The sequence below is a fragment of the Streptococcus suis genome (assembly GCF_029616525.1).
Classification (GTDB): Bacteria; Bacillota; Bacilli; order Lactobacillales; family Streptococcaceae; genus Streptococcus; species Streptococcus suis_AF.
Genome location: NZ_JANFME010000004.1, coordinates 57,672 through 114,893, shown reverse-complemented (window position 1 = coordinate 114,893; position 57,222 = coordinate 57,672). Strand labels below are relative to the sequence as shown.

The following is a 57,222-nucleotide window of genomic DNA, read 5'->3' as shown; positions in this document are numbered from 1 at the left end:
ACATAAGTTAAACAATGTGCTGGGGCAAATTTTATTGGCAAAAAGAATGGGGAAAACTCGAGTGATTGCAGAAACTGGTGCTGGTCAACATGGGGTTGCGACTGCTGCTGTTGCGGCACGATTTGGTTTGGGCTGTGATGTTTATATGGGGGCAGAAGATGTCAAACGTCAACGGCTAAATGTTTTCCGAATGGAGATGATGGGGGCGCGTGTTCATGCTGTAACGGATGGCACTCAGACCCTGAAAGAGGCCGTTGATGCGGCATTCGGTGCATGGATGGCTGATTTAGATGCCTTCTATGTTTTGGGATCAGCAGTCGGTCCTCATCCTTATCCGACGATTGTCCATGAGTTTCAAAAGATTATTAGTCTAGAATCTCGCCGTCAGATTTTAGAAAAAGAAGGTCGTTTGCCAGACTACGTTATTGCCTGTGTGGGTGGTGGTTCCAATGCCATCGGTGCATTTTCTCAATATTTACCAGATGAGTCAGTCAAGCTTATCGGTGTAGAAGCTGCTGGTAAAGGTGTTGATACAGAGCTACATGCAGCGACTATGACTAAGGGAACAGTTGGTGTGGTTGATGGGATGAAGACAATCTCCCTCTTTGATGAAAATGGTGGAGTAGCACCTGTCTATTCTATCTCAGCTGGTTTGGACTATCCAGGTGTCGGTCCAGAGCATGCTCACTATAAGGAAACTGGTCGTGTTAATTATGTCGCAGCAACAGATGATGAGGCTGTTAATGCCCTTTTGACCTTAAGTCGTACAGAAGGAATTCTTCCAGCCATTGAATCTTCTCATGCGATTGCAGAAGCTATTCGATTAGCACCACAACTAGATAAAGATAAAATCATTATTATCAATGTTTCCGGTCGAGGAGACAAGGATGTGGCGGCTATTGCGGATTATTTGGGGAGTAGATAAAAGAAATCCCCTGACGGTTGCTTATCGTCAGGGGTTAATTTTTATACTCAATGAAAATCAAAATCAGACTTGCTCCAAAGGTTTGGGGAACCTTTGGAGGTTGGAGATAGAGCGAACCTGTTCGCTACAAAAAGGTTTGGGGAACCTTTGGAGGTTGGAGATAGAGCGAACCTAGTTCGTATCGATATGATGTAGATAAAATACTGTTCTTTTTATATTTCAAGGGAACAGGCTGAAAACCTCCACAGGAGCTTTTAGGTCATCAAATCAAGTCAACAACATCTGATTTTGATTTTCGAAGAGTATTATTTCCAAAAGTCATCAAAAATAGTAATTGGCAGGTGGCGTTTGTGAGCAGTTTTGTTCCACCATCCTTCGATAATGGTTTGGGCTTGAGGGTCGATGGTTTTGCCTTCGAGATAGTCGTCGATTTGGTCATAGGTAACACCAAGTGCGACTTCGTCAGCAAGGCCAGGTTTGTCTTCTTCCAAGTCTGCAGTAGGAACTTTGAGGTAGAGCTTTTCATCTGCCCCCAGTTCAGCTAGAAGCTGTTTTCCTTGGCGTTTGTTGAGGCGGAAGAGGGGGAGAATATCTGCACCGCCGTCGCCGTGCTTGGTAAAGAAACCAGTGATATTTTCAGCTGCATGGTCGGTTCCGATAACCGCCCCCTTGCGTTCTCCAGCGATAGCGTATTGGGCAATCATGCGCATGCGGGCTTTAGCATTTCCCTTATTAAAATCAGACATAGAAAGTCCATTTGCATTGACAGCCGCCACCATAGCATCGGTAGCTTCCTTGATGTTGATGGTTAAGCTGACATCTGGTTGAATAAAGGCTAGGGCTGCTTGGGCGTCGGACTCGTCAGCTTGCACACCGTAAGGGAGGCGGATAGCGATAAATTGATAAGAATCGTCACCTGTTTCCGTCCGCATTTCTTCCATAGTCAGCTGGGTCAAACGACCAGCCAAGGTCGAGTCTTGTCCACCCGAAATTCCCAAAACGTAGGTTTTCAAAAATGGGTGTTTTTTCAGGTAGTCTTTGAGAAAGTCGATGGAGCGACGGATTTCTTCTTTGGGGTCAATGCTTGGCTTGACACCTAATTCTTTGATGATTGTTTCCTGTAGGGTCATAACATACCTTTCTTAGATGGATTTGGTCTGAGTTTGTTTGCGAATACGATTGATGATGTTCATCTTATTATCCCAAACATCTTGTGCCAAGTCGACTGGATAGAGCTGTGGGTTGAGCACACGTTTGTATTCATCCCAGAGCTTGTCAAATTCTTGATTGGCATAGGTTTGAATTTCCGCTAGGCTTGGAAGTTCATAGACCTGTTTTCCTTTTTCGAAAATAGGAACTAGGAGAGGACGTGCATCAAAGTTCTCGATGGTTTTATTGATGTAGGTGTAAGTTGGATGGAACATATAGATATTATCCATCTGTGTGACGTCAGTGTCCGCAAAGGTGATGTAGTCCCCTTCTGATTTTCCTTTTTCTTTGGAGGTGATGCGCCAAACCTGTTTCTTACCAGGAGTGGAGACTTTTTCCGCATTAGAAGACAGCTTGATGGTGTCACGCATATTTCCATCTTCATCTTCGATGGATACAATCTTGTAGACAGCGCCCAAGGCAGGCTGGTCGTAGGCGGTGATGAGTTTGGTACCAACTCCCCAGACATCAATTTTTGCCTTTTGCATTTTAAGGTTGAGGATGGTATTTTCATCCAGGTCATTAGATGCGTAAATCTTCGCATCTGTAAAACCTGCATCATCTAATTGCTGACGAACTTTCTTGGAAATATAGGCCATATCGCCTGAATCAATCCGAACCCCTTTGAAGTTAATCTTATCTCCCATTTCTTTGGCAACCTTGATGGCTGCTGGAACACCAATACGAAGCGTATCATAGGTATCAACGAGGAAGACACAGTCATGATGGGTTTCAGCGTAGGCTTTGAAAGCCTTGTAATCATCTCCGTATGTTTGAACCAAGGCGTGGGCATGGGTACCAGCGACAGGGATGCCGAAGATTTTGCCAGCTCGAACATTGGAAGTCGCAGATGCTCCACCAATAAAGGCTGCTCGAGTCCCCCAGATAGCAGCATCCATTTCTTGGGCACGGCGAGTGCCAAATTCCATCAAGGGCTCATCTTCAATGACAGCCTTGATACGGCGAGCTTTTGTGGCAATCAGGGTTTGGTAGTTGACGATGTTTAAGAGGGCAGTTTCGATTAGTTGGCATTGTGCCAATGGTCCTTCGATTTGAAGAATAGGTTCGTTAGCGTAGACTAGGTCGCCCTCCTTAGCCGAACGGACAGTGAGAGTCATTTCCAATTGGGACAAGTAATCAAGGAAATCCTGCGGATAACCCAGTTCTGTCAGATAGTCAATATCTGTCTGGCTAAAGCTGAGATTGTTGAGGTAGTTTACAACGCGTTCCAAACCGGCAAATACAGCGTAGCCATTTTTAAAAGGTTGTGAACGGAAATAGACTTCGAATACAGCGTGTTTATTGTGGATGTTTTGGTCAAAATAGACCTGCATCATATTGATTTGATAAAGGTCGGTATGCAGGGTTAAACTGTCATCCTTAAATAGTGTCATAACGTTTCTCCTTTTGCCTTCCAATCAAGAAGGCACTCCAATTATTTTGATGGAGTTGAACTCTAATATGCCTTCTATTATAACAAAAAAATCGAGAAAAACTCGATTTAGATGCACAGAATGATAGGAATACTTGAAAGAAAAAGGAGTGGTACGTAGGGAATAGACTTGGGTTTGAAAATGGCGAAGACAAGAAGCCCTAGGAGGGAACTAATCTGGATAATCCAGAGGAGTTCTGTAAATCCACATATTAAGGCCAAACTTGCCAGATAGAGAAAATCACCAGAACCAATATTAATCTGCCATTTTTCGGTTAGATAGGCCAAGAGTAAAAAGCCACAGAAGAGCCAGTTGAGCTGGGAGAGTACCAGAGCTATAAAAGTAAAAACAAGCCAGACAGCAAAAGGATATTCCTGATGTTTGATGTCGTAAATGGTCAAAACTAGTCCTGCCAAGATGAGAATGGTTTCGGTTAGGTTTAGGATTTGAAAATGGCAGAGCAGGACAACTAGACCAGCTAAGAATTCTAGTCCCAGATACCAATAAGGTATCTTCGCCTTGCAGTAACGGCATTTGGATTTTGTTGAAAGCTGGGATAGGACTGGAATTAAGTCCCAGGCCTTGAGCCGTCGCTTGCAGGCATTGCAGTGACTAGAGGGGGCGATAATGGGCTGTTCAGGGAAACGGTCGATGACCAATCCCAGGAAGGAGCCGATAGAAGCTCCAAGGAAAAATAAGATAATTGTCTTCATACCTATTTATTCGTATTTGGGCAGGGAAAATGTGCGGTTTTTTAAAATTTTTTACAAAATTTCGATGGTGCTTTGGATAATACCGAAGGTGATAAGAGAATTCCGTATTTTTGCTTTGGTCTTGTCTGCTACAGCAGGATTTGTCAGTTTGACCGTCACAGTCGCACAATGTTCATATCCATCCATGGTCCAGACATTCAGTTGAGTGATTTCGTGAACATTTTCAAGAGCCAGGAGGACTCCTTTAACTTCTTCAAGATTTACTCCTTGCGGACTGGTTTCAAGTAAAATCTTAACATTGTTCCAAGCTTTTGGCAGGGCTTTGGAGAGGATGAAGATAGCAATACCGAGTGAGAGTAATGGGTCTAGAAAGTACCAATCAGTGAATTGAAGAATGATGGAAACAAGGATGACCGCCAGCCATCCCAAAATATCCTCTAAAAAGTGTAAGCTGAGAATGGATTCATTATGGCTATGGCCATTTTTTACAATACGAGAAGCAAAGAAATTGATGATGACAGCGATAATCCCAAGTATCAGCATCCCATCCTGATTGACAGGCTGGGGATGGAAAAGATTGGGAATGTTTTCTACAAGGATCAAGCTGGAGCCGATAATCAGAATGCTGGAAGTCAAGAGAGCAGCCAAAATATTCCATCTCTTGTAGCCAAAAGGATAGAACTTGTCAGCAGGTTTATTGGCATAGGTTTGCATGATGGCAGAGCTTCCGATGGCGAGGGCGTCACCCAAATCATGAACAGCATCTGCTAAGATGGCGCTGGAACCAAAGAGCCAGCCAAAGATAAACTCGATGATAGAAAAGCTGAGATTGAGGAGAAAAGCGATAAATGTATTTTTAGAAGATGACATGAGATTCCCTTTCTGTGTTATACTGTTTATAGGTTTATTATGTACTGTAATGAGCCAAAAAACTAGAAACAAGAGAAACGGTTTGTCTTTTTCTGAACAAATTGTTTGAAATGTACGAAAAATGGATAGACGAATTGCAAAAACAAAAAGAGCTATTTTTCAGGCTTTTTTGACCTTATTAAATGATAAAGGTTATGATGACATGCGCGTGCAGGATGTTATTGACCTGGCAGATGTGGGGCGTTCCACTTTCTATGCCCACTATGCCAGTAAAGAGGCTCTTTTGGAAGAACTTTGTCATGACCTCTTTCACCACTTATTTACAGGTCGTGAAGATGCGGATGTGAAGACTTTGTTGGCCCATATTTTCAAACACTTTCGGACCAATCAAGACCGAGTTGCCAGCCTTTTATTGTCCCGCAATGCCTATTTTCTAAGAGAACTGGAAGCGGAGCTGAAACACGACATTTTTCCAAAAGTGGTTGAAGACTACATGCAGGACAAGGGGAATCTTCCAGAGGATTTGCTGGTGCATTTTGTTGTGACCACTTTTGTGGAGACGGTCAGCTGGTGGTTGCAGCAACGCAAAAAGGTGGACGAAGCCACCTTGACCGAATATTATGTAAGATTATTAGCTTAAGGAGTGAAAATGCTTAGACCTTTACACATGGCCCATGCCTTTTTAGATGAGATTTTAACAGACCAGGACCTAGCGGTCGATGCGACGATGGGAAATGGTCATGACACGCTATTTTTAGCCCAACGAGCAGGAAAAGTTGTGGCCTTTGATATTCAGGAACAAGCCCTGGCCACAACGGCTGAAAAACTAGAAAAAGCTGGCTTGACCAATGCCCAATTGGTTTTGACAGGGCACGAAAACCTAGACAAGTATGTGGAGGAATGCAAGGCAGCAATTTTCAATCTGGGCTATCTTCCTTCGGCGGATAAGTCAGTTATTACCCTGCCTGCAACCACCCTTCAAGCTATTGAAAAAGTTCTTGACAGACTGGTGGTTGGAGGTCGCTTGGCTATCATGATTTATTATGGTCATGAGGGTGGAGCTCTTGAGAAAGATGCAGTCTTAGACTTTATCAGCCAGTTAGACCAGACTGTCTTTACCACCATGCTCTACAAACCGCTCAACCAAGTCAATACCCCACCGTTTTTGGTCATGGTGGAACGATTAAAATCCAGCTCAAACTAGGGCTGGATTTGTTTGTTATAATATGGGCTTAATGAACAATCTTCCCTCACCCAAGTCAATCAATTCCACCTGATTGCCATAAAAATCGCTGAGGAGTTCAGGTGTCAGGATGTCTTCTTTGGGTCCCTGTGCCAAGACCATGCCATCTTTGAGCAGGAGGACATGGGTGAAATTATCAGTGATTTCTTCGGCGTGATGGGTGACGTAGATAATGGCAGGAGCCGTTGGGAGTTGGCAGATATAGTCGATGTGGTGGAGCAGGCGTTCGCGAGCCAAAAGGTCTAAGCCCACAGTAGCCTCGTCCAAAATCAAAATAGCTGGCTCTTCCATCAAACTGCGGGCAATGAGCAGGAGTTGGCGTTCGCCCTGTGACAAACTAGCATAGGTCCGACCAATCAAGTGTTCAGCCTTAATGGTTTTGAGCATGTCTATGGCTTCATCCAATTCAGTTTGACCGTATTCACGGTAGAGGATGGAGGATTTGTACTTTCCAGTCAGGACAATCTGCTCAGCTGTCAAATCAATGGGAAAGCGTTCGGCAAGGAAAGAACCAACACTCCCAATCTTAGTGCGTAGGCTAGGGATATCTCCCTTACCAAACTCCACTCCAAGAACAGTCAGGTCACCAGATGTCTTCCAAAATTCAGCCATTAAAATGCGAAGTAGAGTTGACTTTCCAGCCCCGTTGAGTCCTAAAATAGCCCAACGCTCGCCTTTTCTAAATTCCCAGTTGATGTCTTCTAAAATAGTTTTACCTTGTCGTTTATAGTGAACATTCTTCATCGAAATAATCATAGTTACTCTCCTATTCCTTTTGATTATTGTAACATAAACAGACATGAGGGACTATTTATAACAAGAAATATGTTAAATTTTAGAATTTGTGGTATAATGGGAATGTTATAAATTTTATTATAGGAGAACATCATGGAAGACCCTGGTAGTCAGACCATCTATTTACAACTGTTAATTTTATTCTTATTGACTCTGTTCAATGCCTTCTTTTCAGCCTCAGAAATGGCCCTTGTATCCCTCAATCGTTCTCGAGTGGAACAAAAGGCCGCAGACGGTGAGAAGAAATATATTCGCTTGCTTCAAGTTTTAGAGAATCCTAACAATTTTCTATCAACCATTCAGGTCGGTATTACCTTCATCTCCATCCTTTCAGGTGCCAGCTTGGCTAATGATTTGGGAGCTGTATTTGCCAAATGGATGGGGAATTCAACAACAGCGCAAACCGCAGGATACTGGCTTGCACTGGCTATGTTGACCTTCGTTTCAATCGTTCTTGGCGAATTGTATCCTAAGCGGATTGCCATGAATATGAAGGAAAATCTGGCGGTAGTCACTGCACCAGTGATTATTTTCCTTGGAAAAATTGTTAGTCCGTTCGTGTGGTTATTATCAGCTGCAACGAATCTTATCAGCCGTATTACTCCTATGAATTTTGATGATGCGGATGAGCAAATGACACGGGATGAAATTGAATATATTTTGACAAAGAGTGAGAAAACCTTAGATGCCGAAGAAATCGAAATGCTTCAAGGTGTGTTCTCTTTAGATGAGCTGATGGCACGTGAAGTAATGGTTCCCCGTACGGATGCTTTCATGGTGGATATTGAGGATGATACAGCAACCATCATGGCAGCTATCCTCAAGCAGAATTTTTCACGTATCCCTGTTTATGATGGCGATAAGGACAATATCATTGGTCTGATTCATACCAAGAAAATCTTGTCAGAAGCTTTCAGTAATGGCTTTGACAATCTCAACATCCGCCGAATTATGCAGGAGCCTCTCTTCGTTCCTGAAACGATTTTCGTGGATGATTTGTTGACATCATTGCGAAATACCCAAAATCAAATGGCCATCTTGTTAGATGAGTATGGTGGAGTTGCAGGTCTCGTTACCTTGGAAGATTTGCTGGAAGAAATTGTCGGAGAAATCGATGATGAGACCGATAAGACAGAAATTTTTGTTCGAGAAATTGCTGACAACACCTATATCGTCCAAGGGAATATGACCTTAAATGACTTCAATGAGCATTTTGAGATGGAGTTGGAAAGTGATAACGTTGATACGATTGCTGGTTATTATCTGACAGGAGTCGGTACCATTCCGAGTCAAGACGAGAAAGTTTCCTTTGAAGTGGATAGTAAAGATCACCACCTGGTTCTTATTAACGATAAGGTAAAAAATGGTCGCGTAACAAAATTAAAACTCTTGATTACACCACTGGAGAAAGAAGAAACCGATAAGGACTAGGGCAACCTAGTCTTTTAGCTTTTTTCTTACGGAAGATGATAGTTATGAAAGAAAGTAAATGATAGAAGCGTTTTCATTTTTGTGATATACTAGTCTTAGAAAATGATGAGGATGAGATGATGACAGAAATTGATTATCGTAAAGTGACAGGTTTGGTTCATTCAACAGAGAGTTTTGGTTCGGTTGATGGCCCAGGGGTACGTTTTGTAGTCTTTATGCAGGGCTGTCACATGCGTTGCCAGTATTGCCATAACCCAGATACTTGGGATCTTGTCAATCCAGCAGCGACTGAGAGAACGGCAGAAGATGTCTTGAATGAAGCCCTGCGTTTTCGTATGTTTTGGGGCAAGGAAGGTGGCATAACCGTTTCTGGTGGCGAGGCGACCATTCAGATAGACTTTTTGATTGCTCTCTTTACCTTGGCCAAAGAAAAAGGTATCCATACAACCTTGGATACCTGTGCTCTAACTTTCCGTTCGACCGAGCGTTATTTGGAAAAATATAATCGCTTGATGGAAGTAACAGATTTGGTGCTTTTGGATATTAAAGAGATTAATTCTGATCAGCATCGAATTGTTACAGGTCACAGTAATAAGACTATTTTAGAGTGCGCCCGTTACCTATCAGATATCGACAAGCCTGTATGGATTCGCCATGTCTTGGTGCCTGGCTTGACGGACAGAGATGAAGACTTGATTGAATTGGGAAAATTTGTCAAAACGTTGAATAATGTGGAGCGTTTTGAGGTGCTACCTTATCACAATCTTGGTGAATTTAAGTGGCGCGAATTAGGAAGACCTTATCCACTAGAGGGGACCAAGCCCCCAACGAAGGCTCGAGTGGAAAATGCAAAGGCCTTGATGGAGACAGAGACCTATCAGGAGTACTTGAATAGAATCAAGGGATAATAGTGAGAGGTCGGAGATTGATGCGAAAAATATTTAATGTGTTAGGGACAAGTATCACTTGTCTCTTGTTTATTGGGCTTATGCTAGGCTTGTTTTTTTTAGGAATTCGAATACAAAAGGAGCAAACCAAAGTTGTTTCGACATCGTCTAGCCAAGAAATATCTGCTAGGGACAAAGTGATTACAAATTATCTACATCAGATGACCTTAGAAGAAAAGGTCGGACAGATGATCTTTGCTCGAATGCCATCTGCAGGACAAACTGAGACATTGGAAACCTATCATTTTGGGGGCTATATCTTATTTGCAAGTGATTTTGAAGGTAAGACACTGGAGCAGGTTAAAGAAGAGATTGCTTCTTATCAATCCCTTTCAAAAGTACCGCTATTAATGGCTTCAGATGAGGAAGGTGGGACGGTAACTCGGATTAGTCAACTTCTGGAAACACCTTTTGCATCACCCTTGGAATTGTACCAATCTGGCGGCATTGAGGCGATTTTGTCGGATGCCAAGCAGAAAACCAGTCTTTTAAAAGGTGAGGGGATTTATGCTGGCTTCTTCCCAGTTGCTGATTTATCCACCGATCCATCATCTTTTATCTACGACAGGACCATTGGACAGGATGCGAAAACCACCTCAGACTATATTGGTCAATTGGTTTCATTGTTGAAAGAGGAACAATTTGCTTCGACCTTGAAGCACTTCCCGGGCTATGGGGACAATGCAGATTCGCATACGGATTTGGTCTATGACAATCGCAGTTTAGAAGAATTACGGGCTAATGATTTTCTTCCGTTTAAGGCTGGTATTGAAGCAGGAGCTGACTCCATTATGGTCAGTCACAATATCGTACCTGCCATTGATGATGTCCCATCATCCATTTCACCTGAAATAAATAAAATCCTTCGGAATGAGCTTGGTTTTGAGGGTGTCATAATGACGGATGATTTTGATATGCTAGGTCTATCGCAATTCGTTGATCAAAATTCGGGTGCCTTGCAGACCATTCAGGCTGGGACAGATATGATTTTATCTTCTAGTTATGCAAGTCAAGTTCCTTATATTGTAGAACAAGTTAAGAATGGAACCATCACAGAGGAACGGATCAACCAATCCGTCAAACGGATTTTGGGAATGAAATATGATCTTGGTTTGATTCAATAAAATACGGAACAATAGATTTTTACAAAAAAATACAGACAGATTTATGCTGATTTTTAGCTCAGCTTGAAACTGTCTGTATTTTTTATTACTGAAGTTCGGTTATGCTACAGTAGGTCAGATTTGGAACTGAAATGTAGTTTTTCTAGTACAAAAATGGAACTAAGGGACTTTAATTCTAACTTTTGTTCTTATTGTCCGTAATCATATTGATTATAACTTTTTGAAAATGAATTTAAAACATCTTCGGGCGTATCATTATATGGTGTCGTTGATTCGAGCACACCTTTTACGATGATACGTTCAGTTGCATTAATATCTGTACATGTTACTAAGGTAACTTCTGTTCTGCCCTCTACGTCATCAATTACATAGACACTTTCGGGCGAAACAATTTCTACACTGTCAATGACATAGGTATAGACATTATTTTTATCCGTTACATAGATTTTCATTCCATTTTGCGCTCGATCCAATGGTGAGAATAGGACATCTGCTGCACCGGTAACACCGAAGATATGATGGCTAGCTAAGGAATAATTTCCTTTCCCCATTTCTTGGTTCTCTTTCATAGTCCCAGCACCATACATTAGGGAAACATTTGATACTCCCTTAAAGATTGGTAGATTAATGCCGAGTTCTGGAATTGAGACACCACCGATTACTGGTAATTGTTGGTCATCCCACTGTGCTGACAAAACATCTTCAGTTGAAATAGACTGTACTTGTTCAAAATCAAATGTTGTTTCTGCTTGTTTATTTTTCTCAATATCATCAGCTGAAACTTTAGTAATTTGGTATTTATTTGTGTTCCAGCCGATAATGTAATTCCTGATGGATGTGTTGAAAATTAAGGCTAGCGATACCATAACCAGTAGCACGGTTAGTAAGTTCCATAATAGTGCACTTTTTCTTTTCTTTTTATTTCCATGTGACATGTAGATGCTTCTTCTTTCTATGTAAGTTATTCTAATTTGAAATGTGTTTTTATACCATCCACATCGACAAAGGCTGCAGAACTATTCATTCTTTCTACCTTTAAGTTTGCAGCTGTGGCACGTTCTAGGGTTGCTTCAAAATCTGCTGGGCTAGAGTAGATGACTGTGTAGTAGGCAAGTCCTGGCATACCTTCTATTCGTGTTTGGAGATGTTTTCCACCCCATTCGTTGACAGCTAGGTGGTGATGGTAGTCGCCTGAGGCTAGCCAGGCTGCAGATGGGACGGAGAATTTATCCTCGACAGCTAGGACTTCTTGGTAAAATCGGCTAGAAGCAGCGCTTTCTCGGACAGATAGATGGACATGACCCATGCGACTGCCAGCTGGCATCTGATAGGCTGCGTTAGCTTTTTTCCCTAAAGAATAGATCGTTTCTGCATCCATAGGTTCAGTAATGCCGACGATGCGGCTGTCCGGGCGGACATCCCAAGTGTCTTGAGGCAGGTCGCGGTAAATCTCGATGCCATTGCCCTCGGTGTCGGCTAGGTAAATGGCTTCGCTGTAACCGTGGTCGCTGGCGCCTTGGAGGGGAACTTTGTTGTCGATAAAGTGGCGGAAAATGGTGCCTAAGTCCTCTCGGCTAGGTAGGACAATAGCCAAGTGGTAGAGTCCGTAGCTGTGGCTGACTTCGCCTTTCTGCTCTGTTTGAATCAGGCGGACAAGGGTGGTTTTTCCAACGCCAAGATCAATCTGAGTTGAACTCTGGGAGAGAATCTGAAGTCCTAATACCTGCTGGTAAAACAGGCTTTGGAGTTCCAGATTGCGAACATTGAGGGCAACTAGGCCAAGTTCAAATTGGGAATTGTACATAGGAATACCTGGCTTTCTGATACAATTTATAGGAATTTTCGAGTTGCTTAGTATCTTTTGGTGAAGTAATGTGTGACGAATAGACTTTTGAAAATTGATTTTTATCTCATAGCTTTCTCAACAAGTGCGCTATCTACGATTTGGATAAAGTGTGTAATTCTATTTTCAGCATTAAAATCGTAAATATGGACAAAGTCTGCTTGAAAGGATTTCTCAGTAAGGTTGTAGGTCCCCTTGTAGTAGCCATAAACCATGACACGGTTTCCTGAAAAGGCGTAATCAACAGGTGTGGCACTATAATTGGTCCATTCAGAACCTAGTCTTGCATGGACGTTTTCAATCACTGCATCTGGACCGATATAGGTACCAGCATAGGGAAAGCCTGCAGCTTCTGTCCAAGAGACATCAGCAGCCAAATGGCTCTTGAAATCTTCTATTCGACCTTGAGCAGTAGCTAGATAAGTTTCTTCTAAAATATTTTTATATAATTGATTGTTTGACATACATTACCCCCATGGCATTTCACCGGTTAAGACTTTAGCACTCAATTCTAAGACTGCCTCGTTACGAAGATTAGGGAATTTTTCTTTCATTTTAGCGATAAAAGTAGCTGAGTCTTTGACTTCTTTTTTTAATTTGATTGCTACTTCAATATAGGCGATAGAAAAATCAAGTGCTTGAGAATCAAATGAACTTTCACTATCTGCATGACCTGGAATAATGAGAGAGGCATCCAGTGCCTTCATATCTTTTAATCGATCTTGCCAGGCTTTCAATTGCTCGGTAGTTTGTGAATCTGCTAAGAAGAGGTGAATTTGATTAAAGGTATTGATACCGCCAATAATGGTTTTGGTTTCTGCATTCCAAAGATTGATTTGACTTGGTTCACTACCGAAAAATTCCCATTTATCACCTTCAAATTCTAATGTAGACTCTTGAATGAGTGCTGGTAAAATAATATTTTTAGGAGCTTGGTCACCTAAAGAGTCTCCCCATACCTGTAATTTTTTTGATACTGTTTTTAAAATATGGTCGATAACATAAGACGTTGCATAGACAATGGCTTCTGGGAATGATTTTTTGATAGGCTCAAGAGCAAAATAATAGTCTGGATCCCCTTGAATGATAAAGATTTTTTCTAATGTCAGTTGCGCGTCTTGTAGATAGCGAACAATTCGCTCTCCTTCTGATTGTTTAAACCCTGAACCTACAAGGAGAGCCTTGCCATTTTTAATGATTAAGGTCGCCGTAACCATAAAACTTGATTCGTCATTTGTAAAGATGTGTAATTCTGTTCCATTTTGTAGCTTATAATGTTTTTCCATAAATAGTTGTCCTTTCTATTGCGTAATAGCTGCTTGGAAATTTTTTTCCAAATCGTCTACTGTGCGAACTTTATTGATAAGATTAAAGAAGTTCCCGTCTTTTTCAAGTAACAAGGTTGGGAAAGAGGTTACCCCCATTTCATAAGCCTTGATAAAGTCTGGGTGTAGATTTTCTGGTTGATTCAAGATGCTTGATAGTTCTTCCATAGCCTTTGTAGGTAACTGATAGCTACCAATTAGGCTGGTGTAACTGTCTGCTTGACTGAGGTCTAACCCATCTTCAAAAAATAAGGCTTGAATGTCTAATGTTAGCTGAGCATGGTTAGGTGTCTCAACATAGTTTTTCAAGACTGAGTAGGCTCTAGCAGGACCAAGGGAGTCCATGGTAAAGTCCTTATCCTTAAACAATTGATTGTAGTTATCGCCAAAAGACATTTGGTAATAGCTTTCGATTTGTTTGTTGATGGTCTGTGCCTGCTGGAAATCAACCATTTTCTTTTTGTTATCTCCGACAAACAAGCCTCCGTTAATGACCTCTATTTCTATGTCGGGATGGTCTTGCATGAATTTTGTGAAAATGTGGTTAAAGCCGTAGGTCCAACCACAATAAGCATCGATGATGTAATATAGTTTCATTTTATTTTTCTTTCATCTTATTTTCTTGGTTTTTGATTAGAATTTACCATTGCTATTGGCAGCTTTGGAATCTTCCTCGATTGGTACAACAACATCCCAGAGTTCTGCAATTTTATCATCTTCAACTCGATAAAAATCATAGAAGGATGTATATTGACCTGTAGAATCTAAGCTTCTAACAAAGCCTGAGCTTGCGCTTGCAGACCAGCGATGGCTTCCTCTGACAATACCAACTGTCCAGTTCCCCATGCTTCTGGATTGACAGTTGTACCTGTAAACTCACCAACGACTTGCATGCGAACAAATGGTAGGAGTGCATGGTAGCTAGCGAACATTGGCTCGTGTCCAGCATTGGCAACAGATGATACAGTAACGATTTTGTCTTGTAGTGCAGATGGGCCACGTGTTTCTGACAAGTCTAGGGCACGGCTGAGCCAGTCAATCAAGTTCTTCATAGTACCTGGAATAGCAAAGTTGTAAACTGGTGAGAAAATCCAGATAGCATCTGCAGCCATAATCGCATCGCGTGCAGCTTGGACAGCAGGCAAGACTGGTGTTTCAAGGTCTTGATTCATAAGCGGGATTTCTTTATAGTTAAGATAAGATACAGTTGCTTGACCTTCTAAGATGCTTTCAGCCTGTTTAGCCATTTGGTGGTTGAATGAACCTTCACGTAGTGAACCGACGATAAATAGAATGTTTTTCATGTTTTTTTCTTCCTTTTTTGTAAATATATTTTTGAAAACTGAGATTAGTGACATAGGTACTCCTTTGTATTATATAGTGCAATGGATAATCATTGTATCGCTCCTTTTGAGAAAATACTTTCCTGCTCTCGCAGTTTATGGTATTATTGTAACAGGTACTAAAAATAAAACAAGTACGATTTTTTTAAATAGTCACTATCTTTTTGTGAAGTAATGAATAATATCAAAGGAAAATAAAGGAGAAATAATGCCAACATTTACATCTCATACCGTGCCAGAGTGTCCTTATGTGACCACTCAGAGTGTCTTATCTGGGAAATGGAGTATCTTATTACTACATCATATCGAAGAAGGTCCCATTCGGTTTAATGAAATGCACCGTCGATTGACAGGGATTTCCCAAGCAACTCTGACCAAGCAGTTGCGTCAGCTGGAAGATGATGGTTTAATCACTCGGAAGGTTTATGCACAGGTTCCGCCAAGAGTAGAATATGAACTGAGCGAGATTGGTCAGGAATTTAAGTTGGTTTTGGAGCAAATTGAAGTTTTTGGGGATAAGTACATCGAATTTGTCAAAGCAAAAAAATCTGAATGAGTTCATATCTCATTCAGATTTTTGTCTTTTATAGTTCGTCATCCTTAACAGCGTCTAGCCAGCTAGCAGCAGCTTTGGCGGTGCTTTCGAGGGCACCTTCTTTGAATGGTGATTGGAGGTTTGCGGCTTCAACCACTTGCAAGAAAGACTTGGTGCCACCCAAATCACAGATGCGGATGTAGTCTTCCCAAGCATTTTCATCGTGATCCACCTGCGTGCGTTTCCAGAATTGGAGGGCGCAGACTTGAGCTAAGGTATAGTCGATGTAATAGAATGGGCTGGCAAAGATATGCCCCTGACGGTACCAGAAGATACCACGGTTGAGGGCTTCTGACTCAGAATAATCGCGGTCTGGCAAGTAGAGCTCTTGGAGTTTTTTCCAAGTCGCCTTACGTTCTGCTGGTGTCATCTCTGGGCGTTCATAGACTTCGTGCTGGAAGTGGTCCACCAAGACACCGTAAGGTAAGAAGAGAAGGGCACTTGCCAAGTGGGTAAACTTGTACTTATCCACCTGTTCCTTGAAGAAACGGTCCATCCATGGCCACGTCATAAATTCCATAGACATGGAGTGGATTTCACAGGTTTCATAGGTTGGCCAAACAACTTCTGGACTTTGAATCCAACGCGAACGATAGACTTGGAAGGCGTGACCTGCTTCGTGAGTCAAGACATCAATATCACCGCTGGTTCCGTTGAAGTTGGAGAAGATGAATGGGCTCTTGAAGTCAGGGATATAGGTACAGTAGCCACCGCTGTTTTTGCCTGGTTTTGCAACCAAGTCCAAGAGTTCATGCTCAATCATGAAATCGAAGAACTCGCCTGTTTCTGCGGACAATTCGCGGTACATGTCTTGGGCTTGGCTGACGATAAAATCAGGGTCACCTTGTGGGACCGCATTGCCGTCTAAGAACTCAAGATTGAGGTCGTAGTGTTTCAGGCTTGGAACTTGCAAGCGTTTGGCTTGGCGTTCACGAAGATTCTGCACAATCGGTACGATATGCTTGAGGATTTCCTCACGGTAAACCTTGACCATGTCACGATTATAGTCGAAACGGTTCATCTTGAGGTAGCCGTATTCCACATAGTCCTTGAAGCCGAGTTTGTGGGCGATTTCTGTGCGGACTTTTACTAATTCATCGTAAACACGGTCAAAATCAGCTTCCTTGCTTTCAAAGAAGGCAGTTGTAGCAGCAGAAGCAGCCTTGCGGACCTCGCGGTCAGTTGATTGACCGAATGGCCCCATTTGTGCCAGATTGTAGGTCTGACCTTGGAAATCAATCTCTGCTCCAGCAATCAGTTTGCTGTACTCATCCGTCAATTCATTTTCCTTTTGGAACAAAGGAATCACAGCTGATGAGAAGGTTTTGAGCTTGTTTTCGGCCTGCATGAAGAAGGTTTTAGGCAAGATATCTGACAACTCTTCCTTATAAGGCGTCTGGACAATGACACGGTAGTAGTTGGTGGTCAATTCTTCAAAAAGTGGCGAATATTCATTCCAAAACTTGGTTTCTTCATTGTAGAACTCATCGTTCATGTCGATAGTATGACGGATCATCCAGAGGTTGTACTGGGTATCGACCAAGTTGAGTAATTTTGTAACAGCTGCCACAAGTGTACGAGTTGTTTCCAAGTCACTTGCCTGAGCCAACTGGTCGGTCAGGTCAGTAAATTGAGCCTTGATAGCTTCATAATCGGGACGGACATAGGTATAGTCTGAAAATTTCATATGTTTCTCCTTTTGTATTGCTACCTTCTATCTTACTCTTTTTGAAAACGTTTGGCAAATCCCGACCCGTCCATGTTCACAAGTCTTTCTATTTATGGTAAAATGTAGGAGATTATTAGAAAAATGAGGTTGTAGACATGTCTAAATTTTTAGTTTTTGGTCACCAAAATCCTGATACAGATGCCATTGCATCATCGTACGGCTGGGCTCACTTGGAGCGTGAAGTGTTTGGTCGTGATGCGGAAGCAGTTGCACTTGGAACGCCAAATGAAGAAACAGCGTTTGCGCTTGACTATTTTGGTGTTACTGCACCGCGCGTGGTCGAGTCTGCTAAGGCAGAAGGCGTTAGCCAAGTCATCTTGACTGACCACAATGAATTCCAACAATCAATTGCAGACATCAAGGAAGTGGAAGTGGCAGCTGTTATCGACCACCACCGTGTCGCAAACTTTGAAACTGCAAACCCATTGTACATGCGTTTGGAGCCAGTAGGTTCAGCATCTTCAATCGTTTATCGTGCCTTCAAAGAAAATGGTGTGACGCCTCCAAAAGAAGTAGCAGGCCTCCTCTTGTCAGGCTTGATTTCAGATACGCTCTTGCTCAAATCACCAACCACTCACGCAACAGATCCACAAGTAGCAGCTGATTTGGCTGAAATTGCTGGTGTGAACTTGGAAGAATACGGCTTGGTACTCTTGAAAGCAGGAACCAACCTTGCCAGCAAGTCGGCAGAAGAATTGATTGACATCGATGCAAAAACATTCGGATTGAATGGAAATGACGTGCGTGTAGCCCAAGTCAACACAGTGGACATTGCAGAAGTCTTGGAACGCCAAGCAGAAATCGAAGCCGCTATGACAGCAGCATCAGTAGCAAATGGCTATTCTGACTTTGTCCTCATGATTACAGACATCGTTAACTCAAACTCTGAAATCCTTGCGCTCGGTAGCAACATGGACAAGGTGGAAGCGGCCTTCAACTTCAAGTTGGAAAACAACCACGCTTTCCTTGCAGGTGCCGTTTCACGTAAGAAACAAGTGGTGCCACAATTGACAGATGCTTTCAACGCCTAATGAATTTTTCTACCCACCTCGAACCTGAAGTAGGTAGGAAGGCCTTATCTAGCACCTTCGGGTGCTTTCTTTATTGAAAGGAAAATCATGTCTTATACAGTAAATTTCAAAGAAGTCGAAACGACAGGTTTAGAAACTAGTCCAGTCGCAGAAGTCTTGGCAGGTCTGCGTGCCAATGAAGCCCGCTATTTCTGGAACAAATACAAGCAGGAGTTCGTGGTCTATACACCAGAAGAGAAGCCTGAAATCCTGCCCTTCATCGAGAAGGTCTTGGCAGAGCGGGACATGAACTTTCCATATACCCCGCTTAACGTAGCCCAGCTTGAAGTAGGTGGCATTCTCTGGTCCTTTGTCTTTTATGACAATGGTCTGGCTGTCAATGTCCTCTATACGCTGGAAGAAGGAGGTAAACGAGCTGTCGGATTCAAATTGTCAGACGGCATTGACATTCCCAAAGAATTTGAAGGCAAATTCAAGTTTGCCCGCCAACGCTCCAAACTGGCAGGCGAAATCCGCGGCACCTTCTTTGTTGTCAAGGGCGAGTATTTATAGGATGGCAAATCTGGGGAAACCCAGATTTTTTAAATAATGACTTGACCTGGAGTGGACTTCAAGGTGTATAATAAGCGAAAACAAAGAAAGGAGCCTGGAATGAATATCAAAGAAGTTAGTGATGTAACAGGTCTATCAGCAGATACCATTCGCTACTATGAGCGGATAGGGCTTATTCCCAAAATTGCAAGAAAATCTTCTGGAGTAAGGAACTTTTCGGAAAGTGATGTAGCCATTTTGGAATTTATCCGCTGTTTTAGGAGTGCTGGTATGTCTATTGAGCGCTTGATTGAGTATATGGGCTTGGTGCAGGCAGGAGATAGTACAGTGGAAGCTCGGATTGATTTACTAAAAGAGGAACAGGAAGAACTGCGGTCACGCTTGTCGGAAATTCAGCAAGCTCTAGATCGTTTAGATTATAAAATAGAAAATTACCAGACTATATTAAGAGGTGCAGAGAATCAATTGTTCACAGACGGCGGTAGTTCATTCAAAAAAGGCAGAGGATAACTTCTCTGCCTTTATACTTCATTATTCATTTTTTCTTATAACTTGTTTGGGTTTAAATTTCTTCTTTAGCCCAATTTGAACCAAACGTAGTCCAAGAAAACCCGTCGCACTTGCCAATATGATGGCAACAAAAACAGGAATGCCTACGGATAGATAGACATAACTAGCGATGACTGTTATCAAACTAAAAAATGCGATATTAACAAAAAACAACAATTCCTTTAGACGTTCTTTATTGGTATTTTTTGCCTGATAGGTTTGAAAATTAGCCTTTTTCTCTTTCGGGATATACTCTTCGTACTGGTACTCATGGGACTGATAGTGTCTCAATGCCATATCGTCTCCTTTTCTGCTCCTTAAAGAATACCATAACATTGCTGAAATTTTATGTCATTTATATTACAATAATGTTACAAGAGAAAGATTAGAAAAGTCTGAACATTAAAATACAGGTAGTCACTTATCAGATATTTCTCTTTTTGATATAATTATCTTTATGGAAAAAATTATCATTACAGCAACAGCTGAAAGTATTGAGCAGGTCAAAGAACTGCTTGCAGCGGGAGTTGACCGTATTTATGTTGGGGAAGAGGACCATGCCCTTCGCATCCCAACAAATTTTACCTATGATGAACTCAGGGAAATAGCAGAGCTAGTTCATAGCGCTGGGAAGGAATTGACGGTCGCTGCCAATGCCCTCATGCATCAAGATATGATGGACAATATCAAACCGTTTATGGAGCTAATGAGGGAAATCAAGGTTGATTATCTGGTTGTCGGAGATACTGGAATTTTCTACATCAATAAACGTGATGGCTACAATTTCAAGCTAATCTATGATACATCTGTCTTTGTGACTTCCAGCCGTCAGATTAACTTTTGGAAAGATCATGGAGCAGTAGAGGCTGTTTTGGCAAGAGAGATTCCATCAGAAGAACTCTTTGATATTGCTAAGAACTTGGAAATGCCAGCGGAAATCTTGGTCTACGGCGCCTCTGTTATTCACCATTCTAAACGAACCTTGTTACAGAATTACTACAATTTTACAAAGGCTGATGAGACAGATTTGTCACGTGGACGCGGACTTTTCTTAGCTGAGCCGAGCGACCCAGATAGCCACTATTCTATCTTTGAGGACAAGCACGGTACCCATATCTTTATCAACAATGATATTGATATGATGACCAAGCTGTCAGAATTAGATGAACATGGTTATCATAATTGGAAACTTGATGGTATCTATTGCCCTGGTCAGAACTTTGTTGAAATTGTTAAGCTTTTTGTTCAAGCAAGAGATTTGATTGAAAAAGGCGACTTCACTTATGATCAGGCTTTCCTTTTGGATGAACAGGTACGAAAGCTCCATCCAGCTGAACGTGGCTTGGATACAGGCTTCTACGAATTTGACCGCAATAAGGTTAAATAACAACATTTTTAGCACAATTTATTTACTTTAACCTGGCAGAGTTAGCTCTGTCACTTACTATGTAAGGTCAGAGCACGAAAATGCCTTTGGGCGATTTTCTAAACTCTGCACTAGGTTTCCGAGTGAAACAACATCGTTTACAGTATTCTATCCTGCAAATAGAAAGAAGTATATTATGTCAAAAACATTAAAGCGTCCCGAGGTCTTGTCACCTGCTGGGACTTTGGAGAAATTGAAGGTTGCCATTGATTATGGTGCTGATGCGGTCTTTGTTGGCGGCCAGGCCTACGGTCTGCGTAGCCGAGCTGGTAACTTTACCATGGACGAGATGCGGGAAGGGATTGAATATGCCCACGCCCGTGGTGCCAAGGTCTATGTCGCTGCCAACATGGTAACCCACGAAGGCAATGAAGAAGGAGCAGGAGCCTGGTTCCGTGAATTGCGTGACATGGGCTTGGATGCCGTTATCGTATCTGACCCAGCCCTCATCGTTATCTGTGCAACCGAAGCACCAGGCCTTGAAATCCACCTGTCTACCCAGGCTTCATCAACCAACTATGAGACCTTCGAGTTCTGGAAGGAATTGGGCTTGACTCGTGTCGTCCTGGCCCGCGAAGTGACTATGGAAGAGGTGGCTGAAATCCGCAAACGGACAGACGTTGAAATCGAAGCCTTTGTTCACGGAGCCATGTGTATCTCCTACTCAGGTCGTTGCGTTCTCTCCAACCACATGAGCAAACGCGATGCCAACCGTGGCGGCTGCTCCCAGTCTTGCCGTTGGAAGTACAACCTCTACGACCTCCCATTTGGTGAAGAATGCCGTTCGATTAAGGGGGAAATCCCAGAGGAGTTCTCCATGTCTGCAGTGGACATGTGTATGATCGACCATATTCCAGATATGATTGAAAACGGGGTCGATAGCCTGAAAATCGAAGGCCGTATGAAATCTGTCCACTACGTATCAACAGTGACCAACTGCTACAAGGCTGCGGTAGATGCTTATCTTGAAAGCCCAGAAAAGTTTGAAGCGATCAAGCAAGACCTGATTGATGAGATGTGGAAGGTTGCCCAACGTGAATTGGCGACAGGTTTCTACTATAGCCCGCCGAGTGAAAATGAGCAGCTCTTTGGAGCCCGCCGTAAGATTCCAGAATACAAATTCATCGCCGAAGTAGTGGCTTTTGACAAGGAAACCATGACTGCCACTATCCGCCAACGCAATGTCATCAACGAAGGTGACCAAGTAGAGTTTTACGGACCAGGTTTCCGTCATTTTGAAACGACTATTCAGGACTTGCATGATTCAAATGGAGAAAAGATTGACCGTGCCAACAAGCCGATGGAACTCTTAACTATTAAGCTGGACCGTGAAATCTATCCTGGTGACATGATTCGTGCCTGCAAATCAGGCCTCATCAACCTCTACCAAGAAGATGGGCAATCTCTAACTATTCGTGCATAAACATAAAAAGGCCGAAATTTCAGCCTCAGAACGTAGATAAACTCTTAAAAATATAAAGGGAACTATATACCAGTTTACACTAACCACAATATATAGTATTTGCGTGAATATCAAAAAAAGGCGACTTCTAAACGGAAATCGTCTTTTAATAATGTCTAAACTCTTCAGAATGTTCACTCATATACTCTGCCAACCACTCCATACCATAGGCAATTTCAAAGACTTCCAATATCAGTGAAATGTCTGGTTGAAAACCGTATTCTTTGAGCTTGTGAATAACATCTTTTATGGAATGGATTTTAACCAGCTTAATAATGTCCCCAGCATCCTGCCTGTCTCTATCTCGTCCGCTTTCTAGTTTCATTCCGAGAATGTAAGAAAGTGGAGGAACAAGGACAGTCAGGTTTGAATAGCTATATGCCTTCTCACAGATAGAGCGTGGCGGTATTCTATTCATATTGGCAACGTTATTGTTTAACCACAGTTCTTCAGGCTCGTTCACTCCGAAATCATTACCAACTTTCTCAATAATGCTTCTGATTTTAGCGTCTTCTTGATAAAAGGCATCGACATCCTGTGTTCCTCGAAGATTATAATACTCTAGGACAAAACCACCAACACAAATGATTTCAAGGTCTATATTTTCCTTGGATAATTCTGTGTTGAGAGCTTCAAATAAAACTTTCTTATCCATAATTCCCCTCTCTAAACAGCTTCAGAATATCTTTTGGTTGGCTCTTACGATTGGCTTGTAAGACGTGTTCCCTTGTATGTGTACCGTCTGTTAAGGCATCTTGAAGGGTTGTCTTTTGAAAAGGTGTCAGGGTAGGATTTTTTAACAACTGTTTAACATCATCGGTGGTTAACTTTGTACCATCATCTTGAATAACCTTATAGAGATAGCGAAACCATAAATCACCATCACTTCCAGCGTGTTCGCTGGCTCTTACCATGTAATCATACCAAGTTGTCATTACTGTTCCCCCTTATTTTCTCTAGGGTTATAGTGCATGGCTATCCAAAGTTTCTTATCAAAATCAGATAGTTCTTTTTTCTTTGGATAAACGCAGTCATTCAAATCAGGGAATTTGAGACGATACTTTTTCTCAAAAAAGTTTTGAAACTCCTCTTTATTCTCTGCGACATCAATCAAGGCTTCCAGCTCTGCCATGTGTTTAGCGATTGCTTTTCTATCTACTTTTTTGAGGCTTTCTTTCAACGCATCGTAGACACAAGTCTTTGTTAGTTGAGCGTAAAAAGAACGATGGTTAGTAACAAAATCAAAACTGTACTTCTTATTCCAGAATTTCGTATACTTGTCATAAAATTTATCAGAAAGACTAACCTGATACCCAATTAGTTTACTATCAACTCTTCGAGAAATAGACCTTTCCAATTCAAAATGTAAATCATTTAGTGTATTAGTAGCCATAAATCAGCTCCCTATATTTAGTACGGACACAGGCATTTGAAAGTAAGAGATTAAAACGCTGACTATCCGAATAATCACGAGTATTATAACGGAAAACAAATTCATCTACATAGTCTTGAAGATATTTCTTAGACCATGAATGATAAATTCCTAAAACGCCACGTTTCAATCCAGCCCAAAAGTCTTCAATCGTGTTAGTATAAACATCACCTTGTACATATTCACGAGCACCGTGATTTACAAAGTTATGTCGATACATCTTAGCCACTTTATTATAACCCAGCCATTCGTCTGTGTAAAGTTGAGCAGTCTCTTTGACATATTTGACGATTTGCTCGGTCAATGTTTTTGTCTTTGTATCTGGCACATGATGAGCATTGACTTTTCCTTTGCGTTGTACCATACCTACTACAGCAGATTTATCCTTCAAAGAACGCCCTTGTGCGTTTTTGACTTTTTTGAAATTATGGCGGTTCTTGTTTTTACCGCCAATATAGGTTTCATCAATTTCTACAACATCATCAAGACTATTGCCGTTTTCAGTACCAAAGCATTTGCGAATACGTTCCAGCATAAACCAAGCTGTCTTTTGCGTAACACCTATGTCTTTTGATAGTTGCACAGACGAAATGCCTTTTTTATGGGAAGTTACAAGCCAAATTGCCATGAACCATTTACGCAGTTCAATCTTAGTATTATCAAAAAGAGTGCCAGTTTTGACATTGAAGTATTTTCCTGTATTCTTGCAACGGTATTTATTTCCCTTGCATGTATAGACTTTTGAAGTAGCATCAAAAGGGCTGACAATCACATCGCCCCAAATCATATTTTCTAAATGGTCTATACATGACTGTTCGTCAGGAAAAGCAGATTGTAAATCAAATAATGACTTAAATTCAAACTTCATAACGGATACTCCTTGCTTCGCAATTATATTATATCGAAAATAAGAATATTTGTCAATAAAAATGTAAACTTCTACTATGCAAAATACAAAAAATTTGATATAATAGAACTATCAAAAAGTAAAGGAAATGATTGGTATGAATGCAATCACAGCTCACAGCTCACAGCTCACAGCTCACAGCTCACAGCTCACAGCTCACGCTGATTATGTAATAGGACGTGTTTTTTGTCAAGCTCTAAAACAGGCTTTTTCATATTTTTGTGAGAAAGTTTTTTATATCCTTTCAATTAGTGAGGTGGCATAATGGTCATCTCACTAATTGAAAATAAAGTCTCTGAAACGAAGACAGAAAATATCTTTAGAGAATTTTATGAACCAAATACTTTTTTAGAGAAAAGTGCTATTCCTGATGTATACGGATTTAAATCAAAACAAGGTACAGACTATAAGGGTTTTCCTGATTTTTTCTTAGATAAACAATCCTTTGCAATTATTGTTGAAGCAAAAGCCTTAAAACATTCCTCCGCCGAAGCTGAAGTAAAGTGGTATATGGAAAATAATCTATTGCATAATGGGATAATCGGCATAGCAATATCAGGTCAAGAACTGAGTCAGATTAAAGTTACCTATTATTACAAGGAAACTCCCCAATCTGATATTATTCCATTTCATATAAAAGATAAACTACTTAGCCTTAAAAGCTTAGAAAAACTATTCATACAAAAATTTAAAGGAGAAATTGTAAGTGAATCGGAATTAACTAGTATACTCAAACAGTTAAATGAAACATTCCATGCTGGAGGAAAAGTTCGAGATACAGATAGAAGTTTATTTTTCTCAGGTATATTGATAGCTTTGCGGAACAATAATTTCAGAAACCAATATAAGCATACTACTGCACCTGATGTTGAAGATACCGCTACTACAGATGCAACCATATTAGAAGCTCATAATTTAAACAAGTCTCTATTAGATGCTATAGAAACAGAACTAAAACGAAAAGTCAATAATCTTTCAAAAGAGTTTAATTGGAGAGATAGATTTTCGTTTATTTCAAATATAGACTATCATTTAGAAGACTACATAAATCTTATCTCTCTTATAGAAAATAAAATTTTCGTTCCATTTATTAACAATGAAAAATTAGATATTTTAGGAAAAGCCTATAAAATATTCTTATCACGTTCAGGTCAAGCTGAAAATAAGAATATTATTTTAACTCCAGACCATATAAAATCCTTGATGGTAAAATTAGCTCGTCTCAATGTCGATGATGTTGTCATAGATACTTGTATGGGGTCAGGAGGTTTCTTAATGGAAGCACTTGAGATTTTAAGTAGCTTAGCTCAAGATGACCTTGAGAAACAAGATTATATTAGACAAAATCAGTTGATAGGTTTTGAAAACGATTCTGTATTATTCGCATTAGCGTGTTCAAATATGTTCTTGCATGGTGATGGTCGCTCTAATTTGATGTTCCGGAGTAGTTTGCTGTCAGACACCTCGCAAGCAATAGTGAATAATAGAGATGCAATTCTTCTCGAAAAAATCAGAGAAAAGAAACCAACAAAGTGTATAATCAATCCTCCCTATGAAAAAACTAGCCCTATAGATTTCACTAAACAGGCTATTGAATATCTTGAACCTAATGGTAAACTCATTATCATTATGCCTACACCAACACTTAGAAAATATCAGGAGGTAGATGGAAAAACAGAGGAAATTTTACGAATGGCTAAATTGGATTTTGTAATCAAAATGCCATTTAACCTGTTTACTGAACAAGGTCGGTCGGTGAACACATCAATTTTTGGATTTACAAAGACAAAGCACAATGAAAATGACGAAGTATTATTCTACAACTTAGAAGAAGATGGCTTTGAATCTATTCAGCATAAAGGAAGAGTTGATGTTGCCAATCGGTGGAATGACATTGAAAATCAAATCATAGATGCTATTCAAAATAGCAGAGAAATCAAAGGCATATCAGAGAAACGAAAAATATATAAAAACTCTGTCTTAAATTGTTCAGGCTACATAGAACTGGAAGAAAACACATCAAAAACATTAGTGAAATTTAGCGATATTTTTGAAATTTCTCCAAAAGGTAGTCTTGCTTCAACCAAAAATGACTCTAGCGGAAAATATGATTTTATTACCGCTTCAGATGAGTGGAAAAAACATTCATCTTATGATTATGATAAAGAAGCCCTTGTATATGCACTTTATGCAGCAGGTTCTTTAGGAAAATCTCAATATGTTAACGGAAAGTTTACACCAAGTAATTTATGTGTTGTTCTGACACAAAAAAATGAGAAATACCCTGTAAATTTGAAGTTTTATAACTGGTATCTTGAAGCCATTCGTAAACAACTTGTATCTGATTTAGCAGACGGTACATCTAAATTAACTATTCCAAGAGATGACTTGCTACCTGATTACTATATAGAATATTTCCCCATCGAGGAGCAGGATAGATTTGTGGAAAAATATATAGTGCCTTATGAAAAACTACAACAAAGACTGAAATTAGAAGAAGAAAAACTCAAAGATGAAATGTCTTCCCTAATTTAAGTAACTTCAATGAAAAAGACGATTTCCGAAAGAAAGTCGTCTTTTTTGATATTATCGAAACACTACATATTGTGGTTGGTGTAAACTGGTATATAGTTCCCAATATAAAAAATTGAGAAGTTTACGAAAGATAGCAAGTCATTAAACTCTTAGAAACATTGATATTTCGGCGTTTCTGAGAGTTTTTAATTTTCAACATAAAGAAAAAAGATTGAAGAAAATTGTCCAAAATGGACTTTTTCTTCAATCTGCAAGGCCGAAATTTCAGCCTTTTGTTTGTTGTTGAGAATTCTTGATGCTATCTGGAACCAAGGTGACTTTTTTGATGTCCTCGATTTTTATAATGCTGGTAACCTGACGTTTGAAATTTTTCATGATAATCCGTTGGCGATCGGTATCATATTTCACAATGTCACCTGTGAAACTACGATCACCATAGATGACATGGACTGCAGCTTTTTTATATAAAGCCAGCTCCAAGTTATTCTTGATTTCTTCCTTGCTATCTGGCTCAATAGACTTAGGAGCTTTGCCATGTTCTAAAAAGACGGTGAACTGCTCGAAAATAACTTCTAAAAACCTCTTCATGGCATAATCCTTTCAAACTTGATATAATTATATTATCTAATTTTTATAAAAATGACAAGCTTTTTCGAATAGATAAGTGAGGAGGTAACAAATGGCAGAATTTACATTTGAAATTGAAGAAAAATTATTGGTCTTATCTGAAAATGATAAAGGATGGACCAAGGAGCTTAATCGAGTATCTTTTAATGGAGCACCAGCCAAGTATGACATCCGTACCTGGAGTCCTGACCATACCAAGATGGGGAAAGGGATCACTCTTAGTAATGAGGAATTTCAAGTTCTACTCGATGCGTTTGCTAATAAATAAATGAAGGAAGCCTAAGCAAAATAGGCTTCTTTTTTGATAACAGGTTGCAATAAACGATGACAAATCATGACTAGTGTAATTTTAGCTAAATCAGGAAGAATGAAAGGCAGAATAGTCCATCCGATAGAGTCAGTCCAACTGGCACCTAAAACTAGCTTAAATACAAAACAGCCGAGAAGGAAACAGATACTTGTTCCAAGTAGGCAGGCTAGAAAAATTGTGACTGGTAAGGAGTCTGATTTAGTGAGGGCAGAAGTGATGATAGTGTAGAGTAGAAACCCCCATAGAAAGCCCGAGGTCGGTCCTGTGAGTGCAGCAAAGCCACCAGAAAAACCAGCAAAAACAGGTAAACCGATAGCACCAAGAACTAGATATAAGCTGACACTTGTAATTGCCTCCTTGGGTTTGTATAGACAAGCTACTAAGCCGATAGCTAGGGTTTGTAATGTAAATGGTACAGGTCCGATAGACAGACTGATTTGTGAAAGGGTGGAAATTAAGGCTGTTCCAATAGCGATATAAACAAGTGATTTGATAGAAGTTGTTTTCATTTGTTATCCTCTTGAAATTTTATGGTTAACAAAAATTATAGTGAGATTGGATAAGAAAGTCAATGCTCTTTCATCGGCTGTAACAACTCTATAGGTGATTTTTATAACAGCTAATAAGAAACTTATATAGTAAAAAAACAAAAAATTATATGTAAAACAACCTATACCTATGCTAGAATAATAAAAAAAGAAAGTGAGAATTTCTATGACAGAATTACTTGATATTTACCGTACTCTTAAATCTAAAACTTGGGTAGACTTGACTCACCAAATCAATGAAAAGAGCCCGCATTTCCCTGCGCTACCAGCTCTCGAAAAGAAAGCCCTATTTACTCATAAGGATGGCTTCTTTGTCGAACAATTTACGGTTGTGGGGCAGTACGGAACCCATATTGATCCTCCTATTCATTTTGTAGAAGGAGCTCGTTATCTTGATGAGATTGATTTGAAAGATTTACTCCTGCCACTCTACGTTATTGATAAATCAGCTGCTGTTATAGAAAATAATGACTATGAGATAACTAAGCAGGATATTTTAGACTTTGAGGCTGAATATGGTCCGATAGCGCTAGAATCTTTTGTTGCCTTTCGTTCGGATTGGTCAAAGCGCTGGCCCAGTCAAGATGCCATTCGTAATCTAGACGAAGATGGAGTTCAACGTACACCAGGATGGAGTCATGAAGCTCTAGAATATTTAATTGAAGAACGTCAGGTGAAAGCAGTTGGTCATGAAACATTGGATACCGATTCAGGAGTATCTGCAGCTAAACACGGAGGAAGTTTACCAGAAGAATACTATCTCTTATCAAAAGATATTTATCAGTTGGAAGTATTGGCAAACTTGGATCAGGTACCACCAACAGGTGCATTGATTTCAATCGCTTTTCCTCATTGGGAGAAGGCTTCGGGTTCACCAGTGCGAGCAATTGCTATATTACCATAAGAAAAAGCCCAGACAGTGCTGACCTTCATGTCTGGGCTTTTTCAATTGAGTTAACGCATAGTAACAAATTCTTCAGAACCTGTCGGATGGATGGCGACAACGGCATCAAATTCTTCTTTTGTAGCTCCCATTTTGATAGCAACTGAGAATCCTTGAATCATTTCATCGACCCCATAGCCAATGCCGTGCAGTCCCACGACTTTTTCATTTTCTCCCACAGTTACTAATTTAAACTTAGCCATTTGGCGATTGTTTTCTAGGGCAGTGTACATAGAAGTAAAGGCTGAAGTATAGACTTTTACATTGTCCTGACCGTATTGGGCAATCGCTTCGTCCTCAGTTAGACCAACGGTTCCGATAGCGGGGTGAGAAAAGACGACAGTTGGGATGGTTGTGTAATCCATTTTTGCGGTTGGTTTATTGTTAAATAAACGTTCTGCCAAAAGGCGACCTGCCTTGATTGCAACGGGTGTTAATTCTTTTTCACCAGTCACATCACCGAGGGCATAGATGCTTGGTACAGCTGTTTCTTGGTATTCATTGACAGAAATATGTCCTGAAGAAGTAAGTTGAACACTAGTTGCTTCTAAGTTGAGTTTGTCAATATTTGGTTTACGTCCAATTGCCCAAAGGACCTTCTGAGCAATATGGTTACTACCGTCAGCAAAGTTAATCTGGATTTGTCCATCATCAGTTTTTTCAAGACTGACAGGAGTTTTCCCGGTATGGAGTGGAAGGTTGGTTCGTTGCATTTCTTCCATCAAGGCATCAACAATGTAGGTATCAAAGCTACGAAGAGGGCGATTTCCACGAACAAATAGGTCAGTTTGGACACCGAGTCCATGTAGGAGACCGGCCATTTCCACAGCGATATAACCAGCACCAATCACAGCCACAGAAGAAGGTAATTCTTCCCATGCAAAGACATCGTCAGATACAATCCCTAGCTCACTACCAGGAATAGCAGGGACTATCGGTTTGGCGCCTGTTGCGATGACAATGTGTTTTGCACGAATCAGTTCACCATTGACTTCAACCGTTTGATTATCCACAAAACGTGCGAAACCCTGGATAACTTCTACTCCGTTATTGTTAAAAGTATTACCGTAGGATGCGCGTGAACGCTCAATATAGGCTTCGCGATTTTTACGCAAGGTAGCAAAATCAAAGGTCACTTCTTGGCTAGTAAATCCATATTCAGGGCCATAATGCTGGATGGCTTCTGCTACCTGGGAACCGTACCACATAATTTTTTTGGGTACACAACCAAGGTTAACACAGGTCCCTCCTAGATAGCTTCCCTCAATAACTGCTGTCTTAGCACCGTATATAGCAGCTCGGTTCATGGTAGCGATGCCTCCGCTCCCACCTCCGATAGCGATAATATCAAACACTTTCATAAATTTCCTCCAATAAAATCATTAACTATATTCATTGTAACGTTTTTTGGTGTGTCAATCAAAAATCCGCTACGTTACCTTACAAAAATGTAAGTGGGAAAATTGCCGAACTTTTTATAAAATAGTTAGGAAAAAACTTGCATTTGTTCTTGTATTTGTGTATTATATAGACAACACAAAATAAGTATGTTTTATAAAGAAAAGGAGTTTGTTATGTTAAAGACAAAGAAAGCGAAAATTGCTTTGTTTGGCGGCCTTGGAGTAGTCGCAGTTGCCCTAGTAGGTGGGGCCTTGATTTTTAGCAATATGCTAACGTCGTCACCATCTTCAGAAGAAGTAGCCATGAGTATGACCTATACTGTTGCTAAAGAGGGCTCGATTGCTTCCTCAACGCTACTTACAGGAACGATTACAGCAGCAGATGAGCAGTATGTTTACTATGATCCTTCTAAGGGGGATTTGAGTGAGGTTCTGGTTGCTCCAGGTACTCAGGTTGAAGTAGGTACTCCTTTAATTCGCTATGATGCTACAGAATTACAGTCTGCTTTGGATACTGCTGTTCGTGGTCGTGATAAGATTGGTCGCCAAATTGAAGACTTAAGAACCAACGGTCAGACTGTTCAAACAACTGGTGATGCAGAAACAGATGCTGCAGCAACTGCTACTGCACAACGTTCAGTAGATATGCAGTTGGCAGACTTGAATGATTCGTACGCAGATGCTCAAGCTGCGGTCGATAAAGCCTATACAGCCTTAACTGAAGCGACAGTAACTAGTACCGTTGCTGGTACAGTTGTTGAAGTGAATAAGGCTGTCTCTAAGAACTCTACATCTAGCCAGACAGTCGTACATATTGTAAACCAAGGTAGTTTGCAAGTAACAGGTAGTTTGACAGAATACGATTTGGCTAATATTGCAGTGGATCAAGAGGTCAAGCTGACTAGCAAGGTGTATCCTGATAAGACTTGGACAGGGAAAATTACCTATATTTCAAACTACCCATCTAGTGATCAGGCTGGTGCCGCAGCTACAACAGGAACTGGTGGTTCAGGCGCTAAATATCCATTTAAGGCAGCTCTAACTAGTGAATTAGGTGAGTTGAAGCAAGGATTTTCTGTAAATATTGAGGTTGTCAATACAAGTAAAAACATTTTAATTCCGGTGTCCGCAGTTGTGCCAGAAGAAGATAAAAACTATGTGTGGACCGTGGTTGATGGGAAAGCTAAGAAAGTGGAAGTCACTCTCGGAAACGCAGATGCTTTGAACCAGGAAGTGACTGCTGGCGTAGCAGTAGGTGATAAGGTTATTACCATTCCAACTCCGGATCTCGAAGATGGCAAAGAGGTTGAAGCCAATGAAGAACCAGCTTATTAGATTAACGAATATCAATAAATCCTACAAAAATGGTGATCAAGAGCTCCGAGTTCTAAAGGATATTGATTTAGAGGTGGAAGAGGGAGAATTTCTTGCCATTATGGGACCTTCTGGTTCAGGTAAATCAACCCTGATGAACATTATTGGGCTTTTAGATCGTTCCAGTTCAGGAAACTATTGGTTAGAAGGTGAAGAAGTCAGTCAACTTTCTGAGAAAAAATTAGCTCAGGTTCGGAATGACCAAATCGGTTTCGTCTTCCAACAATTTTTCCTCTTATCGAAACTTAACGCCCTTCAGAATGTAGAATTACCCTTGATTTATGCTGGAGTTCCATCAAGCAAACGTAAGGAACTAGCGAAACAATATCTTGAAAAAGTCGAGTTGGCAGAGCGAATGACGCATTTACCATCGGAATTGTCTGGTGGTCAAAAACAACGGGTGGCTATTGCGCGTGCACTAGTCAATACTCCGGCTATTATTTTAGCAGATGAGCCTACAGGGGCCTTAGATACTAAGACAGGTGAGCAGATTATGCAACTTCTGACAGAGTTGAATAATGAAGGAAAGACCATTATCATGGTTACCCATGAACCTGAGATTGCTGCTTACGCAAAACGAAAAATCGTCCTACGTGATGGAGTGATTACCGAAGATAGTCGAAGGGAGGGAGTTTAGATGGAAAATTGGAAATTCGCCCTCAAATCTATTATGGCTCATAAAATGAGGTCGCTCCTTACGATGTTAGGTATCATCATCGGTGTAGCTGCAGTTGTCATTATTGTCGCCATGGGTACAGGGATGTCCAAGAGCATAGAAAAGTCTCTAGCTGGTGATCAAAATAATGTACAGGTATACTTTACCAACTATATTGCTCCAGAAGGTGCAGGAACAACTGGAATCTTCGGTAGTATTGGTGGCGGAGAAGTGTCTATGGAAGAAGAACCAGATTTGACAGACTCCATGCTACAAGGACTCTTAGAAATTGATGGGATTAGTAACTACTATATTAGTAATTCAAATATGGCAGAGGTTTCATTTGGAAACAAAAAGGCTGAGAATGTTAACATAAATGGGGTTAGCCAGTCATACTTTACTGTCAAGGAATTTGAAATCTTAGCAGGTCGTCAATTTACTGCCAATGATTATAGTCGTTTTTCTCGCATCATTATGTTGGATGTTGGATTGGCTGAAAAATTATTTGGCTCCATCGAGTCTTCTCTAAACCAGACAGTTAGTGTCAATGACAATTCATACCTTGTTGTCGGTGTTTACAAAGATCCAAAAGCGGGTACAGCCCTCTACGGAATGAATTCTGGAGGGAATGCTGTCATGACCAATACGCAGTTGGCTGCTGAAATGGGGATGAAAGAAAATAGTGGTCTGTATGTTCATGTTGATGATGTGAGTCGAGCTGGTGAACTTGGTCAAGCTGCTGCAGATTATTTAACGAGAGTCACTGGCTTGAAAGAGGCCAGATATAACATCTATGATATGTCAGCCATGTTGGAAGAGTTTAAATCTCAAATGTCTGGTGTTACCCTGTTTATCGGTGCTGTTGCAGGCATCTCCTTGCTGGTTGGTGGTATCGGTGTCATGAATATCATGCTGGTATCAGTAACTGAGCGGACTCGTGAAATCGGTCTCCGTAAAGCGCTCGGAGCAACCCGAGGCAATATCTTGATGCAATTCTTGATAGAAGCCATGGTCTTGACCACTTTAGGTGGAGCAATCGGCTTAGCTATCGCTCAAGTCATTGTGTTTACTCTCAACGCCACAAAGGTTATGGGAGAGATGACAGCTGAAATATCAATACCGGTTGTTTTAGGAAGTTTAGCTTTCTCAGCAGTGGTCGGTATTGTCTTTGGCGTACTACCTGCCAACAAAGCATCTAAACTTGATCCAATTGAAGCTTTGCGCTATGAATAATCTATTGAAACGATTAGGTTTTCCTAGTCGTTTTATTTTGAGCAAATCAATTGACTTTATCACTAATTAGAGATAAAATAAACGCATCAATTAAGAAATAGTGATTTCAAAGGAGAATACATCATGGTAGAATTAGGTATTTCAACATTTGGCGAAACAACTCCACTAGAAAAAACAGGGGAAACTTACAGCCACGACGAGCGAATTCGTCAGCTAGTCAAAGAAATCGAACTAGCTGATGCGGTGGGTCTTGATGTTTATGGGATTGGTGAACATCACCGCGAAGATTTTGCGGTTTCTGCACCTGAGATTGTGCTGGCAGCTGGTGCCGTCAATACCAAGCATATCAAGCTAACATCAGCAGTTTCAATCCTTTCCTCCATGGACCCTGTAAGGCTCTATCAGCAGTACACCACCATTGACGCTTTGTCAAATGGCAGAGCGGAAATCATGGCGGGTCGTGGTTCCTTTACGGAGTCATTTCCCTTGTTTGGCTATGATCTCCACGACTATGAAGAACTCTTCGATGAAAAGTTGGATATGCTTCTGGAAATCGACAAGGAAACCAATCTCAAGTGGGATGGGCATTTTACCCAGTCAGTCGATAATAAGCCAGTCTATCCACGTCCTGTTCAGGAAGATTTTCCGATCTGGGTTGCAACTGGGGGCAATGTAGAATCCACCATCAAGATTGCTAAGAAAGGCCTGCCAATCGTTTATGCTGTCATTGGTGCAGGTGCCCATCGCTTTAAACCACTGGCAGATGCCTACCGTAAGGTAGCCCGCAACTCAGGTCATGATCCAAAGAAAACCAAGGTTGCAGCACACTCTTGGGGCTGGATTGCAGACGACCATGACAAGGCTGTGGAAGAGTATTTCTATCCAACTAAGGTTTTGACGGATAACATTGCCAAAGACCGCCCACATTGGAGCGAGATGACCAAGGCGCAATATCTCTACTCTCTGACAGACGAAGGAGCAACCATCGTCGGAGATCCAAAACGAGTCGCTGAAAAAATTATCAAGACTATTGAAACACTTGACTTGGACCGTTTCTTCCTCCATCTCCCAATCGGCTCAATGCCACATGAAGATGTCCTCCGTGCTATCGAACTCTACGGAAAAGAAGTCGCGCCAATTGTCCGAGATTATTTTGCCAAAAAAGAAGAGAATCAGTCCCAAGGCTGATGAGATAAAAAGGAGGGGACGTTATAATAGCCTCACTTCTCTAAAGTGGAGTCAACGTCTCAGCGCAGTGGTTGATTGGGTTTAACAGTCCAGTGGACTGTTAAAGGTTGGAGATAAGATTTGCGAAGCAAATCTCAGCAATTCGTATTTTACACTCCACATCTTCCCCTACGGCTGAAGCGAACGGTGTTCGCTTTATTTCCAACCTCCAACAGTCACCATTCTGACTGTTTTGTAGCGAACTCTATTCGCTCTATCTCCGACCTCCAAAGGTTCCCCGAACTACTGCTTGGAAGTGAGGGGGAACTTTCTATGATTATTTGAGTTCTGTCCCACTCCCAATCCTAAATATTTTTCATAATCTCCTGAAAATCCTGACCAAGTGGTTGGGATTTTTTGTATGCAAAAATACTCTTGGAACATTCCAAGAGTATTTTAAGTAACGGTGTTAAACAGTTTGTAATTTTTATTTCATAGTCGGGAGTGACAAGGTCTAGCAGACCTTGTCAGCCAATCGCCAAGAAACATGAAAGCGATTGGTATTTCCTAGTGGCAACAATACTAGAAGGTTACTGTTGCTTACTTCATAGTAGGGAACAATAGTACATCCCGAATAGTTGTTGTGTCTGTTAAGAGCATGCAGAGGCGGTCGATACCGATTCCAAGTCCACCTGTTGGTGGCATACCGTATTCGAGGGCTTCGATGTAGTCGTAGTCAACGCCTGTCGCTTCGTCGTCACCGAGTTCTTTTGCCTTGGCTTGGGCTTCGAAGCGTTCCAATTGGTCGATTGGGTCGTTCAATTCTGTAAAGGCGTTTCCGTATTCCTTGGTCATGATGAAGAGCTCAAAGCGGTCTGTGAAGCGTGGGTCTTCATCGTTTTTCTTAGCCAGTGGAGATACGGCTACTGGGTGACCATAGACAAAGGTTGGTTGGATAAGAGTTGCTTCAACGTATTCTTCAAAGAAGCTGTTGATGATTTGACCAACTTCTGTATGGTGTTTTTCCACAGGGACCTTGTGCTCAGCTGCAAGGGCTTTTGCTTCTTCGAAGCTCATCTCTTGCCAGAAGTCCACGCCAGTTTGTTCCTTAATAGCGTCAACCATGTGGATACGCTTGAATGGCTCATGGATAGCAATTTCAGTGCCCTGATAAGTCACAGGACCATCGCCGACAACAGCCTTGGCAGTGTGCTGGATAATACCTTCGGTCAAGTCCATGATGTCTTGGTAGTCTGCATAAGCTTGGTAAACCTCAATGGAAGTGAACTCAGGGTTGTGGGTCGCATCCATACCTTCGTTACGGAAGATACGGCCGATTTCATAAACGCGTTCCATACCGCCGACAATGAGGCGTTTGAGGTGGAGTTCTGTCGCGATACGAAGGACCATGTCAATGTTTTGGGCATTGTGGTGGGTGATGAATGGACGAGCTGCAGCACCACCAGCTTCATTGTGAAGGACAGGTGTTTCCACTTCCAAGAAACCAAGTCCGTCAAGGTAACGGCGGATTTCTGAGATAATTTTTGAGCGGGTCACAAAGCGATCAAAGCTCTCACGGTTAGTAATCAAGTCCAAATAACGTTTGCGGTAGCGGATCTCGATGTCTGTCAAACCGTGGAATTTTTCTGGCAATGGGCGAAGGGCTTTAGACAAGTGAGTCAACTTGCGAGCATGGATAGACAGCTCACCAACGTTTGTCTTGAAAACATCTCCCTCGACACCAATAAAGTCACCAAGGTCTGCTTTTTTGAAGATTTCATAGTTTTCTTCGCCAACATCATCCTTACGAACGTAGATTTGAATCTGGCCTTCGCGGTCTTGAATGTGAGCAAAACCTGCCTTACCCTTACCACGCTTGGTCATAATACGACCTGCAATGATTGCCGTTTGCCCTAATTCTTCTAAGTCTTCTTTTGATTTGTCTTCGTACAGGGCCTTCAATTCAGCTGAGTTGGCAGAACGCTCAAAACGTTTTCCAAATGGGTCAATGCCCTGTTCGGCAAGAGCCGTCATTTTCTCACGACGGACAATCTGTTGGTCATTTAATTCTTCAAAATGTTCAGTTGACATAAAAATTTTATTCCTCCAAAGTCTGTTATTTCTATTTTATCATAGAAGAGAGAAAAAATCAGTATAAATTGCTAATAGGATAGGAAAAAAACAGCAGAAAATTCTACTGTTTTGCTTTATAGCTGGTATCATTCCAAGCTAATTCTGTAAAGTTTTCGAAATCGCTTGTTTCTAAAATAGTAACTGATGCATTATCCAAACCACCTCGGTAACGCAGTTGGGCTGGTGGAAAACCAAGCAGGCGATGGATAGAAGCGGTTAGAAAGGCACCATGGCTGACGATGAGGGCTGTTTCCATGTCTTGCCCTTTCAGCGATTGGACAAAGTCCACCATTCGTTGAGTTACCTGGCGAACGCTCTCAGCTTCAAATAAGTCATTGTTAAAAAGTGCTAGATTATGTTTGAGTGCCCAAGCTTGTTTGGGGTAGATGGCACGAAAAATTGCCATCTTGCTTCCTTCTAGCGTTCCAAAATTCCATTCACGTAATTGTTGCGTGGTTAGAACGGTTTTGCAACGGTGATTGGCTTTGGCAATTTCTACGGCAGTGCTATGTGCGCGCTGCAAATCACTAGAATAAATAGCATCAAAGGGGATTTCAGCAAGGTATTTGCCTAGTTTTTCTAAATCCTGATAAGATTCAGGCAAAAGAGCTGAATCACCAGAATAGCCTTGAAAGCGTCCCTCCAAATTCCATTCGGTCTTACCGTGACGGACAAAGTAGATTTTCAAGTCTAGTCCCTCCCCTCAATCAGATCGGCAAAGTCAGCTTTTACAAAATCAGCTAATACCTGACTGTCAATTCGAATCGACCGACCAATTTCTCCAGCAGAGACAATCAAGTGACCGAGTTCAAGGGCAGATTGATCAATGTAGATTGGGAAATTATGCTTCTGACGAATGCCCACGGGATTGTTGGCACCGTGGACGTAGCCAGTTGTCTTTTCCAAGTCCTTTTGCGGAATCATACTCACTTTTTTATTGCCAGAGATCTTGGCTAATTTTTTCTCAGACAGGTGTTCTGTGATTGGGACAATGCCGATAATTGGTCCAGTTTTATCTCCAGTTAATGCCAGTGTTTTGTAAATTTCGTGTTCTTCAATTCCTGGTGGAAGTTGACCTTCGAAGGCATTTAAAACAAGGCTATCATGATTGATCTTAGCCTTGTCCAATATTTGGTCCACCAAGGTTTTCTTTATTTTAACCTTTTTTGCCATTATTTATATTTTTCCTCAAGTTTACTCATCCAAAGCCCTAACCATGCTCCTAGTATAAATAGGACAATAGCAGCAATCCATGTAACAAAGTCAGCTCCAGCATAGGAAATTGACTCTCTATTACTTGCTTGTGGAATCAAAATTAGGAGAGTAGAAGATGAGACGATACCAATAATAAAGTGATAAACACGTGAATGGTAGACTTTCAGAGCGTGGTCCATTGCTTTTGAAAAAGCCACCATTGCAAGAACGCCACCGATTGCGATTGGTAGGAAGGTACCGAATAGATCAAGTGATTTGAAACCATTGAGCATGGGTGTGTAGATACCCAAAATCAATAGTAAGTTTGAAGGGCTGAGTCCAGGAACAAGTACCCCTAAAGCAATCAAGGCACCTGCCAATACAAAACTAGCAAAAGTAGCTGGAAGTGTCCCGACAAGATCGCTCAAATTGTAAAGTAGGAGGCCAGAAATAATGAATGTCCCAATCAACCAAGCCAAATCAATGCTATCTCGTTTGCTCTTTTGAGTTGATTCTTTAAGTAGGCTAGGAATAGTTCCCACGATTGCTCCCGCAAATGCCCACAAAACTGGGACTTGGAAATGTTGCAATAAAAATTCTACAGGGAAAGAGAAAAGTGCGATTCCCAAAATTCCACCAATTCCTACAGGAACAAAATAAAGAAAGTTTTCCTTGAAATCTTTTCGAATATTTGCTAAAAATCCAATTAGTCGCTCATAGATTCCGAGGATAGCAGCGAGTACCCCCCCAGAGACACCAGGTAAGATAAAGCCGAGTGCGATAATCATACCTTTAATAATTCTTGAAATCCAAGAAGCCATAATTTCCTCCAAAATGTATTATAACGTTCCTATTATAGCATAAAGCAAGTAAAAATAATTAAAAAGACTGCCTGTTAGATAAAATCCAGCAGGCAGTTTTGGTTAAAGATTGTAAAAACCTGGTCTTGCTTTATAGAGTAAAATGAGTAGAATAGAGGCAATTGCAGTGGAAGGAAGAATATAGCTGATATTGTAGGTAAAGGAATAGAACCAAACAGGCATACCATCTGGAGCGTAGTCTGCGTAGAAAATAATTCCTGATAAGAAGGTGGCTAACAATCGGATGCTTCCTCCTAGAAAACTAGCCAGAGTAATGGTGAGAGTAGCATTTTTTAGATTTTTTTGTTTGGATAGGGTGGGTGCCACTAAACCTGCTAAACCAATTCCGGCGTAAGAAAATGCGTAGTCAAGAAAAACTTGAAAAACGTTTAGGAAGTAGCCACCGTAGAAAAGTTGAATGGTTCCGACAATACCACCAGTAAGAACCCCCACCCCTAGTCCGTGGCGTAGAGCAAGCAGTAAGATTGGAAGCATGACTAAAGACACAGATCCACCTTGGGGCATTGTAAAGAGCGGGATTTTGTCAAAAACGAGGGCAATTGCAGAAAAGATAGCAACTTCAGCTAGAATAGACAATTTGGATTTGGACATAAAAAGACTCCTTTGTAGATGGTCAACAAAGGAGTGTTTATAGCAGAGTATAGTATCATTCTATAAAGCACACAATTCCTACGCTAGTGTTAACTAGATCAGGTTCGAGGATTTCGCAGTTGCGATCTCAGCCGAAGCACTCCTTTGTGTATATGTAATTAGTGAAAATGTATCATTTTATTCGGGTGTTGTAAATAGTTTCTGATAAACTTCATTAGGATCCTTCAGGGTAGTAATAATGTTGAGGTCTAGGTGGTGCTCAAAGCCGTTTACATAACCACGTGAGGTATATTGGTGAAGATCGTAGTCCAAGTCAGTATTTGGAGCGGCATTGTAGTAGCCAGAATCATCACCGTATGTAGGAATCCAAATGGCGTCAAATTTATCCACATTGATGCTGTGGTCTTCCATGAAATAGGTTCCAACGTAAATTCCAATGTTTTTAGCACCGAGAGTTTCTAACTCTTTTCGAAAAGCCTCCACTCCAGCATTCATATCATCCATGGTATATTCTTCAACGTCTAACCAATAGAAGGTTGGCTTGTATTTATTTGCGGCCTTGTAAAAGCTTCGAGCTTCCTCTCGCATGTTCTCGATACTATTTCCCGTGACATAGGCATAGACAGCAACAGGTATATTTCTTGCTTGGAATTCTTTAATATGAGTATCAAAGGATTTATCTAGCCCATTTTTATCAGTCGAAGTATTTTCGTTTTTAGTGTGTGATCCACTTTGAATACGAACGATTGCGCCAGAAATGTTTTTGCTAAGGGTATCATAGTCAATTTCAGACGGCCTCTGCCAAGCAGAAACGTCGATGATAGGTTTCATTTCGAGCGCATTTGCAATGTAATAACTTGAGCTAGAATTTGTTGTTTTAGAACTTGTACTGGTGTTTGATTGTGTGACTGCGGTTTCGTTAGTTACCTCCGTCTTATTTACAGTATTTCCAGTCACCCCAGTGATGAAAATAAGAGCAAAGAAGGATAGGAAAAAACCAACAACAATCATCGGATTTAGTTTCTTTCTCATCTCCTCAATTCTACCGTAAAATCATGAAAAAATCAAAAAAATACGATTCAAGAAATAGTAAAAGATTATCTGAACTTGACATAATAAAGGGAATAGGGTAGGCTAAATTGGTATGCATGACAAAAGTGAAAAAGTAAGACGTGTTAGTCAGCTAGTTGTTCTGTCCTCTTTGACGATTGTTTTAAGGGTGGTTTTTGGACCGTTGCCCAATATAAAGCCTCTCACGGCTATTTTCCTCGTTGTTCTGTCCTATTTCAGTTTGCTGGAGAGCTGGATATTGATGGTACTAGTAATGGTAGGGAGTGGCTTGCTATTTGGATTTGGCACAGTTGTTTTGTGGCAAGTTCTTAGTTTTGCTTTTATCCAATTTATATGGTGGTTGGCAATCGGTCCTTTTATCAAAAAAGAGAACATTCCCTTGTGGCTACAGAGTCTTCTGGCGGGGATTCTTGTCTTTTTATATGGGCTAACGATAAGTTTTTTATCTGCTACACAGTTTGGGACTTCCCCTATCGTCTTCTGGCTTAATGGTCTAGTCTTTGATAGTTTACACGCTGCTTCAACAGTTTTGTTTTATCCAATTATTGATTATATTTTTAGGAGATTTTATAAATGAAAAAAATTAGTATTATGTTGATGGTTGTCTTCTCGCTCTTCTTGGCTGCTTGTACAAACACTACTGAGAAACAGAGTGACTCGGCTATCGAAGTCACTTTGCAGATTACAACCAAGGACAAAGCGAATCGTCAGGAAGTCACTGCGGAAGAAGGTGATAGTGTCATGGATGTACTTAAAGAACATCATGACATTGTAGAAGACAATGGTTTGATAACAGAAATTGATGGTGTTAGCCAAGATGCGAGCGCCAATACATACTGGATGTATAAAGTTAATGGCCAAATGGCTGATAAAGGGGCGAAAGACCTTACAGTTGCGAATGGGGATGAAATTGAATTTTATCTTGAAACATTTGAATAGATATGAAAGGCTTCGGCCTTTTTCTTGTTGACAAAAGTTAGTTCCGAATGTTTGCAGAGCAACTTAGAAAGTGATAAGTATTTTTATACAAAGTATGCTATAATAAGAGCTATACTCGAAGAAGGTTGGATAAGCAATGAAGATTGACAAACGCCAGTTGTTGAATTATTCCATACTGATTCCCTATCTCATCTTATCGGTGATTGGGTTGGTAATGGTCTATTCGACAACCAGTGCTACGCAAATTATTAATGGTGGAAATCCATTTAGAACAGTGATTAACCAGGCAGGATTCTGGATTGTCAGCTTGGTAGCAATCTATACGATTTATCGTATGAAATTAAGTTTTTTACGCAAGAAAGCCGTTATCTATTCGGTTATTTTGGTAGAAGTATTTCTGTTAGCTATTTCTCGGTTGTTTCCTCCGATTAACGGGGCTCATGGCTGGATTCCTCTGCCAATCGCAGGAACCTTGCAACCGGCAGAATATTTGAAATTAATTATCATTTGGTATCTGGCACATGAGTTTGCAAAACAACAGGCGGATATTCGGACTTATGACTATGTATCGTTGATTAAAGGAAGTTGGATTCCGAAAGAGTTTACAGATTGGCGGGTGGTCAGTCTGCTCCTCCTTGGTCTAGTTGCAACACTGCCAGACTTGGGGAATGCGACGATTATTGTGCTGATTATGGTCGTGATGATTAGTGTGAGTGGGATTGCTTATCGCTGGTTTTCAACAGCGGTTTTGGGAATTGTAGCCGCCTCAACAGTTATTCTAGGGACGATTCGTATTTTGGGTGTAGAAACGGTGGAAAAAATTCCGCTCTTTGGTTATATTGCTCGTCGTTTTGCTGCCTATTTTGATCCATTTGGTAATGCCACCAACTCAGGTCTTCAATTGACTCATTCTTACTATGCGATGAGTAACGGTGGATGGCTTGGACGTGGCTTGGGAAATTCGATTGAGAAAAAGGGGTATCTACCAGAGGCCCACACCGACTTTGCGTTTTCGATTGTCATTGAAGAGCTCGGTTTTGTCGGAGCTAGTTTAATTCTAGCCTTATTGTTCTTTTTGATTATTCGAATTATTATTGTAGGCGTCCGTGCTCGCAGTCCATTTAATGCGATGATAGCGCTTGGAATGGCAGGTATGCTTTTGATTCAAACATTTGTCAATATCGGAGGAATTTCTGGAATTATTCCTGCAACGGGGGTAACTTTCCCCTTCTTGTCACAGGGTGGATCGAGTCTTTTGATTATTTCCATCGGGATAGGGTTTGTTCTGAATATTGATGCTAGTGAAAAACGTCGATTAATTGAAGAAGAAATAGAGCGTACGCTAATTTAGAGATAGGAAAGAGGTAGGAGATGGCTATTCAAAAATTAGAAAACTATAACAACAAGGAAGCAATCCGTGAAGAAGTAACGATTCTAACATCTATTTTGGAAGAAGTAGCAGCCCAAATGATGCCTGCAGAGACTTTTGCTAAAATTGTAGAATTATCTCAATTGTCTCGTCAGGATGATTATCAGGCATTGATTGCTATTATCAGTCAGTTGAATAATGATGAACTAGCAGTTATTTCTCGATACTTTGCTGTTTTGCCACTTTTGATTAATATATCAGAAGATGTTGATTTGGCCTATGAAATCAACCATCAAAACAATATTGATCAAGATTATCTTGGTAAGATTTCAACAACAATTGATATGGTTTCCAAACAAGAAAATGCAGCTGAAATCCTTGAAAAGTTGAATGTTGTTCCAGTCTTGACAGCCCATCCTACTCAGGTTCAACGCCAGTCTATGCTGGATTTAACCAAGCATATTCATGAGTTGCTTCGTCGTTATCGTGATGTAAAATTGGGATTGCTCAATAAAAACAAATGGGAAGATGAGCTCCGTTGTTACATTGAAATTATCATGCAGACGGATATGATTCGTGAGAAGAAGTTGAAGGTAACCAACGAAATCACAAACGTTATGGAGTATTACAATTCTTCCTTTATTAAGGCTGTCACTAAGTTGCAGCGGGAATACAAACGTTTGGCCGCTGAGAAAGGAATCGTCTTAAATAATCCTCGTCCAATTACAATGGGTATGTGGATTGGGGGAGACCGTGATGGAAATCCATTTGTTACTGCAGAGACCTTGAAGCTGTCAGCCTTGACTCAGTGTGAAGTCATTATGAATTATTACGATGAGCAACTCTATAAACTCTATCGGAATTTTTCGCTCTCAACTTCCATTGTAAATGTATCTACAGCGGTTAAGATGCTGGCGGATTTATCTGAAGATAGTTCTGTCTACCGTGAAAATGAGCCTTATCGTCGTGCTTTTCACTATATTCAGATGAAACTTGCAAATACAAGAGATTATCTAGTTCACAATAAGCCGTCAGATGTTCGCTATAGTAATGTAGCCGAGTTTAAAGCTGATTTATTAGCCATCAAACAATCTTTGATTGAAAATAAATCTATGGCGCTATTGAAAGGTGATTTTACAGAATTACTTGAAGCGGTTGAAGCGTTTGGTTTCTACCTAGCTAGTATCGATATGCGCCAAGACTCTTCTATTCATGAAGCAAGTGTTGCGGAGCTATTGGCTTCTGCCCGTATCGTAGAAGACTACTCTAGTTTATCTGAGGAAGCTAAATGCCATGTTCTTTTGAAGCAGTTGGAAACTGATCCACGCATTCTTTCTGCAACGCACATGCCAAAGTCAGAACAATTAGAAAAAGAACTGGCCATCTTTGCTGCTGCGCGTGAATTGAAAGATAAGCTAGGTGAGGAAATCATCAAGCAACATATTATTTCACACTCGGAGAGTGTTTCTGATTTGCTGGAATTAGCTGTCCTATTAAAAGAAGTTGGTCTAGTAGATGTCGATAAGGCCCGTGTTCAGATTGTTCCACTTTTTGAGACAATCGAGGACTTAGATAATGCACCTGATACCATGCGTCAATATCTGCAATTAGATTTAGCGAAACGTTGGATTGCAGGCAATAAATACTACCAAGAAATCATGCTTGGCTACTCAGATTCCAACAAGGATGGTGGCTACCTATCCTCCGGCTGGACACTCTACAAAGCACAGAATGAATTGACGCAAATTGGTCAAGACTACGGAGTAAACATCACCTTCTTCCACGGTCGCGGAGGTACTGTTGGTCGTGGTGGAGGTCCTTCCTATGATGCGATTACATCTCAGCCATTTGGTTCTATTAAGGACCGGCTTCGTTTGACAGAACAAGGCGAAGTGATAGGCAATAAATACGGTAACAAAGATGCAGCCTACTATAATTTAGAAATGCTGGTATCTGCAACGCTTGACCGTATGGTCACACAAATGATTACCGATCCAAATGAAATCGATGGCTATCGCGAAACCATGGATGAAATTGTATCAGATAGCTATCGTATTTATAGAGATCTTGTATTCAACAATCCACATTTTTATGATTATTTCTTTGCCGCTAGTCCAATTCGTGAAGTATCAAGCTTGAACATTGGCTCACGTCCAGCGGCTCGAAAAACCATCACAGAAATCGGTGGTTTGCGTGCGATTCCATGGGTATTCTCCTGGTCACAAAACCGTGTTATGTTGCCAGGGTGGTATGGAGTTGGTTCAAGTTTCAAACGCTTTATTGATAAGCACCCTGATAATTTGTCTAAGTTACAAAAAATGTACGAATCTTGGCCATTCTTCCGTTCACTTCTATCAAACGTGGATATGGTATTGTCTAAATCCAATATGAATATCGCATTTGAATATGCTAAAATGTGTGAAAGCGAAGAGGTACGAAATATCTTCCATGTCATTTTAGATGAATGGCAGTTGACCAAAGAAATTATTTTGTCAATCGAGCAAAATGATGAGCTTTTAGCAGAACTACCGTTTCTAAAAGCTAGTCTTGATTATCGCATGCCTTATTTCAATGTGCTCAACTATATTCAAATTGAATTAATTCATCGTCTTCGTCGTGGAGAATTGAGCAAAGAACAAGAGAATCTCATTCATATTACCATCAATGGTGTGGCGACAGGTTTGCGCAACTCAGGTTAATAGGCATAAAACAACTTCTTCGGAGGTTGTTTTTTTTGCTGATAAAAATATATAATAATCATAAGAAAGTGTAACCAAATCACCCCTTATTCGTTTTATCAGTGAAAGGAGGGGATAAGTATCAAACTAGATCAATATGAAAAAGAAATTATTGGTATTGCAGAGGAGATTTCCTACTATTTGCAAAAATCAGGAGCCGGCCCAGCTGACAGTCAGGATATTGCCCAAGATGTTCTAGTCAAATTGCTTGAATCTGATATTGTCCTTCCTTTCGAAAAACTAAGAGCCTGGCTTTACCGTTCTGCAGTTCGGGCTTACATTGACAAATACAGGCGAGACAAGCGCTACCATGAAATTTTACAAAAGGAGTTTTTTACACCTGAAAATTTTTTGGTCTATGACCAAGAAGGTTATGAGGAACTCTATCAAGCAGTTGCAGACCTGCCAGAAAAATACCAGCAAGTGATTGACTTATACTACTTCCAAGATATGAGTATCAAAGAGATTGCGCATATTTTAGGTGCTGGTCAAAGTTGGGTGAAAATCAGCCTTTACCGAGGACGCACGCAGTTAAGGAAAATACTAGAAGAGAGAGGATATGATTATGAGGACTTTTGAAGAAGTGACAAAAAAGAGTAAGCGGAAGAATTTATGGAAGACAATAGGGCTATCATCGCTCATCGGCTTCATCTTAATGCTTATTGGCGTTCAAACAGTAAAAATCATCGTCGGTGCACGAGAAGGTCGTGAGGTGTGGGAACAAACGATGCTAATGGAAATCGCCTATCCAAATATAAATCATGATGGCATTAAAATCCAAAGTACAAGTTATGTCTCTGGGAAGCTCTACTTCGATTTGCACAAGGATTTAGACGGTGTTCCTATGGCTTTTGGTCAGCACGAAATTTACTATGACCTGTTTGATAGTCATTATGACTTTGCCCAGCATATACCCGGCAATACCTTCAAATATCTATATGATTTCACAACCAATACCAAGGTACCTGTTTTTTACAATAGAAAAAAGTCTGTTTGGAGTGTTCAAGACATTGCCAATGAATTGCATTATCTTAAAGACATGAGTGGGCAGCTAGTAGAAGTGGCTATTTCCTTTGATAAGAAGTACAGTTTGGCAGAAATCAAGCAAATGATTCCCAGCAATCTCAAGCAAAATTGGTATTGGATAGGGACAGAAGGGAAGCAAAGTACCCATTACTATCGTCCAGAGCAGCTTTTGGGGTTAGATCCAGAGGATATTCAACTAGTCTTTTCGGATATGCCTGGAGACTATATGACAGGTATGGACTTTATGAAAGAGTTCTTAGAATCGGGAGATCAGGAGCGAGCACAGTATCTGGACATACCTGTGGATGACTTGCAGGCCTTTGTCGATAAGTTTGGTGGCACTGACTTTACCAAACAAGAAGAGATTGATCAGTTGGAGTTCGCAGGCATTATCCTAACAGGAAAAGCAGAAGACTTTGCTCAGTTGGAAGGCAAGGACTGGATTTATTCTTCTAGTATTGGCGCGTCCATTCCTATTCAGCCTTATTATCAACTGCATCATTAAGTGAAAATAGTCAATATATTTTCAATACCTATAGCAAGAGGCTTGTCAGGGAGTCGTAGGATGACTGAATGGAGAAAGGTCTGTCGCAGTAGTCTCGTATTTGTGGCACCTTGTAGCTATGGTAACATCAATATTCCTATGGCAGTGAGGTGTTTTTAGTTGAGTAATAGGTTAAAATGGGATGATAAAAAAAGTTATAAGCGAAGCTAATAGCCCTTGCAGAAAATGGATAAAATAAAAAACGATAGAAAATGCTTGCAATTCTGCTACAATTTGATAGAATAGTAAGGTAAAGTTAGACTGTATTGCCTACTGTCTATCTATAAAATATATTTTATTGGAGGCTTTTACCAAAATGGCAAAAGAAAAATACGATCGTAGTAAACCACACGTTAACATTGGTACAATTGGACACGTTGACCACGGTAAAACTACTTTGACAGCAGCTATCACAACTGTATTGGCACGTCGCTTGCCTTCATCAGTTAACCAACCTAAAGACTATGCGTCTATCGATGCTGCTCCAGAAGAGCGCGAGCGCGGTATCACTATCAACACTGCACACGTTGAGTACGAAACTGAAAAACGTCACTATGCTCACATCGACGCTCCAGGACACGCGGACTACGTTAAAAACATGATCACTGGTGCTGCTCAGATGGACGGTGCGATCCTTGTAGTAGCTTCAACTGACGGTCCAATGCCACAAACTCGTGAGCACATCCTTCTTTCACGTCAGGTTGGTGTTAAACACCTTATCGTCTTCATGAACAAAGTTGACTTGGTTGACGATGAAGAATTGCTTGAGTTGGTTGAAATGGAAATCCGTGACCTTCTTTCAGAATACGATTTCCCAGGTGATGATCTTCCAGTTATCCAAGGTTCAGCTCTTAAAGCTCTTGAAGGTGACTCTAAGTACGAAGACATCGTTATGGAATTGATGAACACTGTTGATGAGTACATTCCAGAACCAGAACGCGACACTGACAAACCATTGTTGCTTCCAGTCGAGGACGTATTCTCAATCACTGGTCGTGGTACTGTAGCTTCAGGACGTATCGACCGTGGTACTGTTCGTGTCAACGACGAAATCGAAATCGTTGGTCTTCAAGAAGAAAAATCTAAAGCAGTTGTTACTGGTGTTGAAATGTTCCGTAAACAACTTGACGAAGGTCTTGCCGGCGATAACGTTGGTGTGCTTCTTCGTGGTGTACAACGTGATGAAATCGAACGTGGTCAAGTTATTTCTAAACCAGGTTCTATCAACCCACACACTAAATTCAAAGGTGAAGTTTACATCCTTACTAAAGAAGAAGGTGGACGTCACACTCCATTCTTCGACAACTACCGTCCACAGTTCTACTTCCGTACAACTGACGTAACTGGTTCAATCAAATTGCCAGAAGGTACTGAAATGGTAATGCCTGGTGATAACGTTACTATCGACGTTGAATTGATCCACCCAATCGCCGTTGAACAAGGTACTACTTTCTCTATCCGTGAAGGTGGACGTACTGTTGGTTCAGGTATGGTTACAGAAATCGAAGCTTAATTCGATTGAGTTCCCAGAAATAACAATTATAGTCAGACAACTTAATTGTAACTCTCTACTTTCGGGTAGAGAGTTTTTCTGTAAGTATTCATAAAATGCACAGAAATTCTTTAATCTTAGCTAAGTTTATGCTATAATGTACCTTGTACAATAAATATAGAAGAGGTAAGTGAAATGTCACGTAAACCAATCATTGCCGGTAACTGGAAAATGAACAAAAACCCTCAAGAAGCACAAGCTTTCGTTGAGGCAATTGCAGGAAAATTGCCTGCAGGCGACAAAATTGAAGCAGCTATCGCAGCTCCAGCTGTAGATTTGAATGCTTTGTTGTGGTTCGCTAAAGATTCTGAATTGAAAGTTGCTGCTCAAAACTGCTACTTTGAAGATGCTGGTGCCTTCACTGGTGAAACATCTCCAAAAGTATTGGCTGAAATGGGTGTTAACTATGTTGTTATCGGTCACTCAGAGCGTCGTGATTACTTCCACGAAACTGATGAAGATATTAATAAAAAAGCTCATGCAATCTTCCGTAACGGTTTGACTCCAATCATCTGTTGTGGTGAGTCACTTGAAACTTACGAAGCTGGTAAAGCAGTAGAATTCGTAGGTGCTCAAGTTTCTGCAGCTTTGAAAGACTTGACTGCTGAGCAAGTAGCATCACTTGTTATTGCTTATGAGCCAATCTGGGCAATCGGTACTGGTAAATCAGCTACTAAAGATGATGCACAAAACATGTGTAAAGCTGTTCGTGACGTTGTTGCTGCTGATTTCGGTCAAGAAGTTGCAGACAAAGTTCGCGTTCAATACGGTGGTTCTGTAAACCCATCAAACGTTGCTGAATACATGGCATGTCCAGACGTTGACGGTGCGCTTGTTGGTGGTGCATCACTTGAATCAGAAAGCTTCTTGGCTTTGTTGAACTTCTAATAACAAAAAGCATCGGATTTTGAATTCGATGCTTTTTTTGATATTTTAAGAGGCTATTTCAGTACCCATTCTCTAAGAGCGTGGGCTACACCGCTCTCATCATTTGACTTCGTAATGTATTTGGCGATTTTCTTCAATTCAGGATTTCCGTTTTCCATGACAACAGGATTACCAACAACTTCCAACATTGGACGGTCATTTTCTTGGTCACCGATGGCCATGGTTTGATCCATTGTTAGTCCAAGCTTCTCAGCTAGATGAATGATAGCTTGTCCCTTGTTAACCGTTTTAGGGGTGATTTCCAAATAAAATGGTGCTGATTTTGCTACGTTGTACTTCTCAGTCAAGCTGGTCGGTAGAAGTGGAATAGCAGCATCAAGAATTTCTGGCTCATCAACCATCATTGTTTTGATGATTTCCTTGTCAGCCATTTCTTCAGGAGTGCGATAGAAAATGGGTGCACTTACTAGTGTTGATTCGTAAATGGTGTATTTACCGATGTTACGGTTGGCAGTATAGATACCTTCCTTGGTGCTGGCATGCATTGGGAGCATGAGTTTACGGGCAGCAGATTCGATGTCGAGATAATCCTCATAAGTCAAGGTATCTTTGACAATATCCTCACCAGTTGCTGCATCTTGGACTAAGCCACCGTTAAAAGTGATGACGTAGTCACCTGCTTCTGTAAGATTGAGTTCTTCTAAAATTGCTTGAACACCGGAAATGGGGCGACCAGTAGCAATAACAATTTTAACGCCTGCTTTTTTTGCTTCTTGGATTGCTGAGTGTACTTCAGCTGTAATTTGGTGTTGACTATTTAGTAGTGTACCATCAATATCAATGGCGACAAGTTTAATGCTCATTTGATTCTCCAATTATAAAGTGATCGTTATGTATGTGGCTGTTAAAATCAGCTATTTGAGGTGCGAAAATTCCTGTTTCTTCTAACATTTCTTTTGGGAAATAGAAGCGGCTATCGCCATGGATTGTGCCTGATAAGGAATGGACAATTGGTGATAGAGAGGATAGTTCTACCAAGGTTTCATCTTTGCGATAAATCTCAATTTGAGTCCGTTTCTTTTCAGCATTCGGTCGGTAAATGTCATACGGCAAATCAAAGTTGTGGTGAATAGCAGTATAGTATTCTGGGTCAAACCCGACGTCTGCGACTAGGCTACGCAGGCGGTCCAAAGCTTCCTCTTCTTCGGCCTTGAAAGTGATGGATTTGAGTACTTTCCTATTGATATAGCGCTGGGCTAAGTCAGATAAAATACGATCTGGTCCATCTATCCATGATTGAAAGTAAGTATTCATAACTCCATCATCAAGACTGAGGTAGTCGGTTAGACGGATACGATGCTCAAAAAAAGGTAATAGCCGAGGTGAAGTTCGTGCAAAAAACTCCTGTTCACTAGTATATAGTAGTTTGGCACGATTGAGTAAATTCTGCAATAGGACTTCCATAGAGCGGCTTGCTGGATGAAAATAGACTTGCATGTACATCTGGTAGCGGCTGAGAACGTAGTCTTCTACTGCATGCATACCAGATTCTTTGAAGGCAATTCCATTTTCTGTCGGGCGAATGACACGTAATATCCTAGTTAGGTCAAATTCACCATAGTTCGCACCTGTGAAGTAGGAATCTCGTAATAGATAATCCATCCGGTCAACATCAATCTGGCTCGAAATGAGTTGAACGACCTGTTTATTTGGATAGGTGTGTTTGATAACACTAGCAACCTTGTCTGGAAACTCAGGTGAAACTTGTTTCAACAGAGCATTGATCTCCGTTTCTGGACTAGTAATAATAGCACAGGTCATTTCCTCATGGTCTGTATCAAATAGACGCTCGAAGGTATGAGAATAGGCCCCGTGTCCGACATCATGGAGTAGCGCAGCAACCATGGTCAGTAGGGACTCATTTGTATCCCAGATTTGTGGATACTTGTCTTCAAATTTTTGAGTAATCCGTCTGGCGATTTCGTAGGCGCCAAGGCAGTGCGAAAAGCGGCTATGCTCACCACCATGGAAGGTATAGGAGGTAGTCCCTAGTTGCTTGATGCGGCGTAGTCGCTGAAATTCTTTTGTATTGATAAGTTTATAAATCAGCTCATGATCAACATGTACATAGTTATGAACTGGATCGCGAAATACTTTTTCTATCATAGTTTCATTATAACAAAAAAGGGAGATAAATTCCTGATTTTTCTAAAACACAAGGATATTGCTATGTACCCAATGGAATCTTTTGGTATAATGGAGAAATGAATAATCAAATTATCTTATTAACTATTCAGGTCTTTATTGTAGCCCTTATTCTTTGGATGCTTTACACAATTTTATCCTATGCTAAAAAGCACGATATTTCTCTAAAAGAGAAATTTTGGACAGGGTTTGGTATCGGTTATGTTACTGATTTGCTAGACACCTTGGGGATTGGAACCTTTGCAACGACAACCACTATGTTTAAACTGACAAAGTTGGTGGAAGACGATCGTAAAATTCCTGCGACCATGACAACGGCGCACATCATACCAGTCTTAGTAGAGGCGCTATTGTTTATTACGATAGTTGAGGTTGATATGGTCACTCTGATTGCTATGGCAGCAGCGGCATTTACGGGTGCCTTTGTTGGTGCCAAGGTAACTCAAAAATGGGATACAAAGAAAGTTCAACGAATTCTTGGGATTTTACTAATTATTGCAGCCTGTTTCATGGTCTATCGCATGATTACTAACCCTGGCGCAGATCTTACCAATGAAGTAAAGGGCTTAACTGGTTGGAAACTGGCTGTTGGTATTGCCTTTGATTTTATGGTGGGAATGCTGATGAGTATGGGACTGGGTAACTATGCTCCTGAGTTAATTTTCTTCTCATTGATGGGAATTAGTCCATCGGTTGCTCTTCCAGTTATGATGTTGAATGCTGCTATGATTATGACAGCTGGTGCCAAGCAGTTTATCCAATCAGGACGAGTAAACTGGCCAGGAGTTCCAGGAATCATTGTCGGTGGGGTGCTAGGTGTTTTGACAGCCGCTTTCTTCCTATCAAATTTGGATATTAATAGTTTGAAAATTTTAGTTGTCTTCATTGCAGCGTATACAGGCTTTACTCTGCTTCGCTCATCCTTTGTTACTAGGATTAAAAAATAGTAGGAGGAACTATGAATATTCATTTACGAAATGAAATTGATCTGGACGGGCAGATTGAGGTAGTGGATCAGCAATTTCAAGTGGAAGTTAAGGAAAAAGATGGGAATATCTATCTCATTTATAGTAACGATGAAGCTGAAAAAGTTGTCATAAAATGTGACGAAGAAGAGTTAGTGATGACACGCTTTTCCACTCCGAAGTCTATTATGCGATTTATTTCTGGTAAAGAAGCTATTGTGACCATTCCTACACCGTTAGGAATCCAGCATTTTGTGACCGATACAAAACGTTACCAATTAAACCGTTCGGATCAAAGTGTCCAGTTGCAATATGAATTAAAGGGATTGGAGAACCAGCAGCTTTTTGCTTCCTATGATTTGGAAATCTCGTGGAAATAATCTCTTATTTCCAGAAAAATATTCTTGAATTTCTCGGGATTTTTGATATAATAGTTAACAAATCGAGGGAGTAGCTAGCGGAAAATTCCGTGATATTGTCGTCAATCCGACTTGTTTCCGGCAATATATTAAATAGCGAGACTTGTTTTAGAACCTGTCTTCGCAAGTAAGGTATTTTTAGATAAGAGATAGTTTTTTGTCTATCAAGGCAGTTTTTTGAAGGAATACTGACTGTATTTCAAAAAAAAACTAATACTCAATGAAAATCAAAGTCAGGCTAGGCGACGCCGATGCAGATTGAACTAAAGTTCATCAATTCAAGTCAACAACGCCTGAGTTTGATTTTCGAAGAGTATAAAGATGAGTGACAGAAAACTAGCCCTAGATAGAAGTGCTGAGCTGTGAAGAGAGGTTCTCATTAAACAGGTCTCTTTTTTATTTGTTAGGTAAAAAAGAGACCGAGAAGGAGAAGGAAATTGTCAAAAGAACAAAAACGCGATTTGTTTTATACACAGAGCGAAGAGCAAGTATTGTCAAGCATGGGGTCTTCTTTGGACGGTTTGTCTAGTGATGAAGCAAGCAAACGTCTAGCAGACTACGGTCGTAACGAATTGGATGAGGGTGAAAAACGCACACTCTTAGCTAAATTCTTGGATCAGTTCAAAGACTTGATGATTATTATTTTGATTGCAGCAGCAATCTTGACGGTGATTACAGAAGGTTCACACGGTTTGACAGATGCCATTATCATCTTGGCTGTGGTTATCTTGAACGCTGCCTTTGGTGTTTATCAAGAGGGTCAAGCTGAGGCAGCCATTGAGGCGCTAAAAAACATGTCAAGCCCAGTTGCGCGTGCGCTTCGTGACAATCATGTAGTCGAGGTTGATTCTAAAGACTTGGTACCAGGTGACATCGTCTTGCTTGAAGCAGGTGATGTTGTCCCTGCCGATATGCGTCTGTTGGAAGCTAACTCTTTGAAAATTGAAGAAGCGGCTCTGACTGGTGAGTCTGTTCCTGTCGATAAGGACTTGAGCAAGGAATTGGCAGAAGATGCACCAATTGGTGACCGTGTTAACATGGCTTACCAAAACTCAAACGTGACCTACGGTCGTGGTCTTGGGGTGGTAACGAACACTGGTATGTTTACAGAGGTTGGTCATATCGCAGGTATGCTTGCTAATGCAGATGAGACCGATACACCTTTGAAGCAGAACCTCAATCAATTGTCTAAGGTCTTGACCTATGCAGTTTTGATTATTGCAGCAATCACCTTTGCAGTCGGAATGTTCCGACGTGACCCTTCTTTGACAGTCGGAGAAGCGGCATTAGCCAACCTTATGACCTCTGTTGCCCTTGCGGTTGCGGCGATTCCAGAAGGTTTGCCTGCAATCGTTACGGTTGTCCTTTCACTTGGTACACAGGTATTGGCTAAGCGCAATTCTATCATCCGTAAATTGCCAGCCGTTGAAACACTTGGTTCAACTGAAATTATCGCATCAGATAAGACTGGTACTTTGACTATGAACCAGATGACTGTCGAGAAAGTTTATACAAATGGTCAGTTGATTGATGCGAAGGAAGCCTTGGATGCAAGCAATACAACGCTTCGTGTTATGAACTTTGCCAACGATACAAAAGTTGACCCAACTGGTAAATTGATCGGTGACCCAACGGAAACGGCACTTGTTCAATTTGGTTTGGATCAAAACTTTGACGTTCGTGAAGTCTTGGTATCTGAGCCTCGTGTGGCTGAATTGCCATTTGACTCAACACGTAAATTGATGTCAACTGTTCACCAACAAGCTGCTGGAAACTTCTTTGTAGCTGTTAAAGGTGCCCCAGACCAATTGCTCAAACGTGTAACGCAAATTGAAGAAAACGGTACAATCCGTCCGATTACCGATGCGGATAAACAAGCCATTCTTGCCACTAACAAGGACTTGGCTAAGCAAGCACTTCGTGTCTTGATGATGGCTTACAAGTATGTTGATGCTATTCCTGAATTGGAATCTGACGTTGTTGAAAACGACCTTGTCTTCTCAGGTTTGGTTGGTATGATTGACCCTGAGCGTCCTGAAGCGGCAGAAGCTGTTCGTGTTGCTAAGGAAGCTGGTATCCGTCCAATCATGATTACGGGTGACCACCAAGATACAGCTGAGGCGATTGCAAAACGTCTTGGTATCATCGATCCAAACGATACAGAAGACCATGTATTTACAGGTGCAGAGCTCAACGAATTGACGGATGAAGAGTTCCAGAAAGTCTTCAAACAATATTCTGTATACGCTCGTGTATCTCCAGAACATAAGGTTCGTATCGTTAAGGCTTGGCAAAATGATGGTAAGGTTGTTGCCATGACTGGTGACGGTGTTAACGATGCGCCATCACTTAAGACAGCCGACATCGGTATCGGTATGGGTATCACAGGTACGGAAGTTTCGAAAGGTGCCTCTGATATGGTCCTTGCAGATGACAACTTTGCAACTATCATTGTGGCGGTTGAAGAAGGACGTAAAGTCTTCTCAAACATCCAAAAAACCATCCAGTATCTCTTGTCAGCCAACACTGCTGAGGTATTGTGTATCTTCCTTGCTACTCTCTTTGGTTGGGACGTATTGGAGCCAGTTCATCTTCTTTGGATCAATTTGGTAACAGATACACTTCCAGCGATTGCCCTTGGTGTTGAACCTGCTGAACCAGGTGTTATGCAGCACAAACCTCGTGGTCGTAACTCAAGCTTCTTCTCAGGTGGTGTCTTGAGTTCGATTATCTATCAAGGTATCCTTCAAACAGCACTTGTCTTAGGCGTATATGGTTTTGCACTTCTTTACCCAGAGCATGCTGGAGATAACCATGCCATTCATGCGGATGCTCTTACGATGGCATATGTTACTCTTGGATTGATTCAGTTGGTGCATGCCTTCAACGTTAAATCTGTTTACCAATCTATCTTTACCGTTGGTCCATTCAAGAACAAACTCTTTAACTGGTCTATCGTAGCTGCCTTCTTGCTCTTGATGGCGACTGTTGTGATTCCAGGATTCAATACCTTCTTCAAGGTATCTATCTT

General features: G+C 41.0%; 58 protein-coding genes and 1 riboswitch (2 of these 59 running past the window's edge). Of the genes, 30 read left to right on the top strand and 28 right to left on the bottom strand.

Annotated features, from left to right (window positions below; genetic code table 11):
• A protein-coding gene (gene trpB, locus NOL38_RS02985; protein WP_277941326.1) for a tryptophan synthase subunit beta crosses the window boundary here: on the top strand, nt 1–925 show its 3' portion. It extends 251 nt beyond the left edge of the window; only the last 925 of its 1,176 coding nucleotides appear in the window; the start codon falls outside the window, past its left edge; it ends in the stop codon at nt 923–925.
• 305 nt (nt 926–1,230) lie between these two features.
• Here trpB and nadE read toward each other — a convergent pair whose 3' ends face one another.
• From nadE to NOL38_RS02965, 4 genes are all read right to left on the bottom strand, one after another.
• Complete coding sequence (gene nadE / locus NOL38_RS02980) at nt 1,231–2,055, bottom strand: NAD(+) synthase (protein WP_277941325.1); 825 nt, start codon at nt 2,053–2,055, stop codon at nt 1,231–1,233.
• Between the two features lie 12 nt (nt 2,056–2,067).
• Complete coding sequence (locus NOL38_RS02975; protein WP_277941324.1) at nt 2,068–3,528, bottom strand: nicotinate phosphoribosyltransferase; 1,461 nt, start codon at nt 3,526–3,528, stop codon at nt 2,068–2,070.
• Between the two features lie 107 nt (nt 3,529–3,635).
• Complete coding sequence (locus tag NOL38_RS02970) at nt 3,636–4,280, bottom strand: prepilin peptidase (RefSeq protein ID WP_024414003.1); 645 nt, start codon at nt 4,278–4,280, stop codon at nt 3,636–3,638.
• Between the two features lie 51 nt (nt 4,281–4,331).
• Nucleotides 4,332–5,150, bottom strand: a complete 819-nt coding sequence (locus NOL38_RS02965) for a cation diffusion facilitator family transporter (RefSeq protein ID WP_277941323.1) — start codon at nt 5,148–5,150, stop codon at nt 4,332–4,334.
• 121 nt (nt 5,151–5,271) lie between these two features.
• On the opposite strand from NOL38_RS02965, the gene NOL38_RS02960 reads away from it, so the two are divergent.
• Nucleotides 5,272–5,790 carry a TetR/AcrR family transcriptional regulator gene (locus NOL38_RS02960; RefSeq protein WP_024378110.1) on the top strand — a complete coding sequence of 173 codons (519 nt, stop codon included), beginning with the start codon at nt 5,272–5,274 and terminating at the stop codon, nt 5,788–5,790.
• A 9-nt stretch (nt 5,791–5,799) separates the two neighbouring features.
• Nucleotides 5,800–6,354 carry a tRNA 5-(aminomethyl)-2-thiouridylate-methyltransferase MnmM gene (mnmM, locus tag NOL38_RS02955; RefSeq protein ID WP_105142921.1) on the top strand — a complete coding sequence of 185 codons (555 nt, stop codon included), beginning with the start codon at nt 5,800–5,802 and terminating at the stop codon, nt 6,352–6,354.
• Nucleotides 6,355–6,369: 15 nt separating this feature from the next.
• Here mnmM and NOL38_RS02950 read toward each other — a convergent pair whose 3' ends face one another.
• Nucleotides 6,370–7,149, bottom strand: coding sequence for an ABC transporter ATP-binding protein (locus tag NOL38_RS02950; protein WP_277941322.1), 780 nt, complete (start codon nt 7,147–7,149; stop codon nt 6,370–6,372).
• Between the two features lie 132 nt (nt 7,150–7,281).
• Here NOL38_RS02950 and NOL38_RS02945 point away from each other — a divergent pair, with 132 nt between their 5' ends.
• The 3 genes from NOL38_RS02945 (at nt 7,282) to NOL38_RS02935 (ending at nt 10,690) form a co-directional block, all read left to right on the top strand.
• Complete coding sequence (locus tag NOL38_RS02945; RefSeq protein WP_002942867.1) at nt 7,282–8,619, top strand: hemolysin family protein; 1,338 nt, start codon at nt 7,282–7,284, stop codon at nt 8,617–8,619.
• A gap of 116 nt (nt 8,620–8,735) precedes the next feature.
• Nucleotides 8,736–9,527, top strand: coding sequence for a pyruvate formate-lyase-activating protein (gene pflA / locus NOL38_RS02940; RefSeq protein ID WP_277941321.1), 792 nt, complete (start codon nt 8,736–8,738; stop codon nt 9,525–9,527).
• A 20-nt stretch (nt 9,528–9,547) separates the two neighbouring features.
• A complete protein-coding gene (locus tag NOL38_RS02935) occupies nt 9,548–10,690 on the top strand; it encodes a glycoside hydrolase family 3 protein (protein WP_277941320.1) in 1,143 nt (380 codons plus the stop codon).
• A 188-nt stretch (nt 10,691–10,878) separates the two neighbouring features.
• Here NOL38_RS02935 and NOL38_RS02930 read toward each other — a convergent pair whose 3' ends face one another.
• From NOL38_RS02930 to NOL38_RS02905, 6 genes are all read right to left on the bottom strand, one after another.
• Nucleotides 10,879–11,625: a class A sortase gene (locus tag NOL38_RS02930; protein WP_277941319.1), complete on the bottom strand. Its 747-nt coding sequence runs from the start codon at nt 11,623–11,625 to the stop codon at nt 10,879–10,881.
• Between the two features lie 26 nt (nt 11,626–11,651).
• Complete coding sequence (locus NOL38_RS02925; protein ID WP_277941318.1) at nt 11,652–12,494, bottom strand: VOC family protein; 843 nt, start codon at nt 12,492–12,494, stop codon at nt 11,652–11,654.
• Nucleotides 12,495–12,595: 101 nt separating this feature from the next.
• On the bottom strand, nt 12,596–12,997 hold the full coding sequence (locus NOL38_RS02920; RefSeq protein WP_172004800.1) for a nuclear transport factor 2 family protein: 402 nt from the start codon (nt 12,995–12,997) through the stop codon (nt 12,596–12,598).
• 3 nt (nt 12,998–13,000) lie between these two features.
• On the bottom strand, nt 13,001–13,819 hold the full coding sequence (locus tag NOL38_RS02915; protein ID WP_277941317.1) for an MBL fold metallo-hydrolase: 819 nt from the start codon (nt 13,817–13,819) through the stop codon (nt 13,001–13,003).
• Between the two features lie 15 nt (nt 13,820–13,834).
• Nucleotides 13,835–14,455, bottom strand: a complete 621-nt coding sequence (locus NOL38_RS02910; RefSeq protein WP_172081149.1) for a thioredoxin domain-containing protein — start codon at nt 14,453–14,455, stop codon at nt 13,835–13,837.
• A gap of 167 nt (nt 14,456–14,622) precedes the next feature.
• On the bottom strand, nt 14,623–15,162 hold the full coding sequence (locus tag NOL38_RS02905) for an NADPH-dependent FMN reductase (protein ID WP_172064268.1): 540 nt from the start codon (nt 15,160–15,162) through the stop codon (nt 14,623–14,625).
• A 247-nt stretch (nt 15,163–15,409) separates the two neighbouring features.
• Between NOL38_RS02905 and NOL38_RS02900 the strand changes: the two genes are divergently transcribed.
• Nucleotides 15,410–15,757: a winged helix-turn-helix transcriptional regulator gene (locus NOL38_RS02900; RefSeq protein WP_277941316.1), complete on the top strand. Its 348-nt coding sequence runs from the start codon at nt 15,410–15,412 to the stop codon at nt 15,755–15,757.
• Between the two features lie 28 nt (nt 15,758–15,785).
• On the opposite strand, the gene NOL38_RS02895 is transcribed toward NOL38_RS02900, so the two are convergent.
• Nucleotides 15,786–17,483, bottom strand: coding sequence for a M3 family oligoendopeptidase (locus NOL38_RS02895; RefSeq protein ID WP_277941315.1), 1,698 nt, complete (start codon nt 17,481–17,483; stop codon nt 15,786–15,788).
• A gap of 137 nt (nt 17,484–17,620) precedes the next feature.
• On the opposite strand from NOL38_RS02895, the gene NOL38_RS02890 reads away from it, so the two are divergent.
• The 3 genes from NOL38_RS02890 (at nt 17,621) to nmlR (ending at nt 19,618) form a co-directional block, all read left to right on the top strand.
• Nucleotides 17,621–18,556 (top strand): manganese-dependent inorganic pyrophosphatase, encoded by a 936-nt coding sequence (locus NOL38_RS02890; RefSeq protein WP_277941314.1) that lies wholly within the window; start codon nt 17,621–17,623, stop codon nt 18,554–18,556.
• 87 nt (nt 18,557–18,643) lie between these two features.
• Nucleotides 18,644–19,108, top strand: coding sequence for a DUF8821 family protein (locus NOL38_RS02885; RefSeq protein WP_277941313.1), 465 nt, complete (start codon nt 18,644–18,646; stop codon nt 19,106–19,108).
• A gap of 99 nt (nt 19,109–19,207) precedes the next feature.
• Complete coding sequence (gene nmlR / locus NOL38_RS02880) at nt 19,208–19,618, top strand: stress response transcriptional regulator NmlR (RefSeq protein ID WP_002942889.1); 411 nt, start codon at nt 19,208–19,210, stop codon at nt 19,616–19,618.
• 21 nt (nt 19,619–19,639) lie between these two features.
• Here the strand turns inward: nmlR and NOL38_RS02875 are convergent, their stop codons facing one another.
• Complete coding sequence (locus NOL38_RS02875) at nt 19,640–19,954, bottom strand: DUF3270 domain-containing protein (protein WP_002938687.1); 315 nt, start codon at nt 19,952–19,954, stop codon at nt 19,640–19,642.
• A 160-nt stretch (nt 19,955–20,114) separates the two neighbouring features.
• Here NOL38_RS02875 and NOL38_RS02870 point away from each other — a divergent pair, with 160 nt between their 5' ends.
• Entirely contained in the window at nt 20,115–21,044 is a 930-nt protein-coding gene (locus tag NOL38_RS02870; RefSeq protein ID WP_002942891.1) for a peptidase U32 family protein, read from the top strand.
• Between the two features lie 175 nt (nt 21,045–21,219).
• Nucleotides 21,220–22,506: a peptidase U32 family protein gene (locus NOL38_RS02865; protein ID WP_277941312.1), complete on the top strand. Its 1,287-nt coding sequence runs from the start codon at nt 21,220–21,222 to the stop codon at nt 22,504–22,506.
• Between the two features lie 145 nt (nt 22,507–22,651).
• On the opposite strand, the gene NOL38_RS02860 is transcribed toward NOL38_RS02865, so the two are convergent.
• From NOL38_RS02860 to NOL38_RS02845, 4 genes are read right to left on the bottom strand one after another with little or no spacing between them, the layout of a single operon-like run.
• Nucleotides 22,652–23,200 carry a DUF6036 family nucleotidyltransferase gene (locus NOL38_RS02860; RefSeq protein ID WP_277941311.1) on the bottom strand — a complete coding sequence of 183 codons (549 nt, stop codon included), beginning with the start codon at nt 23,198–23,200 and terminating at the stop codon, nt 22,652–22,654.
• Complete coding sequence (locus NOL38_RS02855; protein WP_024385310.1) at nt 23,193–23,480, bottom strand: hypothetical protein; 288 nt, start codon at nt 23,478–23,480, stop codon at nt 23,193–23,195. The genes NOL38_RS02860 and NOL38_RS02855 overlap by 8 nt, the downstream gene beginning before the upstream one ends.
• Nucleotides 23,480–23,938, bottom strand: coding sequence for a hypothetical protein (locus tag NOL38_RS02850; RefSeq protein WP_277941310.1), 459 nt, complete (start codon nt 23,936–23,938; stop codon nt 23,480–23,482). Before NOL38_RS02850 ends, NOL38_RS02855 begins: the two co-directional genes overlap by 1 nt.
• On the bottom strand, nt 23,928–24,845 hold the full coding sequence (locus NOL38_RS02845) for an IS1595 family transposase (RefSeq protein ID WP_277941309.1): 918 nt from the start codon (nt 24,843–24,845) through the stop codon (nt 23,928–23,930). The genes NOL38_RS02850 and NOL38_RS02845 overlap by 11 nt, the downstream gene beginning before the upstream one ends.
• Nucleotides 24,846–25,148: 303 nt before the next feature.
• On the opposite strand from NOL38_RS02845, the gene NOL38_RS02840 reads away from it, so the two are divergent.
• The gene (locus NOL38_RS02840; protein ID WP_277941308.1) at nt 25,149–27,419 is read left to right on the top strand and encodes an N-6 DNA methylase; all 2,271 of its coding nucleotides are present in this window, start codon (nt 25,149–25,151) and stop codon (nt 27,417–27,419) included.
• Between the two features lie 264 nt (nt 27,420–27,683).
• Here NOL38_RS02840 and NOL38_RS02835 read toward each other — a convergent pair whose 3' ends face one another.
• Nucleotides 27,684–28,007, bottom strand: coding sequence for a YolD-like family protein (locus NOL38_RS02835; RefSeq protein WP_277941307.1), 324 nt, complete (start codon nt 28,005–28,007; stop codon nt 27,684–27,686).
• A 91-nt stretch (nt 28,008–28,098) separates the two neighbouring features.
• Here NOL38_RS02835 and NOL38_RS02830 point away from each other — a divergent pair, with 91 nt between their 5' ends.
• A complete protein-coding gene (locus tag NOL38_RS02830) occupies nt 28,099–28,314 on the top strand; it encodes a YdbC family protein (protein ID WP_004194749.1) in 216 nt (71 codons plus the stop codon).
• 11 nt (nt 28,315–28,325) lie between these two features.
• On the opposite strand, the gene NOL38_RS02825 is transcribed toward NOL38_RS02830, so the two are convergent.
• Nucleotides 28,326–28,865: a biotin transporter BioY gene (locus NOL38_RS02825; protein WP_277941306.1), complete on the bottom strand. Its 540-nt coding sequence runs from the start codon at nt 28,863–28,865 to the stop codon at nt 28,326–28,328.
• A gap of 205 nt (nt 28,866–29,070) precedes the next feature.
• On the opposite strand from NOL38_RS02825, the gene NOL38_RS02820 reads away from it, so the two are divergent.
• A complete protein-coding gene (locus NOL38_RS02820; protein WP_172035147.1) occupies nt 29,071–29,808 on the top strand; it encodes a cyclase family protein in 738 nt (245 codons plus the stop codon).
• 50 nt (nt 29,809–29,858) lie between these two features.
• On the opposite strand, the gene gorA is transcribed toward NOL38_RS02820, so the two are convergent.
• Entirely contained in the window at nt 29,859–31,208 is a 1,350-nt protein-coding gene (gorA, locus tag NOL38_RS02815; RefSeq protein ID WP_277941305.1) for a glutathione-disulfide reductase, read from the bottom strand.
• Nucleotides 31,209–31,421: 213 nt separating this feature from the next.
• Between gorA and NOL38_RS02810 the strand changes: the two genes are divergently transcribed.
• The 4 genes from NOL38_RS02810 to NOL38_RS02795 all read left to right on the top strand — a co-directional run bounded on the left by NOL38_RS02810 (nt 31,422) and on the right by NOL38_RS02795 (nt 35,697).
• Nucleotides 31,422–32,582: an efflux RND transporter periplasmic adaptor subunit gene (locus NOL38_RS02810; RefSeq protein WP_277941304.1), complete on the top strand. Its 1,161-nt coding sequence runs from the start codon at nt 31,422–31,424 to the stop codon at nt 32,580–32,582.
• Nucleotides 32,563–33,258 (top strand): ABC transporter ATP-binding protein, encoded by a 696-nt coding sequence (locus NOL38_RS02805; RefSeq protein WP_013730225.1) that lies wholly within the window; start codon nt 32,563–32,565, stop codon nt 33,256–33,258. Before NOL38_RS02810 ends, NOL38_RS02805 begins: the two co-directional genes overlap by 20 nt.
• Complete coding sequence (locus NOL38_RS02800) at nt 33,259–34,509, top strand: ABC transporter permease (RefSeq protein ID WP_277941303.1); 1,251 nt, start codon at nt 33,259–33,261, stop codon at nt 34,507–34,509.
• A 123-nt stretch (nt 34,510–34,632) separates the two neighbouring features.
• Entirely contained in the window at nt 34,633–35,697 is a 1,065-nt protein-coding gene (locus tag NOL38_RS02795; protein WP_208581025.1) for an LLM class flavin-dependent oxidoreductase, read from the top strand.
• Between the two features lie 579 nt (nt 35,698–36,276).
• Here NOL38_RS02795 and lysS read toward each other — a convergent pair.
• From lysS to NOL38_RS02765, 6 genes are all read right to left on the bottom strand, one after another.
• A complete protein-coding gene (gene lysS, locus NOL38_RS02790; RefSeq protein WP_277941302.1) occupies nt 36,277–37,767 on the bottom strand; it encodes a lysine--tRNA ligase in 1,491 nt (496 codons plus the stop codon).
• 103 nt (nt 37,768–37,870) lie between these two features.
• Nucleotides 37,871–38,497 (bottom strand): histidine phosphatase family protein, encoded by a 627-nt coding sequence (locus NOL38_RS02785; RefSeq protein ID WP_277941301.1) that lies wholly within the window; start codon nt 38,495–38,497, stop codon nt 37,871–37,873.
• A gap of 2 nt (nt 38,498–38,499) precedes the next feature.
• Complete coding sequence (locus NOL38_RS02780; protein ID WP_014735572.1) at nt 38,500–38,982, bottom strand: aminoacyl-tRNA deacylase; 483 nt, start codon at nt 38,980–38,982, stop codon at nt 38,500–38,502.
• Complete coding sequence (locus NOL38_RS02775) at nt 38,982–39,824, bottom strand: DUF368 domain-containing protein (RefSeq protein ID WP_277941300.1); 843 nt, start codon at nt 39,822–39,824, stop codon at nt 38,982–38,984. The genes NOL38_RS02780 and NOL38_RS02775 overlap by 1 nt, the downstream gene beginning before the upstream one ends.
• A 102-nt stretch (nt 39,825–39,926) precedes the next feature.
• Nucleotides 39,927–40,475 carry an energy-coupled thiamine transporter ThiT gene (gene thiT / locus NOL38_RS02770; protein WP_044759541.1) on the bottom strand — a complete coding sequence of 183 codons (549 nt, stop codon included), beginning with the start codon at nt 40,473–40,475 and terminating at the stop codon, nt 39,927–39,929.
• 58 nt (nt 40,476–40,533) lie between these two features.
• Nucleotides 40,534–40,629: riboswitch (TPP riboswitch) on the bottom strand.
• Nucleotides 40,630–40,652: 23 nt separating this feature from the next.
• Nucleotides 40,653–41,507 carry an HP0459 family pro-inflammatory mediator gene (locus NOL38_RS02765; RefSeq protein WP_277941299.1) on the bottom strand — a complete coding sequence of 285 codons (855 nt, stop codon included), beginning with the start codon at nt 41,505–41,507 and terminating at the stop codon, nt 40,653–40,655.
• A gap of 112 nt (nt 41,508–41,619) precedes the next feature.
• On the opposite strand from NOL38_RS02765, the gene NOL38_RS02760 reads away from it, so the two are divergent.
• The 8 genes from NOL38_RS02760 to tpiA all read left to right on the top strand — a co-directional run bounded on the left by NOL38_RS02760 (nt 41,620) and on the right by tpiA (nt 50,602).
• The gene (locus NOL38_RS02760) at nt 41,620–42,123 is read left to right on the top strand and encodes a hypothetical protein (RefSeq protein ID WP_248030569.1); all 504 of its coding nucleotides are present in this window, start codon (nt 41,620–41,622) and stop codon (nt 42,121–42,123) included.
• A complete protein-coding gene (locus NOL38_RS02755) occupies nt 42,120–42,485 on the top strand; it encodes a DUF4430 domain-containing protein (RefSeq protein ID WP_277941298.1) in 366 nt (121 codons plus the stop codon). Before NOL38_RS02760 ends, NOL38_RS02755 begins: the two co-directional genes overlap by 4 nt.
• A gap of 136 nt (nt 42,486–42,621) precedes the next feature.
• Nucleotides 42,622–43,836, top strand: a complete 1,215-nt coding sequence (gene ftsW, locus NOL38_RS02750; RefSeq protein WP_024388351.1) for a cell division peptidoglycan polymerase FtsW — start codon at nt 42,622–42,624, stop codon at nt 43,834–43,836.
• 20 nt (nt 43,837–43,856) lie between these two features.
• On the top strand, nt 43,857–46,553 hold the full coding sequence (ppc, locus tag NOL38_RS02745; protein WP_044670274.1) for a phosphoenolpyruvate carboxylase: 2,697 nt from the start codon (nt 43,857–43,859) through the stop codon (nt 46,551–46,553).
• Between the two features lie 114 nt (nt 46,554–46,667).
• Nucleotides 46,668–47,171 (top strand): RNA polymerase sigma factor, encoded by a 504-nt coding sequence (locus NOL38_RS02740; RefSeq protein WP_277941348.1) that lies wholly within the window; start codon nt 46,668–46,670, stop codon nt 47,169–47,171.
• The gene (locus NOL38_RS02735) at nt 47,152–48,123 is read left to right on the top strand and encodes an anti-sigma factor (protein WP_277941297.1); all 972 of its coding nucleotides are present in this window, start codon (nt 47,152–47,154) and stop codon (nt 48,121–48,123) included. The genes NOL38_RS02740 and NOL38_RS02735 overlap by 20 nt, the downstream gene beginning before the upstream one ends.
• A gap of 355 nt (nt 48,124–48,478) precedes the next feature.
• Entirely contained in the window at nt 48,479–49,675 is a 1,197-nt protein-coding gene (gene tuf, locus NOL38_RS02730) for an elongation factor Tu (protein WP_012775011.1), read from the top strand.
• 174 nt (nt 49,676–49,849) lie between these two features.
• Nucleotides 49,850–50,602, top strand: coding sequence for a triose-phosphate isomerase (gene tpiA / locus NOL38_RS02725; protein WP_277941296.1), 753 nt, complete (start codon nt 49,850–49,852; stop codon nt 50,600–50,602).
• 53 nt (nt 50,603–50,655) lie between these two features.
• On the opposite strand, the gene yidA is transcribed toward tpiA, so the two are convergent.
• Complete coding sequence (yidA, locus tag NOL38_RS02720) at nt 50,656–51,465, bottom strand: sugar-phosphatase (RefSeq protein ID WP_024386320.1); 810 nt, start codon at nt 51,463–51,465, stop codon at nt 50,656–50,658.
• Nucleotides 51,455–52,768, bottom strand: a complete 1,314-nt coding sequence (locus NOL38_RS02715; RefSeq protein WP_002936179.1) for an HD domain-containing protein — start codon at nt 52,766–52,768, stop codon at nt 51,455–51,457. Before NOL38_RS02715 ends, yidA begins: the two co-directional genes overlap by 11 nt.
• Nucleotides 52,769–52,866: 98 nt before the next feature.
• Here NOL38_RS02715 and NOL38_RS02710 point away from each other — a divergent pair, with 98 nt between their 5' ends.
• From NOL38_RS02710 to NOL38_RS02700, 3 genes are all read left to right on the top strand, one after another.
• Complete coding sequence (locus NOL38_RS02710) at nt 52,867–53,754, top strand: sulfite exporter TauE/SafE family protein (RefSeq protein ID WP_099811490.1); 888 nt, start codon at nt 52,867–52,869, stop codon at nt 53,752–53,754.
• 11 nt (nt 53,755–53,765) lie between these two features.
• A complete protein-coding gene (locus NOL38_RS02705) occupies nt 53,766–54,152 on the top strand; it encodes a YwiB family protein (RefSeq protein WP_099811488.1) in 387 nt (128 codons plus the stop codon).
• 476 nt (nt 54,153–54,628) lie between these two features.
• A protein-coding gene (locus NOL38_RS02700) for a cation-translocating P-type ATPase (RefSeq protein WP_277941295.1) crosses the window boundary here: on the top strand, nt 54,629–57,222 show its 5' portion. It continues 112 nt past the right edge of the window; only the first 2,594 of its 2,706 coding nucleotides appear in the window; it begins with the start codon at nt 54,629–54,631; its stop codon lies beyond the right edge, outside the window.

Excerpts from the sequence above, each read along its gene's own strand:
- nadE (WP_277941325.1), bottom strand. The coding sequence starts at position 2,055 with ATGACCCTACAGGAAACAATCATCAAAGAATTAGGTGTCAAGCCAAGC.
- NOL38_RS02975 (WP_277941324.1), bottom strand. The coding sequence starts at position 3,528 with ATGACACTATTTAAGGATGACAGTTTAACCCTGCATACCGACCTTTAT.
- NOL38_RS02970 (WP_024414003.1), bottom strand. The coding sequence starts at position 4,280 with ATGAAGACAATTATCTTATTTTTCCTTGGAGCTTCTATCGGCTCCTTC.
- NOL38_RS02965 (WP_277941323.1), bottom strand. The coding sequence starts at position 5,150 with ATGTCATCTTCTAAAAATACATTTATCGCTTTTCTCCTCAATCTCAGC.
- NOL38_RS02960 (WP_024378110.1), top strand. The coding sequence starts at position 5,272 with ATGGATAGACGAATTGCAAAAACAAAAAGAGCTATTTTTCAGGCTTTT.
- mnmM (WP_105142921.1), top strand. The coding sequence starts at position 5,800 with ATGCTTAGACCTTTACACATGGCCCATGCCTTTTTAGATGAGATTTTA.
- NOL38_RS02950 (WP_277941322.1), bottom strand. The coding sequence starts at position 7,149 with ATGATTATTTCGATGAAGAATGTTCACTATAAACGACAAGGTAAAACT.
- NOL38_RS02945 (WP_002942867.1), top strand. The coding sequence starts at position 7,282 with ATGGAAGACCCTGGTAGTCAGACCATCTATTTACAACTGTTAATTTTA.
- pflA (WP_277941321.1), top strand. The coding sequence starts at position 8,736 with ATGATGACAGAAATTGATTATCGTAAAGTGACAGGTTTGGTTCATTCA.
- NOL38_RS02935 (WP_277941320.1), top strand. The coding sequence starts at position 9,548 with ATGCGAAAAATATTTAATGTGTTAGGGACAAGTATCACTTGTCTCTTG.
- NOL38_RS02930 (WP_277941319.1), bottom strand. The coding sequence starts at position 11,625 with ATGTCACATGGAAATAAAAAGAAAAGAAAAAGTGCACTATTATGGAAC.
- NOL38_RS02925 (WP_277941318.1), bottom strand. The coding sequence starts at position 12,494 with ATGTACAATTCCCAATTTGAACTTGGCCTAGTTGCCCTCAATGTTCGC.
- NOL38_RS02920 (WP_172004800.1), bottom strand. The coding sequence starts at position 12,997 with ATGTCAAACAATCAATTATATAAAAATATTTTAGAAGAAACTTATCTA.
- NOL38_RS02915 (WP_277941317.1), bottom strand. The coding sequence starts at position 13,819 with ATGGAAAAACATTATAAGCTACAAAATGGAACAGAATTACACATCTTT.
- NOL38_RS02910 (WP_172081149.1), bottom strand. The coding sequence starts at position 14,455 with ATGAAACTATATTACATCATCGATGCTTATTGTGGTTGGACCTACGGC.
- NOL38_RS02905 (WP_172064268.1), bottom strand. The coding sequence starts at position 15,162 with ATGAAAAACATTCTATTTATCGTCGGTTCACTACGTGAAGGTTCATTC.
- NOL38_RS02900 (WP_277941316.1), top strand. The coding sequence starts at position 15,410 with ATGCCAACATTTACATCTCATACCGTGCCAGAGTGTCCTTATGTGACC.
- NOL38_RS02895 (WP_277941315.1), bottom strand. The coding sequence starts at position 17,483 with ATGAAATTTTCAGACTATACCTATGTCCGTCCCGATTATGAAGCTATC.
- NOL38_RS02890 (WP_277941314.1), top strand. The coding sequence starts at position 17,621 with ATGTCTAAATTTTTAGTTTTTGGTCACCAAAATCCTGATACAGATGCC.
- NOL38_RS02885 (WP_277941313.1), top strand. The coding sequence starts at position 18,644 with ATGTCTTATACAGTAAATTTCAAAGAAGTCGAAACGACAGGTTTAGAA.
- nmlR (WP_002942889.1), top strand. The coding sequence starts at position 19,208 with ATGAATATCAAAGAAGTTAGTGATGTAACAGGTCTATCAGCAGATACC.
- NOL38_RS02875 (WP_002938687.1), bottom strand. The coding sequence starts at position 19,954 with ATGGCATTGAGACACTATCAGTCCCATGAGTACCAGTACGAAGAGTAT.
- NOL38_RS02870 (WP_002942891.1), top strand. The coding sequence starts at position 20,115 with ATGGAAAAAATTATCATTACAGCAACAGCTGAAAGTATTGAGCAGGTC.
- NOL38_RS02865 (WP_277941312.1), top strand. The coding sequence starts at position 21,220 with ATGTCAAAAACATTAAAGCGTCCCGAGGTCTTGTCACCTGCTGGGACT.
- NOL38_RS02860 (WP_277941311.1), bottom strand. The coding sequence starts at position 23,200 with ATGGATAAGAAAGTTTTATTTGAAGCTCTCAACACAGAATTATCCAAG.
- NOL38_RS02855 (WP_024385310.1), bottom strand. The coding sequence starts at position 23,480 with ATGACAACTTGGTATGATTACATGGTAAGAGCCAGCGAACACGCTGGA.
- NOL38_RS02850 (WP_277941310.1), bottom strand. The coding sequence starts at position 23,938 with ATGGCTACTAATACACTAAATGATTTACATTTTGAATTGGAAAGGTCT.
- NOL38_RS02845 (WP_277941309.1), bottom strand. The coding sequence starts at position 24,845 with ATGAAGTTTGAATTTAAGTCATTATTTGATTTACAATCTGCTTTTCCT.
- NOL38_RS02840 (WP_277941308.1), top strand. The coding sequence starts at position 25,149 with ATGGTCATCTCACTAATTGAAAATAAAGTCTCTGAAACGAAGACAGAA.
- NOL38_RS02835 (WP_277941307.1), bottom strand. The coding sequence starts at position 28,007 with ATGAAGAGGTTTTTAGAAGTTATTTTCGAGCAGTTCACCGTCTTTTTA.
- NOL38_RS02830 (WP_004194749.1), top strand. The coding sequence starts at position 28,099 with ATGGCAGAATTTACATTTGAAATTGAAGAAAAATTATTGGTCTTATCT.
- NOL38_RS02825 (WP_277941306.1), bottom strand. The coding sequence starts at position 28,865 with ATGAAAACAACTTCTATCAAATCACTTGTTTATATCGCTATTGGAACA.
- NOL38_RS02820 (WP_172035147.1), top strand. The coding sequence starts at position 29,071 with ATGACAGAATTACTTGATATTTACCGTACTCTTAAATCTAAAACTTGG.
- gorA (WP_277941305.1), bottom strand. The coding sequence starts at position 31,208 with ATGAAAGTGTTTGATATTATCGCTATCGGAGGTGGGAGCGGAGGCATC.
- NOL38_RS02810 (WP_277941304.1), top strand. The coding sequence starts at position 31,422 with ATGTTAAAGACAAAGAAAGCGAAAATTGCTTTGTTTGGCGGCCTTGGA.
- NOL38_RS02805 (WP_013730225.1), top strand. The coding sequence starts at position 32,563 with ATGAAGAACCAGCTTATTAGATTAACGAATATCAATAAATCCTACAAA.
- NOL38_RS02800 (WP_277941303.1), top strand. The coding sequence starts at position 33,259 with ATGGAAAATTGGAAATTCGCCCTCAAATCTATTATGGCTCATAAAATG.
- NOL38_RS02795 (WP_208581025.1), top strand. The coding sequence starts at position 34,633 with ATGGTAGAATTAGGTATTTCAACATTTGGCGAAACAACTCCACTAGAA.
- lysS (WP_277941302.1), bottom strand. The coding sequence starts at position 37,767 with ATGTCAACTGAACATTTTGAAGAATTAAATGACCAACAGATTGTCCGT.
- NOL38_RS02780 (WP_014735572.1), bottom strand. The coding sequence starts at position 38,982 with ATGGCAAAAAAGGTTAAAATAAAGAAAACCTTGGTGGACCAAATATTG.
- NOL38_RS02775 (WP_277941300.1), bottom strand. The coding sequence starts at position 39,824 with ATGGCTTCTTGGATTTCAAGAATTATTAAAGGTATGATTATCGCACTC.
- thiT (WP_044759541.1), bottom strand. The coding sequence starts at position 40,475 with ATGTCCAAATCCAAATTGTCTATTCTAGCTGAAGTTGCTATCTTTTCT.
- NOL38_RS02765 (WP_277941299.1), bottom strand. The coding sequence starts at position 41,507 with ATGAGAAAGAAACTAAATCCGATGATTGTTGTTGGTTTTTTCCTATCC.
- NOL38_RS02760 (WP_248030569.1), top strand. The coding sequence starts at position 41,620 with ATGCATGACAAAAGTGAAAAAGTAAGACGTGTTAGTCAGCTAGTTGTT.
- NOL38_RS02755 (WP_277941298.1), top strand. The coding sequence starts at position 42,120 with ATGAAAAAAATTAGTATTATGTTGATGGTTGTCTTCTCGCTCTTCTTG.
- ftsW (WP_024388351.1), top strand. The coding sequence starts at position 42,622 with ATGAAGATTGACAAACGCCAGTTGTTGAATTATTCCATACTGATTCCC.
- ppc (WP_044670274.1), top strand. The coding sequence starts at position 43,857 with ATGGCTATTCAAAAATTAGAAAACTATAACAACAAGGAAGCAATCCGT.
- NOL38_RS02735 (WP_277941297.1), top strand. The coding sequence starts at position 47,152 with ATGATTATGAGGACTTTTGAAGAAGTGACAAAAAAGAGTAAGCGGAAG.
- tuf (WP_012775011.1), top strand. The coding sequence starts at position 48,479 with ATGGCAAAAGAAAAATACGATCGTAGTAAACCACACGTTAACATTGGT.
- tpiA (WP_277941296.1), top strand. The coding sequence starts at position 49,850 with ATGTCACGTAAACCAATCATTGCCGGTAACTGGAAAATGAACAAAAAC.
- yidA (WP_024386320.1), bottom strand. The coding sequence starts at position 51,465 with ATGAGCATTAAACTTGTCGCCATTGATATTGATGGTACACTACTAAAT.
- NOL38_RS02715 (WP_002936179.1), bottom strand. The coding sequence starts at position 52,768 with ATGATAGAAAAAGTATTTCGCGATCCAGTTCATAACTATGTACATGTT.
- NOL38_RS02710 (WP_099811490.1), top strand. The coding sequence starts at position 52,867 with ATGAATAATCAAATTATCTTATTAACTATTCAGGTCTTTATTGTAGCC.
- NOL38_RS02705 (WP_099811488.1), top strand. The coding sequence starts at position 53,766 with ATGAATATTCATTTACGAAATGAAATTGATCTGGACGGGCAGATTGAG.